39 protein-coding genes and 1 pseudogene (2 of these 40 only partly in view) are annotated in these 57,671 nt (G+C 36.1%); 25 read left to right on the plus strand and 15 right to left on the minus strand.

What is annotated here, in order from left to right:
- The 6 genes from HBB17_RS05810 to HBB17_RS05835 all read left to right on the plus strand — a co-directional run.
- Positions 1-705 carry the 3' portion of an ABC transporter ATP-binding protein gene (locus HBB17_RS05810; protein WP_167956524.1) on the plus strand. The gene continues 24 nt to the left of window position 1, outside the view, so the window shows 705 of its 729 coding nt (coding positions 25-729); its start codon lies beyond the left edge, outside the window; its stop codon occupies positions 703-705.
- Positions 706-707: 2 nt separating this feature from the next.
- Positions 708-1,469, plus strand: a complete 762-nt coding sequence (locus HBB17_RS05815; protein WP_167956525.1) for an ABC transporter permease — start codon at positions 708-710, stop codon at positions 1,467-1,469.
- Positions 1,470-1,617: 148 nt separating this feature from the next.
- On the plus strand, positions 1,618-2,442 hold the full coding sequence (locus tag HBB17_RS05820) for an RES family NAD+ phosphorylase (protein ID WP_167956526.1): 825 nt from the start codon (positions 1,618-1,620) through the stop codon (positions 2,440-2,442).
- An 81-nt stretch (positions 2,443-2,523) separates the two neighbouring features.
- Positions 2,524-2,961: a LytTR family DNA-binding domain-containing protein gene (locus HBB17_RS05825; RefSeq protein ID WP_167956527.1), complete on the plus strand. Its 438-nt coding sequence runs from the start codon at positions 2,524-2,526 to the stop codon at positions 2,959-2,961.
- Between the two features lie 10 nt (positions 2,962-2,971).
- On the plus strand, positions 2,972-3,394 hold the full coding sequence (locus HBB17_RS05830; protein ID WP_167956528.1) for a DUF3021 family protein: 423 nt from the start codon (positions 2,972-2,974) through the stop codon (positions 3,392-3,394).
- A gap of 126 nt (positions 3,395-3,520) precedes the next feature.
- On the plus strand, positions 3,521-4,837 hold the full coding sequence (locus HBB17_RS05835) for an alpha/beta hydrolase family protein (RefSeq protein ID WP_167956529.1): 1,317 nt from the start codon (positions 3,521-3,523) through the stop codon (positions 4,835-4,837).
- Between the two features lie 25 nt (positions 4,838-4,862).
- On the opposite strand, the gene HBB17_RS05840 is transcribed toward HBB17_RS05835, so the two are convergent.
- Positions 4,863-5,309 (minus strand): MarR family winged helix-turn-helix transcriptional regulator, encoded by a 447-nt coding sequence (locus HBB17_RS05840; RefSeq protein WP_167956530.1) that lies wholly within the window; start codon positions 5,307-5,309, stop codon positions 4,863-4,865.
- Between the two features lie 227 nt (positions 5,310-5,536).
- Between HBB17_RS05840 and HBB17_RS05845 the strand changes: the two genes are divergently transcribed.
- The 18 genes and pseudogenes from HBB17_RS05845 (at position 5,537) to HBB17_RS05930 (ending at position 24,360) form a co-directional block, all read left to right on the plus strand.
- Complete coding sequence (locus tag HBB17_RS05845; protein WP_167956531.1) at positions 5,537-6,034, plus strand: GNAT family N-acetyltransferase; 498 nt, start codon at positions 5,537-5,539, stop codon at positions 6,032-6,034.
- Between the two features lie 266 nt (positions 6,035-6,300).
- Positions 6,301-7,188 (plus strand): metallophosphoesterase family protein, encoded by an 888-nt coding sequence (locus tag HBB17_RS05850; protein ID WP_167956532.1) that lies wholly within the window; start codon positions 6,301-6,303, stop codon positions 7,186-7,188.
- Positions 7,189-7,303: 115 nt separating this feature from the next.
- A complete protein-coding gene (locus tag HBB17_RS05855; protein ID WP_238483683.1) occupies positions 7,304-7,948 on the plus strand; it encodes a flavin reductase family protein in 645 nt (214 codons plus the stop codon).
- Between the two features lie 57 nt (positions 7,949-8,005).
- Positions 8,006-9,751, plus strand: a complete 1,746-nt coding sequence (locus HBB17_RS05860; RefSeq protein WP_167956533.1) for a leucine-rich repeat protein — start codon at positions 8,006-8,008, stop codon at positions 9,749-9,751.
- 277 nt (positions 9,752-10,028) lie between these two features.
- Entirely contained in the window at positions 10,029-10,772 is a 744-nt protein-coding gene (locus HBB17_RS05865) for a class I SAM-dependent methyltransferase (RefSeq protein ID WP_167956534.1), read from the plus strand.
- A gap of 76 nt (positions 10,773-10,848) precedes the next feature.
- A complete protein-coding gene (locus tag HBB17_RS05870) occupies positions 10,849-11,973 on the plus strand; it encodes a lysozyme inhibitor LprI family protein (protein WP_167956535.1) in 1,125 nt (374 codons plus the stop codon).
- A gap of 132 nt (positions 11,974-12,105) precedes the next feature.
- Positions 12,106-12,411, plus strand: a complete 306-nt coding sequence (locus tag HBB17_RS05875; RefSeq protein WP_207717327.1) for an ArsR/SmtB family transcription factor — start codon at positions 12,106-12,108, stop codon at positions 12,409-12,411.
- A 199-nt stretch (positions 12,412-12,610) separates the two neighbouring features.
- Entirely contained in the window at positions 12,611-13,666 is a 1,056-nt protein-coding gene (arsB, locus tag HBB17_RS05880; protein WP_167956537.1) for an ACR3 family arsenite efflux transporter, read from the plus strand.
- 151 nt (positions 13,667-13,817) lie between these two features.
- Positions 13,818-14,249, plus strand: coding sequence for an arsenate reductase ArsC (locus HBB17_RS05885; RefSeq protein ID WP_167956649.1), 432 nt, complete (start codon positions 13,818-13,820; stop codon positions 14,247-14,249).
- Between the two features lie 11 nt (positions 14,250-14,260).
- Entirely contained in the window at positions 14,261-14,674 is a 414-nt protein-coding gene (locus HBB17_RS05890; RefSeq protein ID WP_167956538.1) for a VOC family protein, read from the plus strand.
- Between the two features lie 273 nt (positions 14,675-14,947).
- Positions 14,948-15,847 carry a phosphotransferase gene (locus HBB17_RS05895; protein WP_167956539.1) on the plus strand — a complete coding sequence of 300 codons (900 nt, stop codon included), beginning with the start codon at positions 14,948-14,950 and terminating at the stop codon, positions 15,845-15,847.
- Positions 15,848-15,925: 78 nt separating this feature from the next.
- Complete coding sequence (locus HBB17_RS05900; RefSeq protein WP_167956540.1) at positions 15,926-19,021, plus strand: ATP-binding domain-containing protein; 3,096 nt, start codon at positions 15,926-15,928, stop codon at positions 19,019-19,021.
- Positions 19,022-19,177: 156 nt separating this feature from the next.
- A complete protein-coding gene (locus HBB17_RS05905) occupies positions 19,178-19,702 on the plus strand; it encodes a GNAT family N-acetyltransferase (RefSeq protein ID WP_167956541.1) in 525 nt (174 codons plus the stop codon).
- 28 nt (positions 19,703-19,730) lie between these two features.
- Positions 19,731-19,823 (plus strand): annotated as a pseudogene (locus tag HBB17_RS05910) (GNAT family N-acetyltransferase); the annotation flags it as partial.
- Positions 19,824-20,069: 246 nt separating this feature from the next.
- Positions 20,070-20,738 carry a SatD family protein gene (locus HBB17_RS05915; protein WP_167956542.1) on the plus strand — a complete coding sequence of 223 codons (669 nt, stop codon included), beginning with the start codon at positions 20,070-20,072 and terminating at the stop codon, positions 20,736-20,738.
- Position 20,739: 1 nt separating this feature from the next.
- Entirely contained in the window at positions 20,740-21,537 is a 798-nt protein-coding gene (locus HBB17_RS05920; protein WP_167956543.1) for a DUF3307 domain-containing protein, read from the plus strand.
- Positions 21,538-21,607: 70 nt separating this feature from the next.
- Positions 21,608-22,066 carry a GNAT family N-acetyltransferase gene (locus tag HBB17_RS05925; protein ID WP_167956544.1) on the plus strand — a complete coding sequence of 153 codons (459 nt, stop codon included), beginning with the start codon at positions 21,608-21,610 and terminating at the stop codon, positions 22,064-22,066.
- Positions 22,067-23,304: 1,238 nt separating this feature from the next.
- Positions 23,305-24,360: an NAD(P)-dependent alcohol dehydrogenase gene (locus tag HBB17_RS05930; RefSeq protein ID WP_167956545.1), complete on the plus strand. Its 1,056-nt coding sequence runs from the start codon at positions 23,305-23,307 to the stop codon at positions 24,358-24,360.
- Positions 24,361-24,490: 130 nt separating this feature from the next.
- Here the strand turns inward: HBB17_RS05930 and deoC are convergent, their stop codons facing one another.
- The 10 genes from deoC to HBB17_RS05980 all read right to left on the minus strand — a co-directional run bounded on the left by deoC (position 24,491) and on the right by HBB17_RS05980 (position 52,196).
- Positions 24,491-25,198, minus strand: a complete 708-nt coding sequence (gene deoC / locus HBB17_RS05935) for a deoxyribose-phosphate aldolase (protein ID WP_167956546.1) — start codon at positions 25,196-25,198, stop codon at positions 24,491-24,493.
- Positions 25,176-25,916, minus strand: a complete 741-nt coding sequence (locus tag HBB17_RS05940; RefSeq protein ID WP_167956547.1) for a GntR family transcriptional regulator — start codon at positions 25,914-25,916, stop codon at positions 25,176-25,178. The genes deoC and HBB17_RS05940 overlap by 23 nt, the downstream gene beginning before the upstream one ends.
- 266 nt (positions 25,917-26,182) lie before the next feature.
- Positions 26,183-28,348: an alpha-amylase family glycosyl hydrolase gene (locus HBB17_RS05945; RefSeq protein WP_167956548.1), complete on the minus strand. Its 2,166-nt coding sequence runs from the start codon at positions 28,346-28,348 to the stop codon at positions 26,183-26,185.
- Positions 28,349-28,584: 236 nt separating this feature from the next.
- A complete protein-coding gene (locus HBB17_RS05950; protein ID WP_167956549.1) occupies positions 28,585-29,646 on the minus strand; it encodes a DUF1611 domain-containing protein in 1,062 nt (353 codons plus the stop codon).
- Between the two features lie 47 nt (positions 29,647-29,693).
- Positions 29,694-30,983 (minus strand): MFS transporter, encoded by a 1,290-nt coding sequence (locus tag HBB17_RS05955; protein WP_167956550.1) that lies wholly within the window; start codon positions 30,981-30,983, stop codon positions 29,694-29,696.
- Entirely contained in the window at positions 30,976-36,729 is a 5,754-nt protein-coding gene (locus HBB17_RS05960) for a non-ribosomal peptide synthetase (RefSeq protein WP_167956551.1), read from the minus strand. The genes HBB17_RS05955 and HBB17_RS05960 overlap by 8 nt, the downstream gene beginning before the upstream one ends.
- Positions 36,730-36,801: 72 nt before the next feature.
- Entirely contained in the window at positions 36,802-46,755 is a 9,954-nt protein-coding gene (locus tag HBB17_RS05965; protein ID WP_167956552.1) for a non-ribosomal peptide synthetase, read from the minus strand.
- A 30-nt stretch (positions 46,756-46,785) separates the two neighbouring features.
- Positions 46,786-47,838, minus strand: coding sequence for a DUF1611 domain-containing protein (locus HBB17_RS05970; protein ID WP_167956553.1), 1,053 nt, complete (start codon positions 47,836-47,838; stop codon positions 46,786-46,788).
- A 66-nt stretch (positions 47,839-47,904) separates the two neighbouring features.
- Positions 47,905-49,674: a glycoside hydrolase family 13 protein gene (locus HBB17_RS05975; protein WP_167956554.1), complete on the minus strand. Its 1,770-nt coding sequence runs from the start codon at positions 49,672-49,674 to the stop codon at positions 47,905-47,907.
- Positions 49,675-50,015: 341 nt separating this feature from the next.
- Positions 50,016-52,196 (minus strand): alpha-amylase family glycosyl hydrolase, encoded by a 2,181-nt coding sequence (locus tag HBB17_RS05980; protein WP_207717322.1) that lies wholly within the window; start codon positions 52,194-52,196, stop codon positions 50,016-50,018.
- A 115-nt stretch (positions 52,197-52,311) separates the two neighbouring features.
- Here HBB17_RS05980 and HBB17_RS05985 point away from each other — a divergent pair, with 115 nt between their 5' ends.
- Positions 52,312-53,229, plus strand: coding sequence for a LacI family DNA-binding transcriptional regulator (locus tag HBB17_RS05985; RefSeq protein ID WP_167956555.1), 918 nt, complete (start codon positions 52,312-52,314; stop codon positions 53,227-53,229).
- 62 nt (positions 53,230-53,291) lie between these two features.
- Here the strand turns inward: HBB17_RS05985 and HBB17_RS05990 are convergent, their stop codons facing one another.
- The 4 genes in view from HBB17_RS05990 to HBB17_RS06005 are tightly spaced (at most 35 nt apart) and all read right to left on the minus strand, a layout consistent with a single transcriptional unit that may run on beyond the window.
- Positions 53,292-53,948, minus strand: coding sequence for a starch-binding protein (locus HBB17_RS05990; protein WP_167956556.1), 657 nt, complete (start codon positions 53,946-53,948; stop codon positions 53,292-53,294).
- Between the two features lie 2 nt (positions 53,949-53,950).
- Entirely contained in the window at positions 53,951-55,672 is a 1,722-nt protein-coding gene (locus tag HBB17_RS05995; RefSeq protein WP_167956557.1) for a glycoside hydrolase family 13 protein, read from the minus strand.
- 35 nt (positions 55,673-55,707) lie between these two features.
- On the minus strand, positions 55,708-56,982 hold the full coding sequence (locus HBB17_RS06000; RefSeq protein ID WP_167956558.1) for a sugar ABC transporter substrate-binding protein: 1,275 nt from the start codon (positions 56,980-56,982) through the stop codon (positions 55,708-55,710).
- Positions 56,983-57,013: 31 nt separating this feature from the next.
- Positions 57,014-57,671, minus strand: partial view of a sugar ABC transporter permease gene (locus HBB17_RS06005; protein WP_167956559.1) — the 3' portion only. The gene runs 170 nt beyond the window's last position; 658 of the gene's 828 nt are visible here — the last part of the coding sequence; its start codon lies beyond the right edge, outside the window; its stop codon occupies positions 57,014-57,016.

The following is a 57,671-nucleotide window of genomic DNA, read 5'->3' on the forward strand; positions in this document are numbered from 1 at the left end:
CAGCTACAAAAGAAATTTGGTGACAAAGTGGCCGTAAAGGGAAGTACCTTTCAGGTAGAAGAAGGAATTTTATTTTCATTATTAGGTGTAAATGGTGCTGGTAAAACGACGACAATCCGTATGTTAACTGGTTTATCAAAACCAACCAGTGGGGAAGCCTATGTTGGTGGTTACAATATTAAAACGGAGCTTGATCAAGTAAAGAAAATCTGTAATGTCTCAACACAGGAAACAGCGATTGCACCAAATCTAACAGTAGAAGAGAATCTATTATTCGTTGCACAGATCTATGGGTTTTCAACAACAGAGGCGAAGAAACGAATGGAAGAGGTAATGAAACAGTTTTCATTAGATGAAGTTCGTAAGAGTAAGGCAAAAACCTTATCTGGTGGATGGCAAAGAAGATTAAGTATTGGGATGGCACTCATCACGAATCCGAAGATTCTATTCCTTGATGAACCGACATTAGGACTTGATGTGTTAGCTAGAAAACAGCTATGGAAGATCATTTCTGGTTTGAAAGGAAAGATTACCATCGTATTAACGACCCATTACATGGAGGAAGCGGAAGCATTATCGGATAAAGTAGCAATCATGGTAGATGGCGAATTGAAAGCGTGTAACACCGTAGATGAGATTAAAGCAATGACACAGAAAGATTCACTGGAAGATGCATTTATAGCAATTGCTGAAGGAGAGGTGTAAGTATGAGAGGAATTGTATTTGCAAAAAGAACATTAAAGGAAATAGTAAGAGATCCATTAAGTTATATATTCTGTGTAGGTTTTCCTATCGTCATGTTAATTATTATGACAATTGTAAATGAAAGTATTCCTGCACAAGCTGCTATTGAAATCTTCCAAATTCAAAATCTTGCACCTGGTATTGCATGCTTTGGGTTGACCTTTATCATGTTGTTCACCTGTCTACAAGTATCAAAGGATCGTTCCACTGCATTCTTGATTCGTTTGTATGTATCACCAATGAAACCAGGGGAATTTGTTGCTGGATATACATATCCTGTTATTCTTATAGCAGTCTTACAGTCCGTAATTACATTTATTGCAGCAATGATTATTGGACAGATCAAAGGCTATCATTTTGAGATACAAAACATCTTACTTTGCATGGTTGTTTTGCTTCCATCAGCATTGTTATTCATTGGTTTCGGATTATTCTTTGCAACATTATTGAATGAAAAAGCTGCACCTGGAATCTGTTCCATTATCATTTCTGCTGCCTGTATGATCGGCGGAATCTGGATGGATGTTGATTCGATTGGAGGAACATTAGAAAAGATATGTAAAGTCTTTCCTTTCTATCATGGTGTCGCCGCTGCTAGATTTGCTATTCGAGGAGAATATAGCAAACTGGGGCAACCACTTTTGATCATCTTAGTCTATGCAGTTGTGATCTATCTGTTAGCAACCTTTGTCTTCCGTAAGAAGATGCAAAGTGATGTTCGTTAGTGTATCAGTTTGCAACAATAGTAGACATCTTAAGAGTTAAAAAAGAGTTTCGCAATTTCTTGTGATTGTGATATACTAGAGAAGAGCTTGGATTATCGTTCCAAGACTCATACATATTTACAAGCGTTAGGAGATAGGAGACAGTATAATGGCAACGAGACAAGAAGTATTTGATTATATGAAAGCAATCTGGAATACAACGAAAGAAAAGATGAAAGCAGATGGATACCAGTATAAAACATTGGAAGAAGCAAAGGATCACTATGAGATCTTTGAGTGCATCTACCAAGTGTATTCAGAGGAATTCACCCATTCTTGTCGTGATTATCAGTTGAAAGCAGGAAGTAAAGCAACAAAGATGATTGGGGAACCTTCTTGCGAATTAGAAGCATTTATGCCAGACAAAGACAAAAAACCAGTATATTGCTTGGATGCAAAGAATAAATCCTACGGTTATTATGTGATTCCATATGACCGTCAGACAAAAGAAGATTCGATGAAAGCTTGTTTGAAGGAGATGCATCTAGAAGACAGGGAGCAGATTTCTACATGTGATTTCGAGAATACAAGAAAACTTAAGTTAGCGAAATTGATCGATGATACGAATCTGAATTTAAAACTAGCAGAAGACTATTTTAAAGAAGACTGTCAACGAATTAAGTTTATCTATGGTATTCATGGTGGTACTTCAGGGAAAAAAGCAATCTCTGAAATCTATTCCTATAATATTATGTTAAATGTTTTATTAACCAGCGATATCTTCTGTCCAGTAGAAGGAACAGAAGAAGAACGAGAATTTCATCATGAACCATTCCGTCTATTCTCCGATTATCTAGAACGAATCGGTTATGATGGAATCCTATATCAAAGTCACCTTGACCCAAATGGAAAATGCATCGTCATCTTCCATCCAGAAACCATGCAGGTGCTTCCAGACACGTTGTCTTGCCATATTGACGTGAAGAATCTGTAAGGAGCTCAATAGGAAGGGACCGTTGCAAGCGTATCACATCTGCAACGGTCTTTTTTGGAATGTTGGAAAAGGAGGAGTACGGTGAAGATATCAATTGAAACAATTGACGTGAATAAGGAGGAAGAAATCTTAATTCGTTGTCACGAAGTAAATGATCGAATCCTGAACTGCGTAAAGAATATTGAAAAACAGAATGCAGATTTAATCGGATATAATGGAGATAGTATTCATCGGTTGCAATTTGCAGATGTGTATTATTTTGAAGCAGTGGATAATAAAGTGTTTATCTATTGCAAGAATAAAGTCTATGAGTCCAAACAAAAATTATATGAACTGGAGGAATTGTGTCCCCCTAAGAAATTCTTTCGTGCGTCCAAATCCTTCATCTTGAATATTAGTAAGATTGATTTTGTTAAACCTTCCTTAAGTGGACGGTTTGATGCAACGTTAGATAACGGAGAAACCATTGTGGTTTCCAGACAATATGTTCCCATACTGAAATCAAAATTAGGGTTATAGGAGGAGAAAAATGAAGTTAAGTCAAGTACTATCCAACATGATTCGCAACTTTTTTGTAATCTTTGGGATTATCATAATAGGAACAGCCATCTTGAATCCTGATTTTATCTTTACAAGTGAAAAGATTTTGTTAGTTACCTTTATGGCATTTGCAACGGATTGTGTGAATCTGATCTATTGGTCTAGAAAAGAACTGTCAGAACGGGAGAGGAATGTTCGACGAATCTTGCATTTTATATTAATTGAAGTCATTGTTCTGACCTTTGGTAATGTATTCGCAATCTGTTCCGGTTGGCTGGAAACAATCATATTCGGTGCAGAGATTATGGTAATCTATGTGTTGGTATGTGTAATCGATTGGTTGCTCGATCGGAAAACAGCGAACCAGATCAATGAAAAACTACGGTTGTTGAAATCAGAGAATCAGCAATAGATTCATCCACTTACCTGTCTGTTCTTACAACTTATTTTGGCTATCTTACAACTTACCGAAATTCGATTTACCCGCTAAAAATCCCATGTTACAATGCATTTATCAAATAAATGGGAGGAAATCTTGATGGAAAAAATATTTTTAATTACATTGATTTTATTCGAAATCGGATTTGTTATTTTCAGTTTAGTAAAAGGATCTAGGCAAGATCAGATACGAAATAAAGTAAGAGTATGCGGGTTTCTTGTATTCTTAATACTGGCAATTACACCAATTCTTTCCTTTAGTTTTCGCTGGTATATGGTAGCAATTTTATTATTGCTCTATGCAATCATTGGTGGTGTGAAATTATATAAAGCCACTCCATCAAAACCGTTCCGTAAAGGGAAGGTGGTCCTACAAGGAATTTTGATGTGCATTCTTTTCTTCTTTGCTTGTGTGCCAGGGTTGGTTTTCCCAGACTATAAGCCAATTGCATCGACAGGAATGTATGATGTTGCAACAAAGGAGATCACGTATACCGATTCAGAGCATAAGTATCTAGACGGGAAGAACAATTATGTAAATGTAGCTTTTTGGTATCCAAAAAATCCAGAAGATACGAACAAAAGTTTTCCACTAGTTGTATTCGATCATGGTGCTTATGGAGTTAAGGATAGTAATTTTTCTGCTTTTGTAGAACTAGCCAGTCATGGATATGTCGTTTGTTCCATTGATCATCCAGGTCATTCTTTCTTTACAAAATCAGATACTGGGAAAATGGCAATGATGGATATGAACTATTACAAAGAAGTAATGTATGCGAATAGCGTTGATTGTACGGCAAAAGAAGCGTATGACTATATTGGTAAATGGATGGACGTTCGTGTTTCTGGTATTAATCTAACTTTAGACACGATTCTTCAATACGCACAGGAAACAGATGCAAAAAGTCCATATAATTTGATTGATACAGAAAAGATCGGGTTATTTGGTCATTCCATGGGAGCAGCAAGTAGCGTATGGGTCGGACAGGAGAGAGAGGATATTGACGCCATCATTAATATTGATGGTCCTTATTTCTCAGAACTTTCCTATGATGAAACAAACGATGACATTGTTGCAAAAGGGGAAGCGTATGATACGCCTATCTTGAATATCTATTCTGACTCGGTATGGAACCAGATTATTGACGATCGAACAAATGGTGTATATGCAGGAAATAAAATCGCAGATACAATCTGTAAAGAGAATTATACGATGTATCTAAAAGGAGCAAAACATCTAACCCTTACAGATTTAGCATTGATTTCTCCATTCTTAACGAATATGTTAAATAGAGAAAAAGCAACGATTGATGTACGGTATTGTCTTAAGACAGAACAGGAGGCAATCTTATCCTTCTTTGACTGTTACTTAAAAGGTGGTCCTGCCTATACGATGACAGGGACATTTACGAAATAAACGAGGAAAGGGAATTAGACGGATACTAATTCCCTTTCCTTGTATTATCTTCTTGTAGAGCAAGTAATATGGTATCCAAACCTTGTAATACAACCATGCGTTGCTCATCTGGTATTCGATGAAAGATTTGATCAAATCGATCATTCATATTATTTTCAATGGATTCAAATAATGTGAATCCTTCTTCTGTTAATTCTAAATGAACACATCTACGGTCTTCTAAAGAAGTTGTACGGGAAACCAAATGTTTCTTAACTAAGCTATCAATGCAGCGACTCATTGTACTAATATCGAGATCAAGACATTGAGCTAAGTTCCGAAGATTAATCTTTGGTGCATGTCCAATCTCAACAAGTGCATGACATTGTGATAAGGAGATAGCACAACATCCGGTTCCTTTATTAAGTAAGCCTAATTTTCTCTCCATAAGGCGAATCTTTTCTCTAAATTCTTTGTAATCTTCTTGTTTCATAGATGATACCTCGTTTCCCTATGATCTAGTAATCGTTCCTATAAAGTATGACTATTTTTGGGTCGGACTTCTGTTATTATAGCAAATCTAGAGGGGTAATTCAATGAAGTTATGATAAAATAATGTGCATAATACAATAGTTGTATATTGCAATTAAATAAAAACTGGTATATACTATGAAAAGTAATCCAATAAACAATACGAGAAGAGAAGAAAGGTCGATGAACATGAGATATGATATTCGTGAAATGAAAGCAGAAGATTACGAAAGTGTAAAGAGAATTTATCTTGAAGGGATTGCAACGAAAAAAGCAACATTTCAGACAGAAGCACCAGAGTATGAAGCTTGGAACCAAGGTCATTGTAAGGAGTGTCGTTTTGTAGCTGTTGATGAAAAGAATGAAATCCTTGGTTGGATTGCACTTTCTCCTACAAGTAGTCGATGTGTATATAGAGGAGTGAATGAAGTAAGTATCTACATAGCACAAAAGGGAAGAGGGCAGCAGATTGGTACAGCACTGTTAAGTAAGGTAATCGAAGAATCAGAGAAACTTGGTATATGGACATTACAATCGGGGATCTTCGAAATAAATGAAGCCAGTATTGCATTACATAAGAAATGTGGGTTCCGAGTAGTCGGTACACGGGAAAACATTGCAAAAGATGTGGACGGAATCTGGAGAAATACCGTTCTGATGGAAAGACGAAGCAAGAATCTATATTGATTTTAGTTAAAAATAGAATCTGTTCGTAAAAATACCAATGATCATAAATGGTCATTGGTATTTTTTTGTACAAAAAAGAGATGAAAAAGGAAATTCTATGTAGGATTTGACGAAAAACATAAGCTAAAATAACTATTGAATCTACTATAAAATAAATATATAGTAAGGATAGTGACGGAAATATATGTATGTGGTTTGACGATATGTAAAATTAAAATTGGATACATAGAAAGGAATGTGTAGTGCATTAAACTTGGAGGAACTATATGGTAAAATTCGCGGTATTTACCGATCTTCATTATGATTCCATATTTGATGGAGATCGACGAATTGAGGAATTCATTACAAAAGTTAAAATGGAACAACTGGATTTTATTATCTCTCTTGGCGATCTGTGTTATCCAATAGAAAAGAACAAACGAATTGTAGAAAAACTAAAAAGTACAGGTATTGCAAACTATTACGTGATTGGGAATCATGATTCAGAACAATATTCCCAAAGTGAAATTATGAATTTTTTACAAATGGAGAAACCGTATTATTCGTTTATTGTGGACGATACGAAATTCATTGTATTAAATGCGTGCTATATGAAGAGCAATCATATGAACTATCCTACTTACAGGAAAGGGAAAGCGAAGAATTGCAGATATCCGGTAATTCCAGATTCCGAAGTAGAATGGTTAAAGCAAGAAATTTTTAGAGAAGACCTATCCTATGTAATCTTTTCTCATCATAGTCTAGCGAATGAGTTCGAGCAACGGGGGATTGCAAACCGAGAAAAGATTCAGAAACTAATAGAATCAAGAAATACCCTGCTTTGTATGAATGGACATGATCATGGAGACGATTGTAAAATAATCAATAATATTTGCTACTATACATTGAATGCGATGTCTTATGTTTGGCACGGTTTAAAACCAGTTTATCCGTATGGAGATACGATTCATATGAAATATCCTTATTTGAAAGATGTGATCCTATATAAGCAAGCATTTCATTGTTTCGTTGAACTGGATAAAAATCATATAAAGATCAGAGGGATGGAGGGGGAATACTTAAGTACAACACCTGAAGAGGTGGGAATCACAAACAGAAGATGGAATGGTGTATCCATTCAGCCAAGGGTATCTACTCTAGATCGAAGAAAATAAACGTTCTCTTATACGAATAAAATTACCTATAGTAAATGTGGTTACTAACTATAGTTAATATTATACGATGTTAAACAAAGAAACTTAGGAAAAAAGAATTGGAGGAATTTACATTATGAAAAAGGAATTTCGTATTTGCCCAAATTTTATGAAGGATCGTAATTTATATGGTTTTGATTGGCTTGAACATGTAACAGCAATACCATCACCATTAGTTTTAGTAACTTGCTATAAAGGGAATGGAAAAACCAATGCGATCATGCAATCTTGGCTATCATTCAGTAATGATAACGGTTTCTACTGTATATTCTCTAGCGTGAACAAATACTCACACATGTATTCCGCTGTAAAAGCGAACAAACAATTGGTGATTAACTTCCCTGATGCATCAATTTATAAAAAATGCCTTAGTACTGTCGATCATAATCGTTATGATGATGATGAGATTCAGTTAGCTGATCTAACCGTCAAAAAAGCATCTGTGGTGAATGCGCCAATGGTAGAGGAGTGTTTCCTTAATCTTGAATGTGAATATCGTTGGGAAAAAGAATTATATCCAGGCAGCAATCATGTCGTTATGTGCGTTAAGGTTTGCAATGTCTGGATGGATGAGAACCATTATCAAGAGAACCTACAAGGACGATACGGAGAAACTGGATATCTGTATAACATTCATTCTCCACTAAATCCGGAAAGTGGAGAAGAGGAAGAAACCTGTCTTGGAATCATAAAGAATTTTAGGAGTTATAAGGAATTATAAGATATAAAAGTGCTACAAGGATTTATATTAAAAGTAAAAGGAAATTGGGAGGAAGAGATGTTGAAATACGATGTCACAAAATGCAAGACAATCAAAAAAAGATGGCTATTTCCTTTGCTCATCATACTCATTAGTATTCTTTTACCAATGGATACGCTGAAAGCGGAACGAGCTGCAACGGAGGGTGGAACAACAAGTAATAATAAGAGTAACCAGAATTATTCTACTTGGTCTTCTCCTATGTATTCCAATCTGTATGAAAATGAAGATCATACTTTAACGAGAGTGGAATGTATCGATGATAAGATTATATATGAAAATTACGACAAGAATTACAAATTACTGAAGAAAGATACGATAAAAAAAGAACTTTCTCTGTACGGTGGATTTTACTCTGGCAAAGATGCCAATTACTTCGTTTTTGGACAGACCAACAGCAAGCAAAGTAAGACTTGTGAAGTGATTCGTGTTGTCAAATACTCAAAAGATTGGAAACGTATTGCCAGTTGTTCTCTAAAAGATTGTAATACAACCGTACCATTCGATGCAGGAAGTCTTCGATTTGCGGAAAGTGGAGATATGCTATACATTCGAACAAGCCATGAGATGTATAAGAGCTCTGATGGGTATAATCATCAGGCAAACCTTACATTTTCTGTGAATACGGATACGATGGAGATTACAGATTCGTATTCCATTGTGATGAATATCGGGTATGGTTATGTAAGTCATTCCTTCAACCAATTCATTCAGGTGAATGGAAAAGAGCTGTTGGCAGTTGATCATGGAGATGCCTATCCACGTTCCATTGCTTTAATCAAATATGAGAAGTCGGCAGGAGAAACAACATTTACTGGTAAATGCAGTAGTATTGATTTGCTGGAATTCCCAGGGAGCATTGGTGCGAATGCAACAGGTGGAAGTGTTGGTGGTTTTGAGGTCTCAAGTTCCTCCTATTTGGTTGTAGGTAATTATGACAATACCAGTGCATCTGTCCGAAATGTTTTCTTAAGTGTTACCCCACAGGGTACCCTCACAGATGGAAATACAAAACTTCTGTATCTGACGAAGTATAAGAAAAATAGTAAAGCACGTGTAAGTACACCACAGTTAGTTAAGATTACGGATGATTCCTTTATGGTATTATGGGAAGTTACGAATACGGATACCTATCAACAGGAAGTTAATTATGTTATAGTGAATGGAAAGGGAGAAACGGTTACGAAGGTAGGTAGTATGACAGGAAATCTTTCCGATTGCCAGCCAATCGTATACAACGATAAAGTGACATGGTACTTTACCAATGATTCCACTCCCGTATTCTGTACGGTTCCTACAGATGGCACAGCAGCAAAAGACAATTTAGTAAAGGGTGATCAATTCACTGTTAAGAAGATCACCTATTCGATCATTAAAAGTACAAGTAAAACGAAGACAGTTGCTGTAAATCATATTGAGGATATATCAAGTACGAAGATTACCATACCTTCTACAATCAAGATTAATGGTGCGACGTACAAAGTAACAGAAGTCTATGATCAAGCATTTGATAACTGCTATTATACAAAAACTATTGTATTTGGTAGCAACATAACGAAGATTGGTAATCTCGGGCTACCAAGTTGGAACAATGTGCAGAAGATCCAAATTAAAACTACGAAACTTAAAACTGTAAAGAAGAAAGCATTTTCTGAAGTTAGTGATTCTGCAGTAATCGAAGTACCAAAGTCAAAACTAAGTGTGTATAAGAAATTGTTAAAAGGTAAAGGGCAGAGTAGTAAAGTGAAGATAACAAAATTGTAATGAAAGATGTATATTAGGATAAACGAGGAATGTATTGAATGTTTTAGATGCAATACATTCCTCGTTCTTTATCTATAAAAGGAAAATTATAGTAAACTTAATAAGTTCTTAAGATGTTTGACACAGGAATGAAATAATTTCAAAATATAGTAATTAATGGCTTGAGCACAAATACATAAGATTTTCATTACAGATAATACATTAGACTAAAATATCTACAAATTACTTATGATGGAACAGAAATCATAGAAAAGATTAGACTTGAACAAGAAAAAGAATGGAGTATACAGATATGATGGATAAGAATACGAATAAAATGTCAGAATTTATGGAAAAGGAATATGCGAAATCACTGGATTTCTGGAATGACTGGTTGGGTCAAGAGGAAGAGAATGATGAAAATCTTAATCTGGATACAGCATGGTATGAGATCGGTAGTAAAGTATTAGCGGAAGCGGCAGCAGAACTAGCCACCCAAAAACAAGTTTTAGATTATGGATGTGGGTCAGGCTGGGCTTCTGTAATTATGGTAAAACGAGGATGTCCTCATGTAACCGCAGTTGATGTTTCTGAAAATGGTGTAAAAGCAGCAATACAATATGCTGAAACATTTCACGTAAAGGAGCAGATTACCTTTTTACCGATCACAACACAATGGCTAAAACAACAGCAACCAGATTCCTATGACGGCTTTTTTTGTTCCAATGTACTTGATGTCGTGCCAACGCCAGTTTGTGAAGCAATCATAAAAAGTGCAGCGAATGTATGCAAGAAAGGTGCGAAAGTAATTATTGGACTCAACCCTTATTTTGAACAAGAGTTGATTGAAAAGAAAGGATTTGAAGAGAGGGAAAAGAATCATCTGTTTTATAAGGATATATTGCGGATTGTCAATCACAGTGATGAGGAATGGACTACGATTTTGGGTACGTATTTTAAGGTCGTAGAGCTTCGACATTTTCACTGGGATGGCGAACCGGATACCGTAAATCGTAGAATATTTGTATTAGAGAAAGAATAAAACGAATGAATGATAAGAAAATGATTATAGAACCATATACATAGATGGAATAATGATGGAAAAGAGAGAGAAGAAAATGAAAAAACAAAAATATATCGTGTTGTTAATGACTATGGTTATGGCAGGTAGTGTGTTAACTGGCTGTAAATCAGAAAATGCGGGAAAACGAAATACAGAGGGAAATGTAACAGAAACAATTTCAGACAATACTACTAACAACGCCCAAGAAACAGAAGACTCGAATGCAGAAGAGGTGTCAGAATCAGTAGAATCAACTGAACCAGAAGACACTACTGCTTCATCAGATGAATCATCGGCAGCAGAATCAGAAAATCAAGAGAAAGAAGGCCAATTTTCATTTACAGATCTATCAAATTTGGAATTCTGGTATGGAAGTGGTGCGGGAGCCTGGTGTACCGTTTTGCATGTTCATAAAGATGGTTCTTTTGATGGACAATACCATGATTCGGATATGGGGGTAACAGGGGAAGGATACCCAAGCGGTGTTTATTATGTCAGTGATTTCAAAGGACAATTCAGCGAACCTAAGAAAATTAATGCATATACCTATTCGGTGAAAATTACACATATTGAAACAGAAGAGAAAGCGGGTAAAGAGGAAATCCTTGATGAGATGTTGTACAAATATAGTGAACCTTATGGTCTATATAATGCGAAAGAGATCTTAATTTATTTGCCAGGTGCTTCTCTAAAAGATTTACCAGAGGAATATCGTAGTTGGGTGGGATATGGTAACCTAGAGGATTCTAAAGAAACAGAACTCCCATTTTACGGAATCTATAATGTGAATACAGGAGATGGTTTTTCTAGTTATGAGGTAGAGACGATTTCTATAGAGGAAGAGTTGGAATTAATTGAAAAAGATGTTAAAGATTTAGAAAAGGAACTTCAAGCGGAAGATATTTCACAACAGGATATGAATCGTATTGTTTATCAAATCTATAAATTATGGGATAATGAATTAAATGTAGTTTGGAATCGCTTACGTAATCAACTAGATTCGACAACAATGGAAAAATTAACGAAAGAAGAAAAGAAATGGATTGAAGAGAAAGAAGTGAAGATGAAAGAAGCCGGCGCAGAATTTGAAGGAGGAACAATGCAAATAATGTTAGAGTATGATAAAGGTGCAGAGTTAACAAAATCGCGGGTTTATGAGCTTGCAGAATATCTTCGTTAGGAATTTGAGCATGTAACTTATAAAGGCTATGACTGGATTATGGAACAGGAAGATGGGAAAACATATTGACAAACATCAATGTGTTGAATATACTATATGTAAATTCAAAGGTATTATAAAGGGGTGCAGATGATGACAAATGCGGAGATCGCTAAGATATTTAAAGCATTATGTGACGAAAGAAGAGTTGAGATTCTAAAGCTTTTGGTATCTGGAGAGAAATGTGCGTGTAGTCTACTCGATGAGTTAAATATCTGTCAACCAACATTATCACATCACATGAAGATATTATGTGAATCTGGAATGGTGACTGCTAGAAAAGAGGGCAAATGGACGCATTACAGAATTAGTTCAGAAGGCTGTAAACAGGCAAATCACATTTTACAATCGCTGACTACGGAAATACAAGATCCTGAATATAAGGAAAGTTGTGATTAATAAAAATATTTCGCCATCTCAAAGAGATGGTGTATATTTTATACATCATATCGATAGATTTAAATATATGAATATTAGCGTATGATGGTATTCACATAATGAGGCTGCTATCATATGCGTATTCATCAGTATCAAATGATTCAAAACATCTTAAAATTCAAAAAGATAGTTCAAAATTGTAGTAATGGAGGAAAGAAGAATGAAAAAGCAAAAAACATCAGGTATTGGATTTTTCGAAAAGTACCTATCCATATGGGTGATATTCTGTATGGTACTAGGGGTGATCATTAGCAAATATATACCTAGGATTCCTGAATTGTTAAGTAAATTCGAATATGCGAATGTTTCAATACCAATTACAATCTTAATCTGGTTTATGATTTATCCTATGATGATGAAGGTGGATTTTCAAAGTATAAAAAATGTAGGAAAGAATCCAAAAGGGCTGTTTGTAACCTGGGTCATAAATTGGTTGATTAAGCCATTTACCATGTTTGGTATTGCATATCTTTTTTTCTATGTCATTTTTTCTAATTTAATTTCACCAGAATTAGCGAAAGATTATTTGGCAGGTGCGGTACTATTAGGAGCAGCACCTTGTACAGCAATGGTATTTGTATGGAGTACATTAACGAAAGGGAATCCTGCTTATACAGTGGTTCAGGTAGCAACGAATGATTTGATCATCTTAGTAGCATTTACACCAATTGTAGCCTTTCTTCTAGGAGTAGGTGGAGTAGAGATTCCATGGGCTACTCTAATTGTATCTGTGATTTTATTTGTAGTGGTTCCATTAGGTGCAGGAATTTTGACTCGAGTAATCATGATTAAGAAAAAAGGGGAGATTTATTTCACACAAACGTATCTGCCCAAATTTAATCAAGTGACTACCATCGGTCTTTTACTAACGCTGATTTTGCTCTTTTCGTTCCAAGGAAATGTAATCATTCATAATCCACTTCATATTATTCTAATCGCCATACCACTGATCATACAGACATTTTTCATTTTCTTTCTTGCTTACTTTGTAAGTAAATTATTGAAGCTACCTCATGATATTGCAGCACCTACAGGAATGATTGGCGCATCGAACTTCTTTGAATTAGCAGTTGCAGTTGCTATCTCTCTATTTGGTGCAAAGAGTCCAGTGGCGTTAGCAACAATAGTTGGGGTACTAGTAGAGGTACCTGTTATGTTAATTCTTGTTAAGATAGCGAATGGCACAAAAAGATGGTTTTCGTCCCATTTGCAATGATTTGTCTAGTACATGATAAATTAGAATAGAAATACGAGTCAGAAATAAGTATAATAGACTTGAGGGCGATAATTAGCGAAAAGAAGACAGAATGGAGAATTTAATGAAGAACATAACGAGTATTGATACAGATATCAATCAAAACGAACTAATGAATAAGGCGAAAATTACCCTTGATATAGAAGAACGACCAAAAGTCGCTTTTGTATGTGTCCATAATTCCTGTAGAAGTCAAATTGCAGAAGCTTTAGGAAAACGATTTGCTAGTGATGTATTCGATTCATACTCCGCGGGTACACATCTCAAAGACCATATTAATCCGGATGCAGTCAGACTTATGAAACAGATCTATGGAATCGATATGGAAGAATCGCAACACAATAAGTTACTAGAAGATATTCCAAGCCCTGATGTTGTCATTACCATGGGCTGTAATGTGCAATGTCCCATGTTACCTTGCAAATTCCGTGAGGATTGGGGCTTAGAAGATCCTAGTGGTAAGAGTGACGAAGCATTTCTTGCGATCATTCATGAGATTGAAAGTAAGGTGAAAGTGTTAAGGGAGCGATTCATTGTAATGTAAGGAGGAAGCGAATGAAATTCATTCAAGTATTGTGTTTTTCAGGAGAGACAGAGGAAGCATTAGAATTATATAAGAGTGCTTTCGGCTGTACAGTAAGGAGTTTACTACATTATGCAGATGCCGTAAAAAATGGTTGGGAGAAACCAGATGAAACGAAGAACAATCTTGTTTATCATTCAGAAATTATGTTTGGAGAACAAGAAGTAAGAATGAATGATTGGTCAGACGAAGAACAAGTAAGACTTACAAAAGAAGTAATGTATCGAGTTGGTTTTGATACGGAAGAAGAAGTTATAAAAGCATTTCACATACTATCGGAAGGTGGAGAAGTGATCAAGCCACTGGAAAAACCGCCATATATGGTGATAATCGGTGCGGTTAAAGATCGATTTGGTATACAATGGGAGCTTATGTGCGATTTTTAAAGGAACTTCTAACCTTTGTTGGTATATGTATTACTTCGTAACTTTACAAAATTTATATTTATTTTATGTAACGTGTCCTTATTAATTTTATTATAAGGATACGTTATTTTTCGTGCTTTAAGGTAAATTATGATGTATAATGAATAGATAACGTTACGTTAAATAATTCTTGTGACGGAATAAATCGTATCTTGGGTATAAGGCAAAACGATTGTATTGAAGTATATTTACTAGTAGTTGGGTTTGTATATAGTTGAATATAGGTGAAAAAGAATGAAGATAATCGATTTTATTAATATGCAATATGGTATGGAAGTAGTCTCCGTTGAGGTTTTACGTGATTGGATCGGTAAAGTATTCCTTGTAGTAACCAAAGAAAAGAAATACATATACAAGCAGTTTCGCGAGAAGAATAATCCGTATGCAATTCAATCAACTTGGGTACAAGAACAGTTAATGGAGAATAAAATCCCAGTTCCGATGATCATCCCTACAGTAGAGAATCAGCTGTATTCCATATATGAAAATTGTGTTTGTATCTTATATGCGTTTGTTAATGGGAGTGAACTGGAACGAGGAGAACGACTTGCGGAGCTTGGGAACTTGTGCGGTAAGATGAGAAAATGTATGGAACGTTCGAGAAATACCTTAGCAATACATGGGAGAGAATTCTTTGTAGACCGTTATTTAAAGATTATACAGAAAAAGAAATTTGGCGATGAATTGCGTTTTCGACAAATCGCGGATACGTTGCTACGCTATCTTAAAGATATACCTACCGGATTTATTCATGGAGATTTTCATGCGGGTAATATCTTCGTAAAGAAGGATACGTTGCTTGTTTACGATTTTGATGCTTGTGCCAATGCATATCCCGTGTATGATATCGCAACGATCTGTGATGGAACCGATTATTTCTCTCTTGATGAATGTAATTTTACCCAGGGAAAAACAGTGACACTTAACAGAATGAAGACATTTCTAACAGGTTATGAGCAGTATTATACAGTCAGTGAGGCAGAACAACTGGCTGTTTTAGCATGTATCGGAATCAGACATTATGATATACAAGCAACGATTATTGAAACGCTTGGAATCGATTGTATTGATCAAGCGTTCTTAAGTCAGCAATTACAATGGCTTGATCATTGGTGTGCCGTGTGCAAACTATAAAAACATTCACAATTCGCACGCATGTGCTGCTTGCTCCTGTTTAGTGGGTCAACAATAATAAGGGAAAGGGGAGATTCCATGGACAAAACAAGTATACTACCAGGAATTACAAGAGAAGAGGAAGAAAAAAAACTAGCTGCTGTTATCACGATTGCAGGGAAGAACCTAGAACGAGCTGAACAATCCGTCAAGGCATTAACGGGTGAACTTCGTGATATGTTAGAGATTGATGTTTCAAAAGATAAGGAAACCATGGTTTTTTGGAATAATACACAGGCAAGTCTGAATGAAGCGAATCAAGAACTGTTTCGCTGCCAAAGAGCTAGAAGAAAACCTTATTTTGGTCGAATCGATTTTACAGACAGCAAAACCAATACGAAAGAAGCATTCTATATCGGTAGGGTAGGAATCCATCGTTCTGTAACCGATCTGGTTGTCATAGACTGGCGTGCACCAGTTGCAAACTGCTATTATGAAGAATCCTTGGGTATCTGCAAATACAATGTAAGAAATGTTGGCGATTATACAATCGATTTAACTCGAAAACGTACCTATGAGATAAATAATGACGAACTACTTGATTTCTATGATTCGGAAGTCGTCTCAAATGATGATTTGCTAACGAAGTATCTTGCGAAAAGTAAAAAGGCTGTACTTGGGGAAATCATTGCAACGATTCAAAAAGAACAAAACTATATTATTCGAAAATCCCCACGTAATAATATGCTGGTTCAAGGAGTTGCTGGTTCGGGTAAGACTACCGTTGCAATGCATCGTATCTCGTATATTCTATATAACTATGAGAATGAATTTAGACCAATTGATTTCTATATTGTAGGAAGTAACCAAATTCTTCTAAATTATATAACAAGTGTACTACCTGACCTTGATGTATATGGAATCTCACAGATGACTATGGAGCAGCTTTTCGTTCGATTATTATATGAAGATTGGGATGCAAAACAATATACGATCCGAACAATAGAAAAAGGGGATGAATCCGCCTGTATCAAAGGAACGTACCAGTGGTTTCATGATCTGGAGAAATTTTGTGCGGAATATGAGCTAGAATATATTCCACATAAAGAGGTTCGTGCAAAATATACGAATAAAGTCTTACTAAAGCAGGAAGAGATTGAAACCTATATTCGGGAGAATCCCCATGTATCGGTTCAGAATAAGATATTCTCACTTAATGAACGAATTATGTCCAGATTGGAAAATGAGATTACATGTAGAGATATATCCTATACCGTAGAAGAAAAGGAAGAGATGAAGAAATTCTACCGTTTCTTTTTTGGAGGGAAGGTATGGAAAGGGAATATCTATGATTTTTATCAAACATTTCTTCTTAAACAAAAGGAAAATGGGAAAGCGATAGAGCTCCCAGATCAGTGCTTTGATGTATATGATCTTGCAGCACTTGCCTATATATACAAGAGAGTGAAAGAAATCGACATGATTCGAGAAGCTAGCCACGTTGTAATTGATGAAGCGCAGGATTTCGGAATGATGGCATATGCTTCCTTAAAATACTGTTTACGAGGTTGCACGTACACCATTATGGGAGATGTTTCACAGAATATCCATTTTGGCTATGGGTTAAATGATTGGGAAGAATTGAAAAGCCTTATTATTAAAGACAGATTTGATACCTTTGGCTTGTTAAAGAAAAGTTACCGAAATACCGTTGAGATTTCAAATTTTGCTACGAACATTTTGCGACATGGTACATTTGCAATCTATCCGGTAGAGCCGATCATCAGACATGGGAATGAAGTCCAACTTACCAAATGTGCGGATGACAAAGATCTTCTGATTGAAACAGTAAAAACAATCAAGTTATGGCAAAAGAATGGACACGAAACAATTGCAGTAATCTGTAGGGATGAAAAGGAAGCAACGGACGTTTCCAACAAACTAGGGCAGCATCTTGACTTAGTAGACAGTAATCTTGATACAGCTGAGTTTGGTAGTGGTGTTATGGTACTTCCAGTCGAATACACAAAAGGTCTGGAGTTTGATGCAGTACTTCTGTTTAATCCAACGAATGCTGCCTATCCTGCCGAAGATGGACATGTTAAATTGCTTTATGTTGCGGCAACAAGAGCTCTTCATGAGCTTGCTGTCTTATATGTAGAGAACTTAACCGATCTTATTGCAAAAGAAGTGCCAAAAGAAAAGAGAATGGATTCTTTTGATGTAGAGAATGACTCTCTGAGTAAATTAAACAAGGAGAATACTCCGAAAATACCAACAAGAACCCCTAAAACCTATAAAAAAGTGGATTTGCTTGCGGGAGAAGAGAGACGCACGGGACCAAAACGAATTGTTGTGCAAGGGAAAAAGCAAAAGGAGACCGACAAGGATGTTTCCATTGTATCGAACACACCAACTTCAAAATATGGTGCACACAAATTTGGGGATATACCAGATAATAACAGCTTGCATCCAGCCGGTCATGGAAGAATAGATACCTCTATAAGGTGGCAAAAGAAATCTTCTGATCGGGTAGAACTTGCGAGTAACTATGGTTTATTACGAATCATGCCAATCACAGACGCTGTAATACGAGTAAGTTTTATCAAAGGTCATGAAAGCGCAATGTTTGATGATGAGCAGGAATGGCTTTATACAGAACCAACGGAGGAATGTGTTGCAGCAGGACTTCTTACACAGAAACCCAAATGGCTGTATAAAGAGATGAAAGATGCGATCGGAATTGCTACCGATCAACTTGCGATTAAAATTGAGAAAAAGACAGGTGCTGTTAAGTTCTTCACCAGATCGGGTAATCCAATTCTTTCAGAACGGGATAAAGAACCTAGACAGATTAATACGGAGCCGAATGAGCAGACCTGGATGTATTTTGATTTTAAAAAGAATGAAAAGTTATGGGCAAGAGGAATGGCGAGTAGTGAGTTGATCCCAATGGATAAGAAAGCAAGTTACATCTCGTATGGTTCTAAGCAAATGCGTATACCATTACTTGTATCAGATAAAGGCTATGGTATCGCCATTGCATCAAAGAATAATGTGGTATGCTGTAATATTGCAATGTATGGAACGTATCTATCCGTAGAAGGAAGTAGTCAGATTGATTATTATTTCATGTATGGTGGAACCAAAGAACAAACAGCACAGTTGCATAAGTTGTTAGGAAAGATATGGTAGATTTTGCTTTATGAAAAAAGTAATTATATTTAATACGGATGACTTTCGAGATCTACGAAGGATAATTGATGAAACGTAAAATATTCTGTGGTATATCGTTCGTTTAGAATTAGGGTCATAGGAGGTAAGGGTAATAAACTTAATTGCAAGATTATTATGAGAAAGGAATGGATACCTATGTTAATTCAGAAAAGAACAATTACGTTACGTCAAATGGAAGATACGATGACCGATTATGAATTAATGCGAGAATGGTTTTCAGAGCCAGAATTGCAAGAATGGGTATGGTGTGATGAAAAGGATGAAGCACCCGTAACAATTGAACGGATTATTGAAAAATACGGGTCAAGAATCAAGAATCCAACTACGGTATTTCCGTATTTCATTTTGCGAGATCAGGAGCCAATCGGCTTTATTCAATATTACATACAAGATCAAGTAACAATCGGCCTAGATATGTGGATTGGTATTCAGAAGGAGAGAAATCATGGATTTGGAACAGATGCATTAAAGCAGATGGTTGAAATCATTCATAACAAATATCCAGATGTGAAACATGTTTTCGTTGATCCCGAGATTGCAAATAAACGTGCAATAAAATGTTATCAAAAGGCAGGATTCAAAAGTTCCGGGGAAATAGTAGATGGTAATCTTATTCTGAGAATAAATTTTGAAGATTAATCCTACTGTGTTATTAAGAATCCCATGTGTCAAAAACTTCTTTACGGATCACTATGACCACCCAATGATTGAAGATGGGATACAATTGGTTGATATGGTTTATTTGAAGAGAAGAAGATAGATTGGGTAAGTGTTCTATGGTAAACAGGGACGTATAGGAATGTCCAATAATTCGATATAGAAGGCATATAGGATATATTACTTATGTATAACTTAATTTGGATATATTCAAAATATATAACCTTATGAGATTATACTATAAATATATAACTCAAATAAAGTATAATATCTATATATAATCTGTATGAGTTATATTGCGCATTTCATGAATTAGATGTATACTGAATCATAGTAGGAGGTATGATTTATGGAAAAGCAAATCTACATTGCAATTATAGGAGATATTAAGCAATCGAAGAAATTACCAGAACGAGATACCATTCAAATACAGTTAAGAGAAGTTTTAGAACAAATTAATAAGAAATATGTTAACGAACTGGCTTCTGATTTTATGATTACATTAGGTGATGAGTTTCAAGGATTACTAAAACAAAGTAAATCCATTATTCATATTATTGAAGAAATCCAAATGCGTATGAATCCTGTAAAAATACGTTTTGGGATTGGGGTTGGAGAGATTTATACAACAATAAATCGTCATTTGCCTCTCGGAGCTGATGGTCCAGCCTATTATCATGCACGTACTGGGATCGATACATTAAAACAGTTAGAAAAGAAGAGTAAGACGCATCTATCTAATATTCTTGTAATAGGAGAACGTGATGGAACAATTAACTATGAATTACTGAATACGATATTTTCATTATTGTATGTAATTAAGGAAGATTGGACACCAGGACAGTTAAATGTGATTAGCGAACTTACAATGTGCGGTGATAACCAGGTTAACCTCTCAAAACGGTTAGGAATCGCACAGGCAGGTGTCAGTAAACATCTATTGAAAGCAAATTATTACACGTATGCCAATGCAGTTATGTCAGTTGAAAATGAATTCATGAAATTAGGAGGAAGTTGACATGTTCAAAACATATCTCGTGTGTTATCTATGCTTCCATCTTGTAGGAGAGTTTTACTTACAAAGTGAGAGACGAGCAGATAAGAAATGTAAGAAGATTTCTTCCTTTGCGAAACATGTACTAATTTATTGGATTTCACTAACAATCCTATCATTGCTTGTACATACAAGAGAATTTATGATTTCCATTCAGAGCCTGTGTCTTGCGCATACATTCATTGATATAACGAAGTTCTTTTACATAAGGAAGAAAAGGGAAAAGATTTCAATAAATCATATTAGAAATATTTATATAATCGATCAAGTTAGCCATGTTATAACTTTTATTGCAGCAGCTTACATAATGACAATTCATACAACAGGTCTTACCTTTGACCACCGTATTTTGAAATTCTTTACAACCGTTAATCTAAATCCTATTGTCGTGTTATCATGGATTACGATGCTTCTTGCGATCCTTAAGCCGGCCAACATTACGATTAAGCAATTATTAACCATCTATCGTCCAGACAGCACCATTTCTTTAAATATTATGAATCTTCCAAGTAATGCGTCAGCTGCCGACATGGAAACATCTGCAGATACCAATGCAGGCGCATTTATAGGCTCTTTAGAACGATTGGTTATCTTAATTTTTCTTTCCTTAGGGCAATATTCAGCCATTGGCCTTATATTAACAGCAAAATCCATTGCGCGTTATAATCGTATTACAACAGACCGCGCATTTGCAGAATATTATTTGCTTGGTACTTTACTCAGTATGATTTATGTACTTTTCCTGTATCGTTTAATTATGTAGGAAGCAAATACATATTGGGGAAATATATCCGTATCGAATATAAAATAGAATTTTAGGAGTTGTATTTATTATGATTGAAACAGAAAGATGTAACATACGAAGTTTTTGCAAAGAAGATGCCTCTGCTTTATTTCGAATTTTATCGAATCCGAGTGTTATGAAGTATATTGAGGAACCTTTTACTATGGAGCAGACGCAACAATTTATTGAAGAGGCTGGGTTATGTGAGCAGCCCCTAGTATATGCTCTTGAACTTAAAGAAAACCACTTGCTAATTGGACATGTTATTTATCATTCATATGAGGAAGACGCATACGAAATTGGTTGGATTATAGATGAAAAATACTGGGGTCAAGGAATTGCCGATGAAATAACGAAATCACTTATTCTCCATGCCAAGAAAACAGGTATAAAATCACTAATTATCGAATGTGATCCAAAGCAAAGTACTACAAAACATATAGCAGAAAAGAATAACTTTGAACGAATAAGTGAAGAACCATTGATGGTATATATGCTTCAATTGTAGAAAAAGATAGCTGTTGAAAGCCTTATAAATGAATATGTTCCCTATACAGAAGATTTTTAACTATTAAATCTATCTATTATATAGGGAGAATCAAGATAGAGGCTTTCTTTTTTTATTCTATTTTACCTTCCGAACTTTTTCTTCAATTTATTTTGATGAATTGTTAAGGAACGTTGTTGTATCATACGATTCGACAAATTATGTATTGAACATATGGTAACCATATAAATCAAAAGAATTAAGTAAAATATTTATAGGTATTACGTACAGTATCAAATGAATTCTATATTGATATGGATTTAAAAAAGAAATCATTATTATAAATGTTCCTTATGAGACTATAAAACTGATATATATGATTACGTTAACGGAAACATAATTTTGAATGATTGGGATGAAGTTTGTAGAAATTACGGATCAGAATACGAAAAAAGTCCATAACATTTAATTTTTACTGGATAAATAATATGTTTGGACACTGGAAGATAGTGTTTTTATAACATTTTTTGTTATGATAATTGTCTTAAGGCTTTCACAAACTATTCGCTAAACTCAGGTTTAACGAAATAAAACAGGTAAAAAAACCACAAAATCAGTACATATAGTATTCCCTGGTTGTTCCCCTGTTTTCAGGCTTTTTTTGTGATTAAATGACTGAATTTCCTTTATAAACAGTTTGTTTTTCGTTTAATATGGATTAATCTTAGCAATTAGATAATTCTTTATAGATTTTTATGTATTCTTTAATTAATAGATTATTATTATGTCAATGAATCTACTAAATCATCGTTTTGCAAGAATCCGTTATTTTCTCATAACATAATTCATAAACCAAATGATTTATATTATGTTATACGTTTATGTTATGATCTATAAATCATATCTATATGTATTTGAATTAATCGTTAACATTGATGAATATATAACATTAATGACAAAAACAATGATTATTCGTTATATATAGATTATTTTGTAACGATTTTTGTCTATTTATTTGCTATAAAAACACGTGTATATACGCATTTTGCAAGGAAATATATTTCCCTGACAATGTTTTGTTTCATAAAAAATCTCTGTTGATACATCGATATATAAACAAAATATACATAATATACAATTTGTATACAAATAATTTGTGCAACATATTTATAAATATAAATTGATTATATAAAGATTATGTGCTATTATCATAATATGATAATCATTTAACAATCTTTTATTCTAAGGAGGATTTACGTATGAAGGGTTTTGCAATGTTAGAAATTGGTAAAGTTGGCTGGGTTAATAAAGAAACTCCACAATGTGGACCATTAGATGCGATTTGTAAACCAATTGCTATTTCACCATGTACGTCTGATGTACATACTGTTTGGGCTGGAGCTCTAGGAAATCGACACAATATGATCTTAGGACATGAAGCAATTGGAGAAGTTGTTGAAGTCGGTTCTTTAGTGAAAGAATTTAAGGTTGGTGATAAAGTTATTGTTCCTGCTATTACTCCTGATTGGGGATCTCTTGAAGCACAAGCTGGATACTCAATGCATTCAGGTGGAATGTTAGCTGGTTGGAAATTCTCTAATTTCAAAGATGGTGTATTCGGTGAATACTTCCATGTTAATGAAGCAGATGCGAATCTTGCTCTTCTACCAGCTGGAATAGATTTAGCAGCTGCAACAATGTTATGTGATATGGTTCCAACTGGATTCCATGGTGTTGAATTAGCAGATGTTCAATTTGGTGATCGTGTTGCTGTTATTGGTATCGGACCTGTTGGGCTAATGGCTGTTGCGGGTTGTGCTTTACGTGGTGCTTCTTATATTTACGCTGTTGGTTCTAGACCAAATTGTATTCAGATTGCGAAAGAATATGGTGCTACAGATATCATTAATTACCGTGAAGGTGATATTGTAGAACAAATTATGGATAAGACTAATGGAAAAGGTGTTGATCGTATCGTAATTGCTGGTGGTGACGTGAATACAATCAATCAAGCAATTCATACGTTAAAGCCAGGTGGACGTATTGGTAATGTTAATTATCTTGGTGAAGGTGATTATATCAATATACCTCGTGTTGAATGGGGATGCGGTATGTCACATAAAACGATTGCCGGCGGACTAATGCCAGGTGGACGATTAAGAATGGAGAAATTAGCATCACTTATTGAGACAAAGAAACTCGATACAAGCAAATTAATTACGCATACCTTCAATGGTTTTGACAAAGTTGAGGAAGCTTTAATGTTGATGAAGGATAAGCCAAAGGACTTAATTAAACCAGTTGTTATTATTTAATCATGAAATGATATTTTATCAACGATAAGTTATTACAACGAAACATTAGTATTATCATGTTTGACGAATAACAAAAGTAAGTTCATGTAATAGATCTGAAAAGGAAGTACTAAAAAAAGAAGTAGGGGAATCAGTTCTCTCCTACTTCTTTTTTTGCTTCTTCTATGATTTTTACAGCGGAGTTGACACTTACACCAAAGCGTTCACAACCAAGATCTAACATTTCCTTTACTGTTTCAAGAGAGCGAATTCCACCAGCAGCTTTTATTGGTACTTGTCCTTTTATGTTTGCTGCCATTTTGCGAATTACTTCCGTTGTTGTTGGTTTTGCAATCCACCCAGTACTACTTTTAATAAAAGAAGCACCAGCTTCTATAGCCATGTTACACGCTTTTTCTAACTGTATATCTGTCAGAAGGGGTGCTTCAATAATAACTTTAACAGGTGTCGTTCCAGCTGCTTTGATCACTTGTTCCATATCATGAAACACATATGAATCAAAATCCGATTGTAGCATACTATAAGCCATAACCATATCAATTTCTTGACATCCAAGTTGAATGAGTTCCTGAAGTTGATATATTTTAGAGGCTGTACTGTCGCAACCGGTTGGAAATCCAACAACTCCACCTAGTTTAATTGCTGATTCATTCTTTAGATGTTCTTTCACATAAGGTGTAAAACAAGGTAATGTAAATGCGGTAATAAACTGATACTGTTTGGCATAGAATATCATTTTATCAATATCTACTTTTTGATCTATGCTTTGGACACAGCTAATATCCATATGTCGATTTAGGTTCCTTATGTAGTCTCTATTCGTTTTTCTTTTCATCATGATACCGTCCCATCATACTCGTATTTAATTCATATTTACTACCAATAATCTTAACTTTGTCATAACAAACTGGTTTATTATCTTGATAACAGATTCTTTTAATACACAATAATGCTTCACCTACGGGAATATTCAACATTTGCGCTTCTTCAAATTCTGCATTTTTCGCGTAGATCGTATCGGATGCTTCATCAATATGAATCTGATAAGTTCCTTCGAGGAATTGATATAATGCAGTAAATTTGTTGGAATATTTGATTACATCAGGTACCATTTTTGCTTCTACATAGTTTTTCATCAGAACGATTGGTTTTCCGTCTGCAAGTTGTATCCTTTGAAATCGTGCCACATACTCCGATAGGGGAATTTGTAATGCTTCCGCAATTTCATAGTTTGCTTGAATGATATCGATATACATGCTCTGTGTTTGAACATCATATCCTTTTTGCCGTAGGGTTTCTGTTACTGATACGACATGATTCAGACTTTGTTTTGGTTTAAAGTCCAAAACCAAAGTACCTCTACCTTGCTTTACATCCACCAACTTCTCCTCAACTAGTAATTTTACAGCTTTACGAATGGTGATTCTACTAACGCCAAACATTTGTTCTAATTCGCTTTCAACAGGGAGCATATCTCCAATCTGGTATTTCCCATTTCTTATTTCTTGTTGCAATTCTTTGTAAACCTTCATATAAGATGGTAATTTATTTGACATACGTAATTTCTCCTAAATACTTTGTTCTCCGCGCCGAGCACAGTCAGCTTCAGAGACATCTACCTTATGTGCGAGTGCTCATCCCCCGGAGGGTTATATATTAGGAAAGTCGAAGGACTTTCCTAATATATAAAAACTGTGTATCATAGATGAATTCGTATCTATAATACACAGTCAATCATCGATAACTTAACTATAAAACAAAATGCTCATTCTGACAACTTGAATTCTAAAATTTCTAAAAGTAATCCATCATTATAAAAGAATTACTTCTGCCATGTGGAATCGAATGTTTCCGTTCCTTTTGCAGGCGTTACAACTGTATGATACGTACCGCTTTCCCATATGGTATTTCCTTTATTGTCTAGTTTGAAATAAATGTAAGAAATAACCGTACCAGAAGGTACATTAATATCATAGAACCAGGTTGGATACTTACCAATTGAATCCGTATTACAGAAGAATGGTCCAATTGCTTTTTTCATATCCCATTCCCCTAATTCATGTATGCTTCCTACCACATAGACTTGACTGTTAGTGTAGCCATCTGCTTTGTTCACACGGAAACGTACGGATACTTGTGGACCGGATAACACTTCAAAATTCTTGTATGGTTCACTTTTTGTATAGTTTGATTTCTCTACTTTAATATCGTACATACCTGCTTTTACATCTGGAATAAGAACGCGTATTTTGGAATCAGACCATGATACAATACTTGCTTTCGAATCATTAAATAAAACTCTTCCTTCGCGAGTACCAAATCCCCTTCCTGTTATGGTAACGGTATTACCAGTAATTCCAATCATAGGATCAACATTACCAATGATTGGTTCATTATTCTGCTTAGCAGTATATTGCCATACGGCGGACTCTCCTGCTTTCAATAGGAAAGAATAAGCACTACCATTGCCTGCAATGTATAATTTTTCTCCATTCAATTTACCTTGAAGAACATCTTCATAAACACCTGCAGGAAGATTCGTATGCATATTTGCAATGGTATAATCCGTAGTTTTGCTCTTATTCACAGCGGTTACTACGACATTATCTCCAAACTTTCGTTCATATATGTAAACATTGTCATTTACCCAACAGTCTTTCATAGTTCCATATGCCAGTGCAGGATTGCTCTTTCTTAATGAGGCTAAGGCACCAATGATCTGGTAAGCGTTGCTTGTTGTATCAAAACAAGGCATATCTGTCATGGTATTCTTATTAGCAACATATTGTTCGGATCCATAGTATACAGAAGGAATTCCTCTCGATGTAAGGAGCACAACATATGCAGCTTCTAAGGAATGGTTGTCTTTTGTTAGATTCATAAAACGGTTGGTTTTATCATGTTCTAGGAATGTTACTTGCTGATTTACTTCTTCATAGTTATATCCTGTTACTTGAACAACACTACTTAATTGTTTCATTGTTCCAGTTGAAGTACCAAACGCATTCCGTAACGCATTGGAAAAGGCATAATCCACAGTGCTCATCCCACTGTGATTCACAAAATTGATTTGATTTGGATCATTTATAGACGTTCCAGACTCAAACCAATCACCAAATACATAGACCGATTTTGTAGCGTAAAGACTGCTTAACCAGTTTTTCTGCCAGCCCATCGTCATGCTATCAACGGAATCTACATGAATACCATCTACTCCGAGGTTCAACCATTTTTTAGCCGCATCTTTCATATATTGATCAATGGTAGTATTCTGTTGATTTAGATCAGCAAAACCATTAATGCTATGATAGATTCCGTTCTCATATGTTTTTAGATCAGCAATTGTCTCATGATTAAACAATCCACTGGAATCATTGTTATAACTACCAAGTAATTTACCATCTCGATAAAGGGCACCATCCTCTTGGAATTTCACACTTGTGTCACTGCTCATAACTTGAGAAGTAGCATTTGGTGAGAAATCAATAACAACCTTAAGATCTGCCTTATGTGCAGTATCAATCATCGTTTTGAACTCTTGAATTGATCCGAAGTAAGGATTGGTTCGTAAATAATCTTTTGCCCAAGTTCCTTGATATGCCGCATTCTTGGTAACGGGATCTAGAGAGGTAATATTTTCGACAGGAGAAGAAATCCATAATGCACTGATTCCCATACCAGTGAAATAACCTTCTTTGATCTTCTGGGTGATACCAGCCCAATCGCCGCCATGGTATTTTCCGGAGTCCTTCTTATCGAATAGTTCATTGGTTGGATTGTTTTTTGTATTCCCATCGAAGAAACGATCTGTTACAATTCGATACATGACATCCGTACAAAAACTAGCTGTATTTGTTACACTTGCATCGTCACTTTTTTCAGTGTTTTCATTAGCAAGAATAGGCTTTTGTGGAAGAATCATTCCCAGTAGTAAAATCAGGATCAATAATAAGCGAGTTTGTTTTTTAAAACAATACATCTTTTTCATGTGTTCTCCTTTTCTGTTAATATTTATGAAGTTGCCTAGCAAAAATCTCATATGCTACATATGTATGATTATATATCCTTGTGTATTCAATTGTAAGCAGAGTTGAAGTATTTGACAGGCTACTCATATTCACTACATCATATTAATGATACCATAAATTTACTATCAATACTATCTAAAATTAGCTTTTTATAGTAAAGAAATCATACTGGATTATTCTGTTGAATGGAACCAATTTATAAAAATGGTAGGATGTGTTTGATATCCTTAATTGATTCGACAATTGCTACATGGAATTTGTCTATCAAAGTCTGTTTTCGCTGTTGTTGCTCCTCTTCTGTTTTTTCTTCATATTGCCCATAGCCAATTTCAATCTTATCTGGAAGCAAGAATGCTAGTGGTTTTTTCCCTTCTCCATAGATTCGGATTAATTCCATACAGTCATTAATTGCTTCATCGTCATCGTATCCAACGATTAGAAGTATGTGATCGGGATCAAATTCTACCATATTCGACAATCGTATTAGATTTCCATAGATATTATCTTTTCCATTGAAGGCTAATCCTTGTTGAGATGCCATAATGATATATTCGGTATGTTCCCTTTGGCATTGGTTCACAATTGCTTTCATGTATTGGTTATATTTGATCGGATCGGGTAACAATTCTAAGAAACGAATGGGATCAACATCATATTGATGGAATAATTCCGCTGTTGGTTCTGTAATAAGTGCGCGTGCCTTCCTTCCACTTTCTTGAAATGCTTTCATTAGGTACATCTGTGCGGTGAATTTTCCGATACAGGAGCGTGTTCCATAGATTCCAATTTTCTTTGATGGATAATTTGATGGGAGTAACTGGTTATCTTTCATAAATTGATGTAATTGGTCTTTTGTCTGCGTATATGTATGAATATGAATTTGTTCTTCCTGTAACCATTTGGATAGATGAGAATCGGTAATCTCGTGTGTACTTATAATTTCAATACCTCGTTGTTTGGCTGCTCGTAAAACGTCCTTCCATTTTTCCCTTAGATTACATGTTTCATAGAGTTTTGCAAAATGGTGAATAGGTGCACCACCATCGTTTAAGATTAATGTATCTACCTGAGTAAATGCTTTCTCCAAATCATCTTCAACTACAATTCCCAGTGGCTGATGATTTATGATTGTACCCACGTCTTCTCCTACTTGAAACGTAAAATCAATTACCGATGTAATTTGAAAATCCAATAGATCGTGAAAGCGGATCAATCCTTGTGAGATTTTGTTAAAGGGATATAGTGCAACTTGTTTCATAATAATACCTACCTTTCTTTTTTTTAGATTCCGTTAATAGACAAAACTCATTCAATGGAAGTTGTAAATTGTTTGAAATACATATTTCGATTAAGAACACCACCTAATAGAAACATCATAATTCCAGATGCCAGTAAAATATTGCCCCAGGCTACATGGTCCAAAATATAACCGAAAATCCATAAACCAAGGGTGCTAGAGAGCATGATCGTAATATTGAATACAGCAAACACACGTCCACGTAGATGCTCGGTTACTCTTAGTTGAAAATAGGTATATAAGGGAACATTCTGCATGACATTTAATACCCCTATGAGGATCAATAGAAAACTAAATGTGAATGTGATTACCCATTTGGACTGAAATAACGGTATATTTAAATTTGGAAAGCAAAATAGGATCAATACGATTGCTTGTGCCTGGACTAGGAGAAAGATACGTTTAATGATGAAAAAGGTATTTTTCATAATGGACATGAGGCATCCTCCGATGATTGCACCTGCTGCCCAGGAACCTTGAATAATGGATAGCTGTACTTCGGAAACTTCAAGAACATTATAGTTAATATACGGAATGATCAAAGCGGACAAAGGGGAAAAGACAATATTCAGTAGCAATGCAAGAAAGATAAAAAATGAGGTCGTTTTATCTTTCAGAATGTATTGGAATCCGAACTTAATCCCACTTAGGTAATTTGTTTTCTCTTTCTCTGAAGATTGTTCCATACAATGCTCTTTGTTCTCAATGGCTTTCTTTGGTTCAAAAACGATGAAACTTTCAGAGATACCAGAGAGTATAAAGGAAATTCCGTCGATTAAGAATATGTTCTGCAACCCAATTGTTTTGTAAGCAATTGCACCAACGATCGGACCTAGTATACTAACCAGTGATCCAAGCGTTGCTGAGATAGAATTAACGCGTGCTGTATTCGACGCACCAACAATGTTTGGAATGGATGTACTAACCGCCAAACCGAAAAAGGATTGTGTGATCGCTAAGATGACTTTGTAGGATATTAGTAAAAGAATGCTTTTTGGATCCAAATGAAACATAAGCATGAATGTTAATACCGCGATTCCACTTAGAATATCCGTATATACAATCGTTTTCTTCTTATCATGTTTATCGACAAAGGAGCCAGCAATTAGGTTTACGAACATATTCGGTAAGATTGAAAAACTTAACACCAAGGAAAATGCAGCTGCGGAATTTGTAAAATCTAATACATATAGACTTAGGGCAAATCCAAAAACAGAAGATCCGAATTCCGATACCAATCGTCCAAAGACCAAAAGTATACAGTTTAGGCGATAATTTATAGCCGTTTTCTTAGCCATTCGTTCCATCTCCTTTCTGTAACAAGCTCTCGTCTACCATTCTCTGAAGTGTATGGAAGAAGGAATCTTGCTGTTTGTAGATGCGTTCTAATTCGTCACAAAGGTCGGATACATAATTTTTTGAAAAAGTACACGTTTTACTATTCAAACTAGTTTTTAATCTATCACAGATCTGGTCACATTGCATAATAAATGTCTTGCAATATGGCAAACATTCTTCTGCAAGAACCATATAGTGTTGAAGGTCTTCTAAGAGTTCTTGCAGGAATAAGAATTTATACCTCCAAGAGCCAAAACAGTCTTGTAGAAGTTTTCTATGTTCTTCTGGATAGGTTGGATTTTCCTCAATTATAGCCGCTATTTCTCGGAATACACGTATACCAACATAGAAGGTAAATACATTATCTTTGGTCTGTATATCAACCCTCTTATTCGACAAGTTCGTTGTTATCGTATTCTGTAATACAGCAAGGCCAATTTGTTGATTGTCTACATGATTAATCTTACGAAGATCCAATTCCGTTACCGCATAAGCCAGATTTGTTTGCTGCGCATAGGTTCCGTTCATAAAGTCCATTCCACGTAAGCCAGCAAAGGACTTATGAAAGTCTTCTGCTGGAATCCATCCATAATAATGAAAGGTCGTATCATAGACTAAGTAACTATCATTTTGAATATCCACCAACAAGAACGTATGCGCTCTTCCACTGTTTTGTTCTGTAACGGCTATGTTATTCTCTGGACGTACGTCCAATCGTTTTCGCCAAGTTTCTTCTCCAATACAATAATCCGGAGTATAGTTCAGATAGTATGTCGTACCAGAAATCATTACCAATTCATGACTTCGCAAATGTTCCTCACAATACGCTAGCCCTGCTGCAAGGTCTGGAAAAGACTTTACAGTTTCTGTTACATGTAGGGTCGAGAAAATTGTATCCTGTTCTGGTAGCAGCTCTGTTGGTAACTCTCGATATTGTAGTTTCATATGGCAACCTCTATTATTAACATGACCATAGGTTAGATTCGATTTACCACCACCGACTGCTAGGAAACTTCGTTCGAGGAAAATATTTCGTTCATGTTTCAACTTCTCTAAGATGACACCTGTCATACAACCATAATAACTTGGATATTCTTCCGTAACATGAAAGTCGATATTATATCTTCGGTCAGTCTGCTCTGCTAACGAAATATCCAGTTGTCTTGTTGTTGCACTCTCCTGCTGCCCTGTTGTCTGTGCATATAGTTCTGGCATACAATGTGACAAAATATTTGCAATCGTTCGATATTCTAGAATTGCCTTAACGGAGATCGGGATCTTTTGATTATTTGCCTTGGAAAGAATCTTGATTGCACTGATGGAATCGCCTCCTAACTGGAAGAAGTCATCGTAGATTCCAATGGATTCTGTCTGTAGGACACGTTCCCATATGTGAACTAGATCTTGCTCGATCTGATTCCTTGGTGTAACTTGGTTTTCTTCCCCTTTGTTTTGCGTATGTTGTTCCATACAATGCTTCATTAACGCAATTGCATTTTTATAAAAGATTGCTTGCCATTCATGGATCGAATCTGTAGTGAACTCATTGTTACAGAATTTGATGGAAATGGCTAACTGATGGTGAACAACTTTGGCAATGATATTAAGAACATATCCCGTTTGATCTTGCTCATTGACACAGGAACCAATTGGGGCATCGGATAAAGTAAAGGCTTCGTTCTCCACCTCCTCTGTAAATTGCCCAAGATAATTAAAGTTTATTTCTGGTCTGCAGAACAATTGTTCTTTCTCTGTATCCGTGAGATTTGATTGATAACGAAGCAGTCCATACCCAATTCCTTTGTTCGGAACATTCCTTAGGCTTGTTTGAATCTCTTTGATATGCTCTGCCAAGGTATTGGCATGCATACTGGATATAATTAGTGGATAAAAGGTAGTGAACCACCCAATTGTTCTTTTGATATTTGGACTGTTTTGGTTATCCATTCGGATTTCTTCACGACCGTGACCTTCCATATTAATAAGAAGCTTGGTAACTCCCTTCCATTCCTTCATGGTCAAACTAAGGATTGCCAGTAAGATTTCTTCTGTTTGTGTTCCATATGCAGAATGAATCCGCTTTAACAAGGCATTCGTTTCTTCTGTTGTAAAAAGTAAGTCTTCCGTACGGATATCTTTGAATTGTCTAGTCGTTACTGGATAATCTCCAGAGATGGATTCCGTAGGTACTTGCAGCATACTCTTCCAGTAAGAATATTCGGTTCGTATAATTTCTGTATTGGAATACTGCTGTAATTGTTCTGCCCATTCTTTAAAAGAGGTTGTTTTCAGTGGTAAACAGATTGCTTCTTTTTGTAATAATTGTGTATATCCCAAAACAAAATCCTCTAATAAGATACGCCATGATACGCCGTCAATGACGAGGTGATGAACAAGGATCAGCAGGTGGTCACCACTACTCGTATGGAATAAACCGAGTTGTACTAGGGGACCTGCTGCTAGATGGATGCTATTTTGTAATTCATTTGCAATCTGTTTGATTTGAGCATATGCCTTTTCCTGCTCCGTACAAGTATATTCTAAAAGGTGGAATGCTTTTTCATTTATACCTGCATTGTATTGTACTATTGTTTCGTTTCGCTCCTCGTAGTGCATTCGTAATGCATCATGATGTTTAGTTAAGTAATCAAAAACCTTGGTTACTATTGCTACTTCAAAGCCTTCTTTACGATAGAGACAGATTCCCTGGTTCCAATGTTCTTTGTGTTGTAAATCTCTTTCGAAAAAATTCTTCTGTATTGGTGTAAGAAGCACTTCTCCTTCAACTGGTTCCTGTGAAATCGTGTTATTTTGTATGGAAGTTGTTTGGTCATTTAAAGTAAATTGTTCAAGTAATCGTTTTTTGTCTATTTTTCCGTTATGGGTAATTGGAAATTCATTGATACTATGTATATAGGTTGGAATCATGTAATATGGCAACGTACGGGATAAGCTTTGTTTCAATATCTCACTAGAGATGTTTTCTGTTGTCTTAATAAATGCAATAAGGAATTTACTTCCTGTTTTATGTGTTCCACTTAGTACGGCAACCTCTTTTTGCGTTACTTCTCTGATCTGGTTTGCAACCTCTTCTAATTCAATTCGATACCCTCTAATCTTTACTTGTTCATCGGCCCTTCCCAAGTATTCAATTTCACCAGTTCGTAACCGTCTTCCTAAATCACCGGTTCGATACATGGTTCCATCTGTTACAAATGGATCAGGGCTGAAGCGTTCCTGTGTTTTGTCTATTTGACCAAGATATCCTCTACCAACACCATCCCCTGCAATATAGATTTCCCCTGGTATCTCATAAGGAACAGGGTTTTGATTCTTATCCAACAGATAGACCTGTACCTGATTAAGTGGGTGGCCAATCGGGATTTTCATATATTGATTGATGGTATGCGCATTGACCGTAAACATAGTAGCAACATCACAGCATTCGGTAGGTCCATACACATTGGTGATGGTTAAATCATCTCTATCGTATACAGAAAAGAATTCACGAACAAGGTCAATGGTCAGTTCTTCACCGCCAATGAGAAATTGACGTACGGGTAACTGTTGCTTTGATGACTGTAACACCTCTTTTAATATACTCAAATGTGCAGGTGTTCCATCTGATATGGATACGTGATGTTTGCAATAATATGCTACAAGTTTTTCACCATTCATCCGTTCTTCTTCTGGCACGATTACAAGAGTCTGTCCTGTGAGAAGCGCAGGGAAGATTTGTTTAATAGAGGCATCAAAAACATATGGAGCAAGTAAAGCTATACGAAGGTTTGGAAGCTTCTTATAAATCTTCTCATCAATATTCTTTACAAGATTGATCACACTCTCCTGTTGAATCATAACGCCTTTTGGTTTTCCCGTTGTTCCTGAAGTATAGATTACATAGGCAAGATCATCCGCTGATGACGAGTTTTCTTTCGTTAATGAGATTTCACAGGATGGAGAGATTTCTCGTAAATCTAGAACCTGTCCTTGGTAATGCAAATCTTGTACATCTACATTTGTTAAGAGAACGTTAGCATTGCAATCCTGTAACATATATTGAATACGTTCCTTGGGATAAGAAGGGTCAATTGGAACATATGCTCCACCTGCTTTTATAATGGCAAAGATACCAATAATCATTTCAAGGGAACGTTCCGTAATCATTGCAACACAGCTCTCTCTTTTAACGCCCAATTTTCGCAATTCATATGAAACCTGATCCGTTTGTTTCTGTAATTCTCCATAAGTAATCTGTTTGTCATTGAAAATCACGGCAATTTGATCCGGTGCTTTTCTTACTTGCTGTGTGAACAAGGTTGGTATGGCCTCCTTTTGCACAACATGAATGTGAGAAGTTTGCGTATCGAACAATTGTTCGTGCTCTTGTATAGATAAGAGACTAATCTCTTTGAGTAAGCATTCTGGTTGATAACTGATCTTATGTAGAATAGCAAGTAGGTGTGATTTCATACCCTCTATACTGGCGGGATCATATTGCATCTTGTTATATTTGATCTTTATACTGATTTCATCTGCTGGTTTGATTACAAGATTTAGGTCATAATTCGTTTGTTCGAAGGAATGTGCTTCTTTGATTCGATAGGTATCATTTGACGTATAATCACTCATAGGATAGTTTTCAAAGATCATTAAACTTTTTATGAGGTCTTGTTTCTTTGGGCTTACATTTTGTATCTTGGCAAGAGAAAGAAAATCGTATCTTATGGACTGATTGTAGTTATCACGTATCGATTCTAACAAATGAACAAATGATGTGGTATCGTTACAGGTTACTCGAATCGGTATTGTGTTAATGAATAATCCAACCATATGTTCAATCCCATTAACAGGTGCATTTCTTCCAGAAACAACAGCTCCAAAAACAACATCATCCGTATTACTGTATCGTTGTAATAGAATGGCCCATACTGCCTGAAAAACATTGTTTAAGGTAACATTCGTTTTTTTACATAACATTTGTAAGGTAGTTGACGTCTCTTGATCGAGAGAAAATGTATTCTCTCCCTTTTCATACGAATCGGTACTTCTATCGGAACGAGTTGGTAGATACACCTCGTCCTCGTATCCAGCAAGATACGTTCTCCAATATTGCAAAGCCATGGTATGATCTTGTTTTCCAAGCCAATTGATGTAATCAACATATTGAAAGACGTGAGGGAGTATACCTTCTTTTCCAACTTTCTTGGCTTGATACGTTTGAATGAACTCCTTAAGTACAACGCCCAGACACCAACCGTCCATGATAATATGGTGGTGGCTCCAGATGATCTGGTATTCTCTTGGTGCAATACGGAATACAGCAACACGCATTAACAAATCTTTTGTCAGGTCAAATCCTTTGCTAAAATCCGTATTTTTATAGTTTTCGAGATAACAATTCTTTTCTACATCATCCCATTGGGAAATATCCTCATATACAACTTTTAGGGTACGTTTTTCTAAAACAACTTGTTTGGGTTCCTCCACTTTTTCGTAGACAAAGATTGTTCGAAAAGCATCGTACCGTTCAATTAGTGTATTTACACTATTCTCAAATACATCCATATTAAGATCTGCTTCTATAGTAAAATACAGTTGTTGAAAATATGCTTTGGATTTCTTATTATACAAGGAATGAAAAAGCATACCTTGTTGCATAGGCGTTAATGGATATATATTTTGTATCTTTGCTCCTTTTGCCATGTTCAATTCCTCCCTGGTATCAAATGTTATCCTATGCTGTGTTTCGCTTTAACGAATACATCTAACATGGGATTAAACTTCTATTTCAGTAAGTAGTTCATTCAGATCATCAAGTTCATGAACAGAAAGTGTATCATCATCATAGTCACTTGGTGTATATTCATACTCTTGTTTCGTAAGACAGTGTTTAATTATTTCGATTAAGTTTTCCATATAATGATTAGCAAGATGTTCAATCAAGTCTTTATCAAATCGAGCCGTATCATAGGTGAATGTCATCTGCAATTTCTCCCCTAGGATGCTACCTCCAATTGCTAAGGTATAAGGAAGTTTGTTATCTCTACTGATGGAATCGCCCGTAGAATAATGCGATATTGTGAAGATTCCTTCCTCCTTTGGCTGTTCAAATTGTCCTAAGTAATTAAAACAGATTTCTGGCTCAGGACATAAATCCTTCAATTGGTCCTTATCCTCAGACAACGAGTGGTAACGTAAGACGGAATAGCCGATTCCTTTTGTTGGAATACGATGTAGCGTTTCTTTCACGCTCATTATTTCACTACGCAAATCCGTACATTGCGATATGTCGAGAAATACAGGATACTTAGCGGTAAACCAACCAATAGTTCGTGTAACATCCATATCTTCTGTAATGGCTTCTCGTCCATGTCCTTCCAGATAGAGATAGAGTTTACCACTTCTGCCAATGTTTTTTTCTGTTCTAACCAGTGCCGCGAGAAGAATATCATTGATCTCTGTATGATAGGCGAGATTCGTTTGATACAGCAGTTGTTTGGTATGAATTGGATCAAGACATCGATCTGTTATCTCATATGATGTTAGCTTTTGAACTAATTTTTTAGATTCTATGTCTATCGGATCTGGACACATCTTGTTTTGATCGATCTGATTCAGTTGCGGTTGATCAGTATTTGCGTACAAATAAGCGGATTTATGCATAGTATTCTGATTTACGTCATCGACATGAAAACCGAATTGGTATTTACCCTGTTTAACAACGGTTTCCCAATACGTACGTTGTGATAAGAGTTGTGTTGACTGTGCGTATCGTTGAAGTTGTTCTGACCAATAAAGGTATGAATCTGTTTTTACTGGTAGAGCAACCTCCTTGCCAGCTAATAGCATGCTATATGTTGTTGCAAAATCCTCAAGTAAGATACGCCAGGATACGCCATCAATAAGTAGATGGTGAATGACGATTAATAGATGATCCCCCTTATTCGTATGGAATAAACCAAGTTTGATTAGAGGTCCCTTTTCAATGTCCAGATCTCGCTGTAACGCATTGGCTTTCTGAAGCAGAATTTCCTCTATGGTTGTTCCAGTTTCGGCCATACAATCAAACCACTCCAATGTAAAGAATTCGTTATCTTGTTCGAGATGCGTTTGATTAGAATCATTTTGTTTGGAATTCCCTTGTTTCGAATTCTCTTGTATGAAATTCTCCAATTTTAACTTTTCTTGCAGGGAATCTGCAGGCAAGATTACACCCATCTCTTCCATAAAGTGCATTCGTAGAGCATCATGGTGGACAAGTAGTTTTTGAAAGCAAACAGAAACCATTTGAAAATCAAAACCTTCTTTTCGGTACAACATAACGGATTGATTATAATGGTTTTTTACCGCATATTGGCAAGCAAAGAAAGACTTCTGTATTGGTGTCAGTGATACGTTACCTTGAATAGAATTCTGATCAGCTATTCGCGCTGTAGGTGTAATATAGGGACTTAGCTCTTTGATGGTTTGGTGCTGTAACAGATCGCGAATGGTGACTTTTAGATTCTTCTCTCGCAACCTTGCACTGATCTGTATAGCTTTAATAGAATCTCCTCCGAGCGAATAGTAATTTTGGTTGATTCCTATATGTGGAATACCAAGTACCTCCTGCCACACCTGTACCAGTGTTTCTTGTAGAGAATCTTCTGTTGCAGCAATCTCTTCTTGTACGATGGTATTGGATTGGTCAGGTATCGGTAGATTCTTTCGGTCTACTTTACCATTATGCGTGATTGGCATCTGCTCAAGTCTTACAAAATACGATGGTATCATATAAGGAGGTAAATCCTTGGACAACTGCATACGAAGGGTATCGGTTGGTATCTCTTCTTTGGAAGTTATATATGCACATAGGTAGGAACAATCCCCTTCTTCCCTGGCTATAACAACTGCGTCTTTCACTCCTTGTACTCGTAATAATTGTTTTTCAATCTCTCCAAGTTCTATTCGAAAACCTCGAATCTTCACTTGTTGATCGATTCTTCCAAGATAGCGAAGGGTTCCTGCTTCTGTCCATTGCACACGATCTCCTGTTCGATACATTACGGTTCCTTTCTGGAAAGGATTTTCTACAAATTTTTCTTCTGTCAATTCTCTTTGATTAAGATATCCCCTTGCTACCCCTTCCCCAGATAGATAGAGTTCACCAGGGACACCGATTGGTACAAGCTTCTGATACGAATCCATTACATATACCTTTATATTGGATAGTGGCTGCCCAATTACCACTTCTTCCTCCTGGTTTCTCGTTGTAATGGGATAAGTTGTCGCATCGACACAACATTCTGTAGGACCATATACATTTACAATAGTGATATCATTCGCTCTTTCGCCACAGTTTTTATAGAAATGGGTAACAACATTGGAAGGTAACGCTTCTCCACCAATTAAAAAACATTGTACTGGTAATTGTTCAAGCTGTTCTCTTTTGCACTCCGATAAGATTCGTAGATGAATTGGTGTTCCATCTGAAATCTGAATACCATGTTCCAAATAGTAGCGCAAAAGGATTTCGCCATCCATCCTAGCTTCTTCTGGTAGAATATGTAATGTATGTCCAAACAAGAGCGACACAAAAATCTGTTTCACAGACGCATCAAATATATAAGGAGCAAGTAATGCAATATGTAAGTGCTCTGGATATGGCTGGTATATAGCTTCGTTAAGTGCATAAACAAGATTTACAACGGAATGATGCTCCAACATAACTCCTTTTGGTTTACCAGTTGTTCCAGAGGTGTAGATAACATAAGCGAGATCGGATGGCCCTATGTCAATAACCTCTACTTTCTGCTTCGATTGATAAAGTTCATTGCGTTCTAAACAGATAAAATCATTGATGAATGGTAGCTTGTTTACGAAGCATTCATACGTTAGTACAGTTACTGCTTTGCTGTCTACTAACATGTATTGGATTCGATTCGCTGGATAGGAAACATCGATTGGTAAATAGGCAGCTCCGGCTTTCAATATACCTAGAATTGCAAGAATCATATCAACAGAACGATCAAGTAGAATGCCTACAATGGAATCCTTATGTACACCCTTTTGTCTTAACAGATAAGCAATACAATCTGCCTTTTGATTCAACTCACCATAGGTAAGCTGTTTACCTTCACAGACAACGGCAATTCTTTCTGGTTTTTTCGCTACTTGTTCCATGAAAATTGTAACGATGTTTTTCTCAGTTGGGAACGAACATGATGGTACATTCCAAGTCTTTTGCAGTAAGGATTTGTCACTAGATGGCAGATATTCAATTTCAGCAATCGTTCTTTCACTGTTGTTAATAAATGCTTGTAAAATACATAGATAACTTTCTTTCATTCGTTCAATCGTAGATCGCTTGAAAAGACGCGTCGCATATTTGAAGGTAAAGGTCATATGATCATCGATTTCTTCAGCAACAAGCATAAGATCGAATTTGGACGTGGTATCCTCAAGCTTCATTGGTTGGATTATAAGATTTTGCAGGTTGATTGGAGCATTTTCTACATTTTCCAATAAGAACATTGTACGAAATAATGGAGTTTGTCCCATCTTATGTATTGTTTTCAAGGAATCTAGTAATTGGTCAAATGGATACTCGGAATTACTAAATGCTTCAATACAGACACGACGAATGTCTTCCATATAAGCGGATAGTGTCAATTCACCACAGGGATTTGTTCGTATAGGAAGGGTATTGATAAATACACCAATCAAATTACCTAGTGCAGAATGATTTCTACCCGCTTCGGCGGTTCCAATGATGATGTCTTCTTGTGTAGAATACTTTGATAACAGAATGCTGAAAGCACCATACAAGAGCATAAACATGGTTGTTTTGGTCTTATGATTGAATGCATGAAGCGCCTGAGTCATCGAAGCATTAATCTGGAAATGCAGACTGCTTCCTTCGTAATTGGCAGTCGCTGGTCGTTTGTAATCCAGTGGTAACGTTTGTTGAGAAGGTTCTTGTTCGTATACCTGCAACCAGAACTGTTTCTGCTTTATACCCTCTTTGCTGGTAAGCCTGCTAAGTTGCCATGTTGCATAATCTTTGTACTGTACGGTTAATGGTGGTAACGTTTCTCCATTATAGTAGGTACCTAATTCTTGTATGAATATAGCAATGGAAACACCATCAAAGATTATGTGGTGCATATCCAATAACAAGATATATTGTTCCTTGTCTTCCTCTATGATCTGGAAACGGAATAATGGGAAACAATCCAGAGAAAATGGTTGAATAAATGCTTTCCTTCTCTCATCAAGGGAAAGATTATGGCATTCCTTTTGTTTCCACACTTGCTTCATGTTAAGAGATACTTCAGAAAATGGATGAATCTGTTGTACATACTCTCCCTTGATCAAATGGAATGTTGTACGGAAAATCTCATGGCGATTCACTATTTTTTCAATAGAAGTTTGTAATCGTTGGAGATCAAGGGGGCCTTTTATTGAGAATGCAGCGGGCATATTATAATGGAGAGATTCTGGTTCAAGTTGTGAATGAACATAGATTCTTTTTTGTGCAGAAGACATTGGATAATATGGTTGTGCTGCTACACAGGGAATGGTAAGGTCTGTTTGTGTTTTTGTTTGTGTCTGTTGTTGTTCTATACAACGACTAAGTTCTTTGATCGTTGGATGTTGGAAGATATCTTTGATACGCAGTTCTACGTGGAATTGTTTGTGGATTTTCGTACGTAGAACCGTTGCCCGCAAGGAATGTCCGCCAATTTCAAAGAAGTTTTGATGAATTCCAACATGCTGTAACTTAAGAATTTCACACCATATGTTGGACAATTCTTTTTCTGTATCTGTTTGTGGGGAATCTTCTTTCCAATCTAGAACCATTTTTTCTGTTGGTTTTGGTAATGCTGTTCGATTAATTTTTCCATTGAATGTTAATGGAATCTCCTCTACCGGAACAAAATATGCTGGCAACATATATGCAGGTAGTCTCGTTGCTAGGAATGCTCTCAAGTCAAAAGCAGAAAGCTTCTCCGTTGATTCATAATAAGCACAGATCTCTTTGTTACCATTTTCATCATCTAGATCAAGTACAGCTACTTTTTTTACATGCGGATAAGTTGACAGAATGGCTTCTATTTCCCCTAATTCCACACGATATCCTCTCACTTTAATTTGGTTATCTACCCTCCCTAAGAATTGAATGCTTCCATTATCAAGAAAGCGTCCAAGATCGCCTGTCTTATAGAAACGCATCGATTCTTGTTGGAAAGCAGGAAGATTCAGAAAACGTTGTTGGTTTAGATCTTCTCGGTTGAGGTAGCCTCTTGCTAATCCAGGGCCACTTATGTAAAGTTCACCAGTTTGTCCAATTCCAACAGGACATTTCTGTTCGTCTACGATCATTACTTGCATATTATCAATCGGATAACCAATCACAGGGTGTTCTGCGTATTCTTGTAGGTGTTCTAGATCGATTACTGTAGCTATACAGCCTATTGTACATTCGGTAGGTCCATAATGATTCATGATTGCAGTTGTAGGATACAGTTGGTGATACGTTACAAGATCTGTTACCTGAATTGTCTCTCCGCCAAGTACAAGATAACGCAGGGTATCCCCTATACCTGAGCTTTGGAAATGTTCTGCATGAACAAGCATATGAAATAGGGAAGGGGTCATCTTCAGATACGTAATCTTCTTAGTGGTGATATAGTTAAGTAAACATTCTGGATCAAGAATCATATCCTGTGATACAATGTGCAACTCACCACCACTTAGTAATGCAGAATATAAACTAGTATATCCAAGATCAAATGCATAAGAAGATAATAGTATGGTTTTATCCCTCTTCGTTATCTTGGCTTTATCTATAAACCAAGTAAGATAATTTAGCAAACTATGGTGTTCAATCGCTACACCCTTTGGTTTGCCTGTACTACCTGAGGTATAGATAACATAAGCGAGATCGGTAGAGGTAGCAATTGGCGTGGGATTACTAGTATCCGTTGCATTCTGTATTGCTTGTTCGATGGAAAGAACGGTTCCTGTATAGATCGAGACAAGATTAAGTCCCTGACCAATAACTAAAGTCGTTGCAGCACTGTTTTCTAATAAATAGTTGATTCGCTCTGTTGGATACTTTGGATCAATCGGAAGATAAGCACCTCCTGCTTTTAGAATCCCAAGGATTCCAATTGCCATATCAACGGTTCGCTCCATTAGCAAGGCAACGATTGTATTCGGTTTTACTCCCTGTTGAATTAAGGTTCGAGCTAATGCATTCGCTTTTTCGTTTAATGCAGAATAGGTCAATGTCTGAGAATCATCAACAATGGCAATACGGTTTGGTGTCTTACGAACTTGTTGTTCAAATACTTGAGATACGGTTATCGCTTGGCGAGGTATAATTTTCGTGTGGGAAAATAGTGAGCTGATTTTCCGTTGTTCTTCAAGTGGAATAATAGAAAGATTCGAACATGGTTTTGTATCATGTTTCAATAATTCGGTTAGTGTTGTAAGATAATAGCCGATAAATCGTTCCATCGTACGTTCTTCAAACAAAACAGAGCTGTATTGAAGAAATCCAATGATTGCTCCATCCCTCTCCTGGACACGCATCGACAAATCTAATTTCGTCCCTAGTGGAAGGTAATCATATGTTTCCCATGAGAATTCTTCACAAGACGTTTGTGGAAGCTCCATATTTTCCATAACAAACATCACATCGAATAATGGATTTCTACTCAAATCCCGTGATAAGTTCAGATCATCTAGTAATTGTTCAAACTGATAATCACTATGATCGAATGCTTCAATCGAGCGTTCTTTCATCTGTAATACATAGTCTCGCACACTTTTGCTCATGGAAAGCTGGCTTCGTAATGCAATCGTATTAACAAACATACCAACGATCGAATGAACTTGTTCCATCGTACGTCCAGATGTAACCGTTCCGATGATAAGTTCTTCCTGTCCGGTGTACTTATGTAGGCATAGAGTAAATGCGCTAAGAAGTACCATATAGAGTGTTGTATGGGTATCTTTGGCATAGTTCATAAGTTGTTTGCACAGGGATTTTTGAATTACAAATTGTTTTGTCCTTCCTTCAAAACGTTGTATGGAAGGACGCTTATGATCATATGGTAAAGCCATAACAGGTACTGGGGATTTTAGCTGCTGCAACCAGTATATCTTTTGCTTTTGCAATCGTTTCGAGTTTTGCTCCTTCACTTGCCATACTGCATAATCTTTGTACGTATAGGCTAAGGACGGAAGGATGCTTCCTTGATAAAGCTGAATAAATTCTTTTAATAGAATACTGATGGATATGCCATCGGCAATAATATGATGGATATCAAAGACCAAATAATAGAGATCGTCGCTTGTTTTAATAAGAAGAACACGAAATAAAGGTGCACAACTCAGATCAAACGGAACGATATGGTCTTCAATGAATGCATCAAGATTTTCTATAGGAGCATCAAGATAGGTGAATGAAATAGTACCTGCCTTATCAATTTTTTGTACTACTTCTCCTTGAATGCAGACAAAATGGGTACGGAGAGCCTCATGTCTTCTTATTAATTCTTCAAAACAACATCGAACTCGAGCAGGTTTAATCTGACCTTTTAACGCAATAACCTGCGTGATATGATAAGCAATATCATGCTCTTGAAGAGAATGAAGTGTATATAGTCTTTTTTGTGCAGCTGACAAAGGATAATAATCGGCAGGTTCAGCTGCTATTAGACTGTGCCTGCTGTCATGATCCTTCCGAGGTAAATGTGACAGATAGTTTGCCAGCTGTTCAATTGTTGTATAAGTGAATAGATCTTGAAGAGAGAGATCAAGAAACAGTACTTGGTTGATTTGATTGATTACTGCTGCCGCTTTTAAGGAATCTCCACCTAATTCAAAGAATCCTTGGTCAATACTAATATTCGACATGTGTAGTATATCTTCCCAGATTAATTTCAATTGTCGTTCCATGTCTGTTTTTGCTGCTTTATATGGATTAGTAGTTGCTTTCATAGAGATTGTTTGAAGTAAAGTGAGAACTTGATTAAACTGCCCTTTCTGATATGCTTCAACTAACTTATATCGTTGAATCTTCCCACTACTGGCTTTTGGAAATTCTGATATAGGAATAACAATTGGTAATTCTAGCCCTGTAGAATGTGCAAGATGCGTTTGTATTAGAGTTGCCTTTTTTGCAAATTGGGCATTCGGCTCCTTGGTACATGCAAATACAAGAATCTCTTCTTTTTGTTTACAAGCATTCCATGCTCCACACACAACAAAATCATCATTTGAAACCTCGGGAAGCTCCTTGATCAATCGTTCTAGATCCATAGGATAATAATTTTGTCCATTGATGAAAAGTATCTCTTTGGCTCGTCCAGTTATACAGAGTGCTTTCTTATGGAAAAATCCCAAATCACCCGTTCGTAACCATCCATCAGTCGTAAATGTTTCGTGATTTGCCTGTTGATTTTCATAGTAGCCGGTTGTTATATTGGCACCTTTGATTTGGATGTGACCAATATGATCTTCTTCTAGTATGTTATCCTCCATATCACAGATTCGAACATAACATGCATCATAAGGATAACCGACTGACACGATCGTCATTCCATCTTTCTCATTTTCTTCCGGTACCTCACTTACCAGATCACCACAGGATACATGATTTCGATCAAGATGAAAGACTCTTAAAGGGTCATTCATCATTGGCGCAGTGATTGCTACCGTTGCTTCTGACATGCCATAACTTGGCCAGATACAATCTTTAGAAAGACTATACGGCAAAAGTAAGGTAACGAATTCCTTACATAGCGTAGGATCGATGGGTTCTCCGCCTGTTGCAATAATCTTGATACAAGAAAGGTCCCAACAGTATGATGATTGCTTCTTCATGAATTGTAAAAAGTGATGGAAGCCAAAATTCGGTGAAATTAACATTGTATTCTTGTATTCATTTGCTTTTTCGAGCCACATTGCCGGATTTTTCAAGAATACCATTGTAGGCATAATATATTGATTAATCCCACGATAGATTGCGGCAAGATGTCCCACAACTAAAGAAAAACTATGGGTGATTGGTAACCAATTCAATACGGAATCCGAGTCTTCACATTGCACCCGTTTGATAATTGCTTCTATGTTAGTAAGTACATTCTTATGTGATATCATAATTCCTTTTGGATTTCCTGTGGAACCAGAGGAAAATTGAATGTATGCTAGATCGGTAGCTTTACTCCTTTTCCCTGCTTCATCCATTACCTGTATGGTATGTTGAGAAGGTTGTTTGATTGGAAGTTCTTCAATAAGTTCTTCAAAAAGCAGGGTTTCTTGCATCATATTGTTTCTGTCAGGCAAAGATAATCCATGACACTCCTTCATATATAGCTCTTCATAAATTTTATGACTTGTAATGATCTTCGGTTTTTTTAGTGTAGAAAATACCTGTGTCAATTGGTTCCTTTGCTCTCGGTTTACCCCAACATGGAGAGGAACAGGGACGATTCCACCAAGAATACAAGCCCAGAAAAGATAGATAAAATCTGCATGATCATCAATTTGCAGAATAACTTCATTATCAGCACTGATTCCACGATTACGCAAGCTGTATAAGAGTTCTTTTGCTCTTACATAAACCTGTTTGTAGGAGATATACTCATCAATCCCATCTTCTTTAATGAATGTAATTCCTTTCTCTTTGGTGCTAGCAGATAGTAAGCACCTACTTAAATTATCTTCATTTATCATCGAACGCACCTATCTCCTTTCTGACGCTACTTAGAACTTTGCCAAGACTCCTTCGATGTCACGGATAAGAACAACCTGTTCCATATGAAAGGTCTCCTTTAGCTCCTGTATCCTTTTCTGAATCTCTTCTGGAGTTTTTGTCTCATAAACACCGTAAGTAACCTCAATACAATCTGGTAAAAGTATGCAAGTAGGCTTCTTCCCATTGCAGTAGATTCGAATAAGATCCAAACAATTTTGCAGATTCGTATTATCATATCCTACCACAAGGAAAATGGTATCAGGATCATATGCTTTTAAAAGAGATATATTGGCAGCAGCTTCTTCCAAAAAATATTGTCCTGTTATACTCTGCTGATCTGCATAGATCATATAGGAATATCCTTTCTGTTCAATCTGTTTCATTAAAGATTTAACATAATGAACATAACGCATGGGATTTTCAAGTAATCGATGCCTAATTGGGTCGGCATCAAATTGATCATATAATGGTGCTACTGGTTCGGTAATCAAAGCAGCTACTTTTTTCCCTTTTGCTTTTAATGCACGTAAAGCATAGAGTTGTGTTGTGTATTTGCCAAGGCAGCAATTGGTGGCATAGATGGCAATCTTATGTGTATTGCCTAAGCTTTCGTAATTTCTATATGCTTCAATAAAGGACTCCATCTCTTCATCTGATTTGTGATAGGTACTTATGTCAATTTCTTTTTGCATTAACCATTGGTTGGTTTTTTCATCAAGATCATGAGTGCACACAATAGAGATTCCATTTTTCGCTGCATAATCAAGCATTTCTTTACATCGTTCTTCAACACGATGTTCTTTATATATTTTCTTATAGGTATCATTAATAAATGGACCATTCATACTATTAATTATCAATAGGTCAACATGTTCCAATGCTTTCTTTATATCATCTAGTATGGGGATTCCAAGAACATTACCGTCTATATTTGCACCAGCATCTTCCCCTATGTTATAAACGAAATCAACAATTGAATAGATGTTGAAATTCAATAAATCTTTGAATTTGACGAGTCCTCTAGTTATCTTATCAAACGGATATAACGCAACATTAATCATTCTTAACCTCCTTTATATATGCGGATTGTAGCTGTAATACCATCAATACCATTAATTTGCAGTTCATTACAATAAAATCATTCCACCAAACGGAGGAATTCGGAGTGTGATCTGCTCTGATCGTAGATACTCTTTTCCAGTTATTAGGTCTGTAAGTTTGCTATGTTCGTTTTTCCAAGGGATTGTAGTATGCACACAACGAACAACGGCACTGTTATTCAAAATAATACCAACGGTTTGCGTTTCGGTTGCTCGAAGATAGCCAAATATTCCTTGGGTATCTTCTTCAATCCACGTAACGAAACTCCCTTTCGTAAGCGCTTCTGCGTTTTTTCGTAATGTGATAACTTTCTCATAAAATGTACGTATGCATTGGTTTTGTAATTCATTATCCCAGATCATTGGTTTCCTACAATCGGGATCCATGGAGCCAATCATACCAATCTCATCTCCATAGTATATAATCGGAATACCAATGTATGTTAACTGGAACAAAACGGTCAACTTCATTAATTCAATTGGCGTTGCACCATCTTCAAAATCACGATAACGAATGCAATCCGTCAAAAAACGTTCTGTGTCATGGCTATCCAGTAGATTAAACATCGTCCGAAGTGCTTGTTCCGAGTATGTCATGCGATTTTTCGTTAATAGATTATTGAATTCACTTACCGTACAATCTCCTCTAGCGAAGAAACTATGAACAGCTTCTCGGAATTTATAGTTTGTAACTCCATCAAACTGATCTCCTCGCAACCATGCACCTGCATTATGCCATATCTCACCGATGATCAATGCATCTGGTTTCAACTCTTTAATTTTTTTGCGAAAGATTCTCCAGAATTCATGATCAATCTCATTTGCAACGTCAATCCGCCAACCATCGATACCAATCTTTTCAATCCAATAGCAACCAATTTGTAATAAGTACTCGCGCACTTCTTTGTTATGAGTTTTTAGTTTTGGCATACTTCCTAAAAAACCAAACGTACCATAGTTGGGTTTTGGACTTTGAACGATTGGAAAACTATTAATATAGAACCAATCTTTGTAACGAGACAATTCCCCTTTCTTCATGACATCTTCGAATGCAAAAAAATGCTCGCTACAATGATGAAAGGTTGCGTCTAGAATAACACGTATGCCTCTTTTATGTGCTTGATCCACTAATTTCTTTGCTGTTTTCAAATCTCCAAAGTTCGGATCAATTTGCATATAATCGGTGGTATCGTATTTGTGATTGCTTGGTGATGTAAAGATTGGTGTCAAATAGATCAGATTAATTCCAAGTTCAACTAAGTAGTCAAGTTTTTTAATAATACCAAGAAGATCACCTCCGTAGAAGGAATTCCCAGAAGGTTTTTCATCCCAAGGTACAATATGAGCAGGATTGCAGGATGGATCTGCATTATAGAAACGGTCAGGTAAAATCTGGTATACTACTGCTTCATCAACCCAATTTGGTATCGTATAGAGGTCTTCTTCTGATATGTAAGGGAATTGAAACATCCCTGCTTTATCCATTGTGTCTGCGATTCCATTCTCTCCATACCACATTTCTTTTTGATCGTTGCCTTTTAATTGAAACTGATAACGAATTCGTTTGGTATTCGAATGAATTACGCCTTCGAAATAATCAAAGTTTTCATCCCATGCAACTTTTGATAATGTGGAAATTTCGTCGTATTTGTGATCCCATTCATACCGATCCCCATGATAAACGTAACAAGCCTGCAAGTCAGAACGTTTCACTTTCAATCTAACCTTAAGATCATTATTACCAATGGGAAAGGCATATGGATCATCACTAACATGAAAAACCGCTTCTTTTAACATATAATCGCTCCTTTCAAGGAAATAGAGAAGAAAATTAATATGTACACTACTGTTTTTTGTATCTTACTGATTATTGCTAGGTAAACACATCATTTTTACGTATGTGTAAGCACAATGTGAAATGTCATTTTGACCCTAGCATTGATTTATTTTAAATTATTTATTATGGAAATAATGGATTTTCAAGAATTCACTAACAAAAATGGATTATAGTTCATAGACTATTTAATCCATAAGTATTAATATAGAGATTTAGATTGTAAGCTCTTTATCATATAGAAGTGATAAAGAGCTTACATAAGATCAGACTATCACAAAATTAGAATCGAATTCGATTACCACTAATTTTGCCAATCTGTGGTTGCACTTGCAGTTCCAGAAGAAGGTGTAGTAATGGTATGGTTACTTCCGCTTTCCCAGATAACGTTACCATTCGCATCCTTCTTAATGAATTTGTACTGAATTGTTTGTCCAGCAGGAAGATTCACATCATAGAACCAAGTTGGATACATACCGATTGTACTTGTGGAATTGAACATTGGGCCAATTGCATTGGCTGGATCCCAATTACCTAATTCATATACGTTACCTACAACGTATACGCTACTACCCCAATCTGTCGATGCATTGTTTACTTTCAAACGAGCAGATATTTGTGTGCCACTTAATACTTCGAAGCCACCGTAAGTGTTACTTGAGGTACCAGCTGCTGATGTAACTTTAATAGGATATTTTCCTGCTGCGATACTTGGTACTGCTACTTTTATTAGAGAGTCAGTCCAAGATAGAACAGTTGCTGCATTGGTACCAAATTTAACAGAACCTGCTGAAGAACCAAATCCACGTCCTGTAATAGTAATAGTGTCACCTGCGATACCCATCATAGGATCTACGTTACCAATCAATGGAGAAGAAGAAGTTGCCGTATATTGCCATACAGCAGATTGACCTGCACCTAATGTAAAGGTATTGACTGCACCTGTTCTAGATACTGTTATACTGCCACCGCCAAGAGTTCCGTTTAATACGTCATTATAAGTACCTTGTGGTAAATTGGTATTTAATCCAGAGATTGATGTACTTCTACTTTGATTACGATTTACTGCAGTTACAACAACGTTATTACCAAATTGACGCTCATAGATGAGGATATCATCGTTCATCCATCGTTCTTGAGTTGTACCATAAGCTAAAGCTGGGTTTGTTTTACGAAGTGGAGAAAGATAACTGATTACTTTATATGCCGTTGAGTTTGTATTAAATGATGGCATATCTCCACGGTTATAAGGATCGGTTGTTCCTGTTGCATATTGTTCAGAACCATAATAAATAGTAGGAACACCGCGGGATGTTAATAAGACTACATAAGCATTTTCAAGGGAACGAGAATTATTGCTTGCTAATGTCATAAAACGGCTCATGTCATGATTATCAATGAAGGTTACTTGGTCATTTACCTCTTCAAAATCAGAACCCGTTTCAACTACTACATTGTATAAATCCTCCATAGTTGCAGTACCTTCACCAAGTGCATTACGTACTGCATTAGCAAAACGGAAATCTAATAAACTCATACCACTGTCATTTGCAAATTTATTCATGTCTGAATCTGCTGATACACCACCAACAAACCATTCTCCGAATACGAATACTGGTTTATGAGAATAAACAGAACTTAGCCAGTTTTTTTGCCAACCAAATGACATATGTTTTACTGCATCCACACGGATTCCGTCAATTCCAAGATCTAGCCACATTTGAATGGCATCTTTCATGTAATCGTCTACGGTTGCGTTTTGATGATTTAAGTCAGCTAAACCATACATACTGTGATAAATTCCATCTTCGTAAGTAGAGAAATCAGTCCAGCTTTCATGATTGAACAAACCTTGAGGGTCATTAGTAAATCCACCTAAATAAGATCCATCACGATATAGAGCACCATCTTCTGGGAATGTCATATTTCCATATTCAGCAGTAGAAGTATGGTTTGGTGCAAAATCAATAACGATCTTGATTCCTAAAGAATGTGCGGTTTGGATCATTGTTTGGAAATCATTAAGAGAACCAAAGTATGGGTTTGTGCGGAAGAAATCCTTTGCCCAATATCCATGGTAAGATGCACAATTGTTAGAAGGATCAATTGTTGTAATGTTTTCTACTGGAGAAGAGATCCATAAAGCTGAAACTCCTAGTCCAGTGAAATATCCTTCATTCAGTTTTTGTGTAATGCCAGCCCAATCTCCACCATGATACTTCTGCATATTGGATTGATCAAATATTTCACCTGAAGGATTATTACTGCGATCTCCATCGAAGAAACGATCTGTAACAATCTGATAAATTACATCTGTTGAAAAGCTCGCTGTATTGGATGCTTCAGCATCAGTCGTAGTTGATGCTGCTTTGACAGGTACATTTGTAAAAATTACACCAAAGGCGAAGATTAGTACAAAAAGTAAGCTCGTTAATTTTTTAGTATAAGAGTGTTTCTTTTTATTCCAGTGCAATTGATTCATCATAATAATCACCCTATCCTTTCAAAAGAATTGATTTTATCAAGTAACTTCGTTGGTTGCTTTTCCAATTTTCTCATGATACAATGGATTCTAGTAATTATTGGTATGGAGGATGATCATGAGTAAGAATAAAGCAACAATGCAAGATATTGCAGACTTGTGTGGTGTATCTGTTGCCACCGTTTCTTATGTAATTAATAATTCAGAAAAAGAACACATAAAACATGATACTCGCATCAAAGTGTTGGAAGCTGCAAAGAAATTAAACTATGTACCAAATATTAATCGTTGTACAACGCACCCTAAAAGTAATTTGATCGGTATTATTATTAATTGGAATAAACGGAATGCATCAAGCAAAAAAATGCTTTATTATGATCTGGCAATTGAACTTCAGATGCAATTATCTTTGTTGGGTTATGATACAGTGATCGCAACAACAAAAGCATTTGAAGAAGAGGCCGATATCATATCAAAACGCTCTCTCGATGCAGCATTTATTATTGATATCCGTTCAGAGGATGTAAGAAAAGTAACGAATAAATATTATGTACCAATTATCTTCTTAGATTGCGAAATCAATGATCCCCTGTTTTGTAAAATATATCCCAACTATAGTTTGATTATTTCTAGGGCAAAACGATTACTTGAAGAAGATGACATTTTTTTAATCATGGAAGATATCTTGAATGAAGAACTAAAAGATATCATTACAAAATCAATCCAACCTGAACATATATTTGTAAATGATATGAAGAATAACCTTCGAGAATTTCTCCTTCAGCATCAGAACAAAAAGGGAGTTGTCCTAGGTGAGATTCTCGGTTTAGAAGTAGAACGTTATATTCGTAATGATCAGATTGTTGTAATTACTTCGCTTGACAAATCTAATCTTTTGTTACCTGATACCAAAACGATATCAATAAAAAACAAGACGAAGGCTATTACTGCTGTTAAAACATTGGAACAGCTCCTTCGTCTTGTGTATGTTGGTACTCCTTGTAATCAGCTTCTTATCAATCCTGATGCAGACTGATTGACTACCCTCCTTCCCTTTTGTTGATATCTAATGCTGATGGCTGTAATAGATAGAATCTATTACTTTGCTCCCTTTTTCTTTTTGGTTAATACAACAACTACAATGATTGCTGCAACAGCAACTACAGCTATGATTACATATAACATTACATTATTGCTATCTGTTTTTTCAGATGCTTCTGCTGTTGTAGTAGTAGCTTCTTCCGCAGCTGGACCTTCTGGCCAACCAGCTTGAGGTTCTGTTGCCATAGTAAGACTTACGCCACCACCCATTCCTGAATCATTCAATAAGTCTTCACTTCCATTAGTGATCCAATATGTTTTACCTGGCTCTAGATCTTTACAATCAGAAGTTTGACCACCGGCATTATCAGTAAATAATACACCGATTTTTTCATCTGCAGTTATTTCAGCAGAAAACCATCCGTTTCCTTCATCTGTCATAGCATCTCCTGGCCATGGATTTTTTGCAAGGTCAATGGTTGTTTCAATTGTCCAAGCCCATATATTAACTGCTTCCCAACCGTCAGCTGTATTGTAATAGATCTTCACAACATTACCAGCTTCAGATGATGTGCTTGTTTCATCTGTTGCAGCGTCTGTTTCTGCATTTGTGTTATCGGCTGCTTTTGCCTTCATATTGGTTAATGTACATCCCATAATAACAAAAGCAAAAACAAGTAGAAAACTTAATACCTTCTCCAATTTCTTTTTCATAATTACTCTCCTTTACTTATTTTAAAATAATGTGCCGTAAAAGGCATTATCTCATTACGCTCCAAAGGGCGATCTTCTAATAGATCTGTCCACTTGGATTGTAAGATGACCGATGGTAAACCTTGTACTTGATCCGTTTGATTAATTACAACATAGATGTCGGTATCTTCAAAACTACGTTTCATTATAAATAGTTCATTGGTACTTTGGAATGATACGGATCCATAACGAAGTGTATTCTCCGATTTCCGAATTTGAATTAACTTCTTATACCAATTATAGAGATCCTTATCCCATTCTTTAGAATTCCAATTAAATCCTTTTCTGCAGCCCGGATCATATCCACCTGTTAAGCCAATTTCTGTTCCATAATAGACACATGGTGTACCCAAATATCCGAATTGAAATGCTGCTGCATTTTTTAGATTCTGCTTGTTTTCATCGCACATGAACAAAAAGCGTTCGGTATCATGGCTGTCTAGTAGATTGAACATCATCTCATTCACAAGATCCGGATATTTCATTAGTTGCATCATTAGTGCTTCTGAAAAAAGTTTAGCGTTGATTGTTCCCTTTGCCATATAATTAATGGCTTGGTGGGTAATAGGATAATTCATAACAGTATCAAATTGATCACCTAATAACCAAGGCAGTGAATCATGCCATACTTCACCAATGATAACAAGGTCACGATCCATCTCTTTTACTACCGTTCGAAATTCACGCCAGAAACAGTGATCAGGTTCATCTGCAACATCAAGTCTCCAACCATCAATCTTAAACTCCATTGTCCAGTAACGAACAACATCAAAGAGATAATCACGTACTTCTTTATTTGCCGTGTTCAACCGAGGCATATAAGGAACAGTTGCAAACATTTCATAGTTTGGCTCCTTTTGATTAACAGGGAATTCCTTAATCCGAAACCAATCTTTGTATTTGGATTCTTCTCCCTTTTGTAATACATCTTGGAATGGTGCAAATTGTTCGCTACAATGATTAAACACAGCATCTAGAATAATTCGAATTCCTTTATCATGTGCTTCATTTACGAGACAGCGAAAAGTTTCTTTATCACCAAAATGAGGGTCAATTTCCATATAATCAATCGTATCGTATTTGTGATTCGAGATGGACTTAAAAATTGGTGTTAAGTATAGTGCGGTAACACCAAGATCTTGCAGATAAGGAAGGTGTTGTCGTATTCCTTCTAGATCTCCGCCATAAAAAGATTTTGGCTTTGGATCAGAATCCCATGGTACAAGATGTTCTGGTGAAATCGTGGGATTCCCATTTGCAAAACGCTCTACGAATATATGATAAAATATGGCATCGCTATACCAATTTGGTTTATGAGGTAAATCTAAATCATGTACGCTTGGATATTGAAAGAATAAGCAATGCGCACGATTATCATCAAAAGAATCTAATATTCCTGCTTCTGTATAGAACAAATCTTCTTGATCTGTGATTACTTCAAAATAGTATCCCAAGCGAACATCCTCTTGCCTAATATTATATTGATAATAATCAAAGTATGTATCAGAGCCAATCTTTTCCATTATTTGATATGTTTTATTTGCCCAATCGAATTTGACACCATAATAGAGACGAACCTCATTTACATCATCTTTTGCAGTACGAAAACGGATTCGTATATCTGTTGTAGAATATGGATATGCATAATTACTTTTTGAGCAATGATAGAGTGCTTCTTTATTCATGTTTGCTCCTTTCAGTTACATCTAGTCATCATTTGTTACTCTGTCGCTAATAAAGCTTCCCAGTTTTCAATTGCTTTTGCTCTTCCTTCTGCTGGTGTAATCTGACCATCGAAAACAGCACGATCGATGTCTGCTGCAATTGACCAGAAGTATGAGATTCTCTTAACGCTTGGCATTGGGATAGAGTTTTCAAATTGGTTAACGAATGCTGGTAGGTAAGGATCTGCTGATAATCCCTCAACGTTAGAAATATCGCTGATCGTAGTGATACCATTATTCTCTGTATAAAGAATACTTGCACCTTCATCACTGATTAAGAAGTTTGCTAATAATTCTGCTGCTATTGGATATTTTGTAAATGTGGAAACGAATGCACATTGTACACCTGCAAATGGTGTTAACTGTTTTCCTTGATAGGTTGGTAATTCTGTAATTCCAAAATTCATACCACTTTCTTGAATTTGTGTAACATCCCAAGGTCCAGAGATAAAATAAGCAACGTTACCTTCCATGAAGTTTGCTTTTAAAGAACTCTTGTTGTTAAGATCAGCAGAAGTAATTGGCATAATGTCATGTAATTCAGAAATTAATTCCAGTCCTTTTTCAAATTCATCTGTATCAAAGCCTGGATTGTCTTGATCATCTCCATTTTCTCCAAACAATTGGAATCCTTGAGAAGAAAGGAATGGAAATTCGTAGTAGCCATCACCAATGGTACACAGCAAGTTAAACTTGTTGTTCTGAACATCATTAAAAGTTTTTGCACCCTCTATAATCTCCTCTAAAGTAGAAGCAGGTGTCTCAACTAAATCTTTGTTGTAGAATAAACAGTTTACTTCAATGGAGATTGGAATACCATAAAACTTACCGTCACTAAGAACTGTATTAAGCCCTGATTCTGGTACTTTACTCTTCATTTCATCAACAATTGCATCTTCTAATTCCATGAATACACCAGAGGACATCCCTTTTTCAAAATTATCGTGACCAGTAATAAAAACATCAGCACCTTCGCCAGAAGGACCACTTAATGCAATCTTATCTACGGTGCCCATACCTTCTTGGGCAACGGTTACAGGTACCCCATATTTTTCCTCGAACGCTTTTCCTATGGCTTCTCCGTATTCTTTATCACTCGCCCAGAACACTAATTTTGCATCTTTTTCAGGAACCATTTCATTTACGTTAGCAGCTCCACTTCCTGTAAAAACTTCTTGCTCTTCCGGAATCGTTTTTTTACATCCGGTTAGACCGCTGATTAACATAACTGATAAACAAAGTGCTATTAATTTTTTACTTTTCTTATACATATCTTCTCTCTCCTTTTTGGGTTATTTTTCTCTATTCCTTTGATGCTCCTGCAACAATACCTTGCACTAAGAACTTCTGGAAGATTAGGTACATGATCGTAATTGGAATTGCAACAACAACTGCTCCAGCAGCAAATTGCGTAAAGTTTGCATCTTGATCAGTAGAAATCATGGAATACAATCCTACGGCTACCGTTTTATTCTTGTTACCAGATAAGACTAGATTTGGAACAATGTAATCCATCCAAGGCATCATGAACTGTGATACGGCACAATATACAATAATTGGTTTTGATATTGGAACGATAATCTTACGAAATGTATTAAACTTGCTACTACCATCAATGTAAGCTGCTTCATCTAAGGAACTTGGAATTCCATCAATATATCCTTTTACTAACCAAACGTTATATGGTATTGCGCCTGCCGCATAAAGGATTACCAAAGCAATTGGTTTATTTACCAATTCTAGTACAACAAATAAGGTATATACTGCTGTCATGGAAAGGAAACTAGGAAACATGGATAAAACCAATAAGGTTAACAATCCAGTTTTCTTTCCTTTGAACTTGAAGCGTGATAAAACCCACGCAGTTAATAAGATTAATGCAACGGATACGAATGCGTTAAGTGTAGCGATGGATAAACTGTTAACGAACCAATGTCCAAATTCATTTTCTGTAAATAAA

The organism is Anaerosporobacter faecicola (assembly GCF_012070565.1).
Taxonomy (GTDB): domain Bacteria; phylum Bacillota; class Clostridia; order Lachnospirales; family Lachnospiraceae; genus Anaerosporobacter; species Anaerosporobacter faecicola.

Coding starts and splice junctions, on each gene's coding strand:
- HBB17_RS05940 (WP_167956547.1), bottom strand. CDS start 25,916: ATGTCAAATAAATTACCATCTTATATGAAGGTTTACAAAGAATTGCAA.
- HBB17_RS05870 (WP_167956535.1), top strand. CDS start 10,849: ATGAAAAAACAAAAATATATCGTGTTGTTAATGACTATGGTTATGGCA.
- HBB17_RS05980 (WP_207717322.1), bottom strand. CDS start 52,196: ATGATGAATCAATTGCACTGGAATAAAAAGAAACACTCTTATACTAAA.
- HBB17_RS05965 (WP_167956552.1), bottom strand. CDS start 46,755: ATGATAAATGAAGATAATTTAAGTAGGTGCTTACTATCTGCTAGCACC.
- HBB17_RS05855 (WP_238483683.1), top strand. CDS start 7,304: ATGAAAAAGGAATTTCGTATTTGCCCAAATTTTATGAAGGATCGTAAT.
- HBB17_RS05905 (WP_167956541.1), top strand. CDS start 19,178: ATGAGAAAGGAATGGATACCTATGTTAATTCAGAAAAGAACAATTACG.
- HBB17_RS05950 (WP_167956549.1), bottom strand. CDS start 29,646: ATGAAACAAGTTGCACTATATCCCTTTAACAAAATCTCACAAGGATTG.
- HBB17_RS05875 (WP_207717327.1), top strand. CDS start 12,106: ATGACAAATGCGGAGATCGCTAAGATATTTAAAGCATTATGTGACGAA.
- HBB17_RS05835 (WP_167956529.1), top strand. CDS start 3,521: ATGGAAAAAATATTTTTAATTACATTGATTTTATTCGAAATCGGATTT.
- HBB17_RS05890 (WP_167956538.1), top strand. CDS start 14,261: ATGAAATTCATTCAAGTATTGTGTTTTTCAGGAGAGACAGAGGAAGCA.
- HBB17_RS05925 (WP_167956544.1), top strand. CDS start 21,608: ATGATTGAAACAGAAAGATGTAACATACGAAGTTTTTGCAAAGAAGAT.
- HBB17_RS05930 (WP_167956545.1), top strand. CDS start 23,305: ATGAAGGGTTTTGCAATGTTAGAAATTGGTAAAGTTGGCTGGGTTAAT.
- HBB17_RS05990 (WP_167956556.1), bottom strand. CDS start 53,948: ATGAAAAAGAAATTGGAGAAGGTATTAAGTTTTCTACTTGTTTTTGCT.
- HBB17_RS05900 (WP_167956540.1), top strand. CDS start 15,926: ATGGACAAAACAAGTATACTACCAGGAATTACAAGAGAAGAGGAAGAA.
- HBB17_RS05995 (WP_167956557.1), bottom strand. CDS start 55,672: ATGAATAAAGAAGCACTCTATCATTGCTCAAAAAGTAATTATGCATAT.
- HBB17_RS05955 (WP_167956550.1), bottom strand. CDS start 30,983: ATGGCTAAGAAAACGGCTATAAATTATCGCCTAAACTGTATACTTTTG.
- HBB17_RS05820 (WP_167956526.1), top strand. CDS start 1,618: ATGGCAACGAGACAAGAAGTATTTGATTATATGAAAGCAATCTGGAAT.
- HBB17_RS05865 (WP_167956534.1), top strand. CDS start 10,029: ATGGAGTATACAGATATGATGGATAAGAATACGAATAAAATGTCAGAA.
- HBB17_RS05860 (WP_167956533.1), top strand. CDS start 8,006: ATGTTGAAATACGATGTCACAAAATGCAAGACAATCAAAAAAAGATGG.
- HBB17_RS05915 (WP_167956542.1), top strand. CDS start 20,070: ATGGAAAAGCAAATCTACATTGCAATTATAGGAGATATTAAGCAATCG.
- deoC (WP_167956546.1), bottom strand. CDS start 25,198: ATGATGAAAAGAAAAACGAATAGAGACTACATAAGGAACCTAAATCGA.
- HBB17_RS05920 (WP_167956543.1), top strand. CDS start 20,740: ATGTTCAAAACATATCTCGTGTGTTATCTATGCTTCCATCTTGTAGGA.
- HBB17_RS05885 (WP_167956649.1), top strand. CDS start 13,818: ATGAATAAGGCGAAAATTACCCTTGATATAGAAGAACGACCAAAAGTC.
- HBB17_RS05970 (WP_167956553.1), bottom strand. CDS start 47,838: ATGATTAATGTTGCGTTATATCCGTTTGATAAGATAACTAGAGGACTC.
- HBB17_RS05945 (WP_167956548.1), bottom strand. CDS start 28,348: ATGAAAAAGATGTATTGTTTTAAAAAACAAACTCGCTTATTATTGATC.
- HBB17_RS06000 (WP_167956558.1), bottom strand. CDS start 56,982: ATGTATAAGAAAAGTAAAAAATTAATAGCACTTTGTTTATCAGTTATG.
- HBB17_RS05985 (WP_167956555.1), top strand. CDS start 52,312: ATGAGTAAGAATAAAGCAACAATGCAAGATATTGCAGACTTGTGTGGT.
- HBB17_RS05960 (WP_167956551.1), bottom strand. CDS start 36,729: ATGGCAAAAGGAGCAAAGATACAAAATATATATCCATTAACGCCTATG.
- HBB17_RS05895 (WP_167956539.1), top strand. CDS start 14,948: ATGAAGATAATCGATTTTATTAATATGCAATATGGTATGGAAGTAGTC.
- HBB17_RS05975 (WP_167956554.1), bottom strand. CDS start 49,674: ATGTTAAAAGAAGCGGTTTTTCATGTTAGTGATGATCCATATGCCTTT.
- HBB17_RS05830 (WP_167956528.1), top strand. CDS start 2,972: ATGAAGTTAAGTCAAGTACTATCCAACATGATTCGCAACTTTTTTGTA.
- HBB17_RS05815 (WP_167956525.1), top strand. CDS start 708: ATGAGAGGAATTGTATTTGCAAAAAGAACATTAAAGGAAATAGTAAGA.
- HBB17_RS05840 (WP_167956530.1), bottom strand. CDS start 5,309: ATGAAACAAGAAGATTACAAAGAATTTAGAGAAAAGATTCGCCTTATG.
- HBB17_RS05850 (WP_167956532.1), top strand. CDS start 6,301: ATGGTAAAATTCGCGGTATTTACCGATCTTCATTATGATTCCATATTT.
- HBB17_RS05845 (WP_167956531.1), top strand. CDS start 5,537: ATGAGATATGATATTCGTGAAATGAAAGCAGAAGATTACGAAAGTGTA.
- arsB (WP_167956537.1), top strand. CDS start 12,611: ATGAAAAAGCAAAAAACATCAGGTATTGGATTTTTCGAAAAGTACCTA.